This window comes from Rathayibacter sp. AY1A4 (genome assembly GCF_002930955.1).
Taxonomy (GTDB): domain Bacteria; phylum Actinomycetota; class Actinomycetes; order Actinomycetales; family Microbacteriaceae; genus Rathayibacter.
The window spans coordinates 1-46,054 of the sequence record NZ_PSTN01000015.1; the positions used below are offsets into that span (position 1 = coordinate 1).

Below are 46,054 nucleotides of genomic sequence, written 5' to 3' on the forward strand. Positions count from 1 at the left end.
TGCGTGGGGGGCCGTGCGGCCGATGGAGCGGTCGCACGCGGAGTCGTTGCTGTCACTCAATCTAGGGGGTCTGCTTATGTGAATCCTTAGAGCATATGCGCGACCCGCGTGGAGGGGCACAGAGAGGTCTCACGGGTCGGCGGCTCGGCGGGGGACCGGGCTCGGGAGCAGGGGAAGCGGCTATGTCACCAGGCGGGGGTGGGAGACCCGTCAGACGGGCCTCCGAAAGCGCTCCGAATAACAGTACGGTAACGAGCGGCGCGTGTCACGCCCGATCGTGTCCGTCTGTGATCGCTAGACCGCCTAGGAAGTGGTCCCCGGTGCGTAATCGGGCGCATCCGGAAGGCCGAAGGCGCGCTCGAGCGTCTCGATGCCGGAGTCGTGCAGGTACCCGGAGAGCTGAGTCCCGACGTACCGTAGGTGGTACGGCTCCGACTCGTACCCCGTGATCGGAGTGGTGTCGGGCTTGTAGCGCACGAGGAAGCCGAAGCGATGGGCGTTGGCGCCGACCCACTGCCCCTCCGGAGTGTCGCCCCAGCAGATCTCGAGCGCGCACGCGCCCGACGCTCCCACCACGTCGACCGCCCAGCCGGTCTGGTGCTCGCTGTGCCCCGGGCGCGCACTCGTCGCATCCGCTCCCGCCTGCCCGCGCGAGGACACCCAGCCCGCGTAGACGCTGACCTGGGTGTCGTAGGAGCGGTAGGCGCTCTGCACCGCCAGCGAGAGGCCGGCCTCGGAGCGGGCTGCGGCGAAGAGCGGGACGAGGGCGTCCGCGGTCGCCTGGCGCATCGGCTGCCGGTTGACGTAGGGCACGTCGGGGAAGGTCAGGTCGGCGGGGACGTAGTCGACCGGCGCGAGCGTCCGCAGCTTGTTGACGACGACCCAGGTGCTCGCCGGGTCGTCGACGGACTGCGCGGTGAGGTCGATCCCGGAGGCGGTGGGAGTGGGTGTGGGAGTCGGAGTGGCGGTCGGCTCCGCTGTGGGCGCCGACGTGGTCGCGGCGGCGGAGGGCGACGGAGCGGGCGGCGCCGTCGAGGGGGTCGGCGAGGGCGCCGGCGCTCCGTTCCCGATGGCGGCTCCGACCCCCAGCGCGGTCAGGCCCGCCGCGGCGGCCACACCCCCGATGACCAGGGCTCGGCGGCGGACGGGGCGCCCATCGGTCGGCTCGTTCTCGTTCGACGTCATCCTCCGAGCCTAGACAGACCCGTTCCTGCGCATCTGCTGAAGCACCGGCGATCGGTTCTGTCCACCCGTGCCCCTCCACGCGGGTCGCGCATATCCTCTAAGGATTCACATAAGCAGACCCCCTAGCTTGAGTGACAGCCACGACTCCGCGTGCGACCGCCCCCTCGGCCGCACGGCCCCCCACGGAGCCGTCGATGGAAGGACCCCATGCTCCGACCCCTCACCGCACCCTCCGTCCCTCTCGCCGCCCTCGCTCGGACGCTCGAGATCGGCGACGAGGGCGGCCTGACGGCCGAGATCAGCGGAGTGACGCTGATCGCCTCCGACGTCGAGCCCGGCGACCTCTTCGTCGCCCTGCCCGGGGTCAATTGCCACGGGGCCGAGTTCGTCGAGCAGGCCGTGGCCCGCGGCGCCTCCGCCGTGCTGACCGACACCGCGGGCGCCGACGCCGCGCGCGCGACCGGTCTGCCCGTCCTCGTGGTCGACGACCCCCGCTCCCGCCTGGGCGCCGTCGCCGCCGCCGTCTACGGGACGGCCGAGCGCTCCCCCGTGCTGCTCGGCGTGACCGGCACCAACGGCAAGACGTCGACCGTCCACATGCTCGAGGGGATCCTCCGCCAGCTCGGCGTCGTGCCCGGCCTCAGCTCGACCGCTGAGCGTCACATCGGCGACACCTCGGTGACCAGCGGCCTGACCACCCCGGAGGCGACGGAGCTGCACGCGCTCGTCGCCCGCATGGAGGAGGAGGGCGTCGGCGCGGCCGCGATCGAGGTCAGCGCCCAGGCGCTCACCCGCCACCGCGTCGACGGCGTGGTCTTCGACGTCGCCGGCTTCACGAACCTCAGCCACGACCACCTCGACGACTACGGCGACATGGACACCTACTTCGGCGAGAAGGCCCAGCTGTTCCAGCCCGATCGCGCGCGCCGGACCGTCGTCTCGCTCGACTCCCCCGCGGGCGCGCGCCTCGTCGAGGTCGCCGGCGTGCCGGTCACCACGATCACCTCCCTCCCGGGCGTCGACGCCGACTGGACCGTGACGGTGCTCGAGCAGGAGTTCGGCCGCACCCGTTTCCGGATCGGCAACCGCGAGGGCCGTGCCATCACGACCTCCGTCCCGATCATCGGCACCCACATGGCCGCGAACGCCGGACTGGCGATCGTGATGCTGATCGAGTCCGGTCGGCCGATCGGCGAGATCCGCGCCGCGCTGCACCGGGACGGCGGAGTGGACGCCTCCCTCCCCGGCCGCACCGAGCGCGTCTCGGGCGACCGCGGCCCCACGGTGTACGTCGACTTCGGCCACAGCGCCGACGCCTTCGCCCGCACCCTGGAGGCCGTCCGCGAGATCACTCCGGGCCGCGTGATCATGGTGTTCGGCGCCGACGGCGACCGGGACGCGCTCAAGCGCCCGGCGATGGCCGAAGCCGCCGTCCTGGGCAGCGACGTGCTGGTCGTGACCGACCACCACCCGCGCTTCGAGGATCCGGCCTCGATCCGGCGCACCCTCGTCGAGGCCGCCCGCGCCGCACGTCCGGACGCCGAGATCCACGAGGTCGACGACCCCAAGCGCGCCATCCGCGTCGCCGTCTCCCTGGCGCACGAGGGCGACGCCATCCTCTGGGCCGGCCCCGGGCACCAGAACTACCGCGACATCCTCGGCGTGCGCACGCCGTACTCGGCCCGAGCCGAGGCCCGCGCGGCGCTCCGTGAAGCCGGCTGGGCGGACGAGGCGGTCCCCGCTCCGGCCTGACGCACGGCCTCGGCACGGCGGCCCTGAGATCCCGTTCAGGCTCGCCGGACGCTCTGTCGCGCTCTCCGCACGCGGTGTAACTTTGCGCAGCACGCAACGTTTGCGGCGGATCGCCGTGCCTGGACGCGTCCGCCAGACAAGGGGACCACCGTGGCCGACTCCGCCTCCGCTCCATCCGCTCCGACCTCGACGCCGTCCGGCGCCGTGATGTCGCACCGGCAGATCCTGTTCGTCATCTTCGGCCTGATGGCGGGGATGTTCCTCTCCTCGCTCGATCAGACCATCGTCGGCACCTCGATGCGCACCATCGCGGACGACCTCGACGGCCTCTCGCAGCAGGCGTGGGTGACCACCGCCTACCTGATCGTCTCGACGATCGCGACGCCGATCTACGGCAAGCTCTCCGACATCTTCGGACGCCGCCCGCTCTACCTGATCGCGATCGTGCTGTTCCTGATCGGCTCGACGCTCGCCGGCTTCTCGACCTCGATGCTCGGCCTCGCGGGCTTCCGCGCCGTGCAGGGCCTCGGCGCCGGCGGGCTCATGTCGCTCGCGCTCACGGTGATGGGCGACATCCTGCCCCCGCGCGAGCGCGCCAAGTACCAGGGCTACTTCCTGGCCGTCTTCGGGATCTCCAGCGTCGTCGGACCGCTCATCGGCGGCCTGCTCGCCGGCACCCCCGAGATCCTCTTCATCACCGGCTGGCGCTGGGTCTTCCTGATCAACCTCCCGATCGGCGCCGTCGCGCTCTTCATCGTCGTGCGGTTCCTCCACCTGCCCAAGCCCGCCGGCAAGCGCTCGGTGCGGATCGACTGGTGGGGCGCCTCCCTCGTCGTCATCGCCGCGGGACCGCTGCTGCTGATCGCCGAGCAGGGCCGCGAGTGGGGCTGGGGCTCGCCGATCGCATGGGTCTGCTACATCGTCGGCGCACTGGGCGTCATCGGCTTCATCGCAGCCGAGCGGATGATGGGCGACGACGCGCTCATCCCCCTCAAGCTCTTCCGCTCGCCGACCTTCTCGATGGCGACCGTGCTGGGCGTCCTCGTCGGCTTCGGCATGTTCGGCGGCATGATGGCGATCCCGCTGTATCTGCAGCTGGTGAACGGCGCCACGCCGACCGAGTCCGGCTTCCTGATGCTGCCGATGATCCTCGGCCTGATGATCGCCTCGATCGTCTCGGGTCAGATCATCTCGCGCACGGGCCGCTACCGCGCCTTCCCGATCGTCGGCACCTTCCTGATGTCGGCCGCGTTCTTCTACTTCACCTTCGTGACGATCGACAAGCCGGTGATCTTCATGATGGGCGGGATGCTGATGCTGGGCCTCGGGCTCGGGCAGATGATGCAGACCCTCACCCTGGCCTCGCAGAACTCGGTCGACGTGGCGAACATGGGAGTCGCGACCAGCGCCTCCACGTTCTTCCGCCAGATCGGCGGCACCCTGGGCACCGCCGTGATCTTCTCGGTGCTGTTCAGCCGCATCCCCGACACCATCGCCGCGGCCTTCAAGAACCCGGCGCTCGCGGCGGATCTGCAGCGGGCCGCCACCGACCCCGCCGTGGCCGCGGACCCGGCCAACGCCGGGATCCTGAAGCTGCTGCAGTCGCAGGACACCGCCGCGATCGGCTCCGCGCTCGACGGGGACACGTCGTTCCTGAACACCGCGGACCGCGCCCTGTCGGCCCCGTTCCTGACCGGGTTCAACGACGCGACCGTGACCGTGTTCCAGGTCGCGCTGGGCGTGGTCCTGCTGGCCTTCGTGCTCTCGTGGTTCCTCAAGACCCCGCCGCTGCGCGCGAAGTCGGCCATGCAGGAGGCGCACGACCTCGCGGCCGAGGACAGCGCGGAGGAGCTGCGTCGCACGGACCCGCAGCTGGCCGCGCGCGCCGGGGCCGACCTGGCCGCGGGCAGCATCGAGCCGGACGTCCGGACGGACTCGATCCGCACCGCTCCTCCGCGCGACGGGCACGGCGCCCACCGAGCCTGATCGGGAAGCGCCGACGGACCGCGTCCTGCGCTCCGCTCCTCCCCTCCGAGGCGCCGCCTCCGCCGTCCGGACACCGCCCTCGCTGCGGTGTCCGGACGGGGAGGCGGCGCCTCGCGGTCGTCCGGGGCGCGATATCCCGCGTTCCGGGGCGAGAGAGCGCTCCACCGGGGCTCTAGGATGGTCGGACCGCTGCCGAAGGAGTCCGCAATGAGCGCCGCCCCCACCCCCTCCCCCGCGACCCCGAGCCTCTCGGAGCAGATCGCCCGCGCCGACCGGCTCGCCGTCCGCGACTGGCCCGCCGGCTTCCTCTGGGGATCCGCGACCGCCGCCGCCCAGATCGAGGGCGCCGGCCACGAGGGCGGCAAGGAGGACAGCATCTGGGACGCGTTCTCCCGCGTACCCGGAGCGGTCGCGAAGGGCGACACCCCCGAGGTCGCGGTGGACCACTACCACCGGATGCCCGCGGACGTGCGGCTGATGAAGGAGCTGGGGCTCGGCTCCTACCGCTTCTCGGTCAGCTGGGCGCGCGTCAAGCCGGGCGACCGCGCCGTGAACCCCGAGGGCCTCGACTTCTACTCCCGCCTGGTCGACGAGCTGCTCGGCGCCGGCGTGCTGCCGTGGCTCACCCTCTACCACTGGGACCTCCCGCAGGCCGTCGAGGAGACCGGCGGCTGGGCGAACCGCGACACCGCCGAGCGCTTCCGGGACTACGCCGAGGCCGTCTACGAGAGCCTCGGCGACCGGGTGCAGCACTGGACGACGTTCAACGAGCCGTTCTGCTCGACCCTGCTCTCCTACGGCGCGGGCGTGCACGCCCCCGGCGTGATCTCGCAGCAGAAGGCCCTCGCCGCCGTGCACCACACGCACCTCGCCCACGGGCTGGCCGTCTCGACGCTCCGGCAGCTCGGAGCGCAGAACCTGGGCATCACGCTCAACCTCTCGAACGCCGTCCCCGACGACCCCGAGGACGAGGCCGACCTCGACGCCGCACGCCGCTTCGACGCGCTCCAGAACCGGATCTTCCTCGACCCGCTGCTGCGCGGCGAGTACCCCGAGGACCTGCTCGAGGACGTCGCCGGGCTCGGGCTCGACGAGCTGATCGTCGACGGCGACCTCGATCTCATCTCGCTCCCGCTCGACTTCCTCGGCGTGAACCACTACCACGACGACAACGTCTCTGCGCATCCGCTGCCGGCCGGAGCCGACGACTTCGCCCAGGCGACCGACCGCGAGGTCGGCTCCCCCTGGGTCGGCTCCGAGTCCATCACCTTCCCGTCGCGCGGTCTGCCGCGCACCGCGATGGACTGGGAGGTGAACCCCGACGGGCTGCGCTACCTGCTGACCCGCCTGGGCCTGGAGTACGAGAACCTCCCTCCGCTCTACGTGACCGAGAACGGCGCCGCCTACGACGACGTCGTCGAGGACGGCCGCGTGCACGACGCGGACCGCACGCAGTACGTGCTCGACCACGTCGAGAAGGTCGCCGACGCGATCGACCAGGGCGCCGACGTCCGCGGCTACTTCGTCTGGTCCCTCCTCGACAACTACGAGTGGGCCTGGGGCTACGAGAAGCGCTTCGGCATCGTGCGCGTCGACTACGACACGCAGGAGCGGATCGTGAAGGACTCGGGCCTGGTCTACTCCCGACTGCTCGGCGGCAGCGCCGCGGCGATCCTGGACTGACCCGTGAGCGAGCCGACGGGCGTCCGCGGCGGGGGCCGCCCCCCCACCCTCGAGATGGTCGCGGCGCGGGCCGGAGTCTCGCGCGCGACGGTCTCGCGGGTGGTCAACGGCGCCCCGCAGGTGGCGGCCGAGATCGTGGCCGCCGTCGAGAAGGCGATCGGCGAGCTCGACTACGTGCCCAATCACGCGGCGCGGATGCTCGCCTCGCGGCGCACGCAGTCGATCGCGCTGATCGTGCCGGAGTCGACCGCGCGCGTCTTCGCGGACCCGTTCTTCGCCTCGATCGTGCAGGGCGCCGCGATGCGCCTGGCCGACACGGACTACACGCTCTCGATGCTGATCGCGTCCGAGACGGACGGCGAGAAGACGCGGCAGTACCTGCTCGGCGGCAATGTCGACGGCGCGCTCGTGGTCTCGCACCACTCGGGCGACCACTCCTACGCGGCGCTCTCGGGCACGCTGCCGATCGTCTTCGGCGGCCGACCGCTCTCGCCCGACGAGCGCGGCTCCTACTTCGTCGACGTGGACAACACGGAAGGTGCCGCCGTCGCCACCGCGCACCTGATCGAGCGCGGCCGGCGCCGGATCGCCACCATCGCGGGCCCCGCCGACATGCCGCCGGGCGTCGACCGCCTGATCGGCTGGCGCGGCGCACTCACCGACGCCGGCCTCGCGGACGACCTCGTCGAGTGGGGAGACTTCTCGCCGGCCAGCGGCACCGAGGCGATGCGCCGCCTCCTCGACCGCGACCCCGACCTGGACGGCGTCTTCGCCGCGAACGACCAGATGGCGGTCGGCGCCTACGCCGCCCTCCGCGAGGCCGGCCGCCGGATCCCCGAGGACGTGTCCGTCGTGGGCTTCGACGACGATCTCTTCGCGCGGAACGCCGTCCCCGCGCTGACCACCGTTCGCCAGCTCCCCGACGAGCTCGGCGCCCGCATGGTGGAGCTGCTGACCGCCCGCATCGAGGGGCTCCCCGTGGAGCACCGCACGCTGATGCCGACGTCGCTGGTCGTCCGCGCCAGCAGCTGACCCCGGCCCGCGAGTACGCAGAAGTCGCGGTACTCGCTCTCGAGTACCGCGACTTCCGTGTTCTGGGCGCGCCGGCAGTCGCTCGGCCACGTTCAGCAGACCCCGTCGTGGACCCGGAGGCAGGTTATTCGCCGATTCCGCACGGGTGCGCAGGAGTCGCGGGGGGGGTGGCGAGCGAGGACGGCGACGTCTGAGGAGTCGAGAGGGCCCGCGTCAGAGGAAGAGCGGCGCCGGGTCGAGGGCGGCGAAGCGGCGGCGCATGACGGCGACCGCGTCGGCGTGCTCGTCGACGAGGACGAAGCGGCGGCCGAGAGCGTGCGCGACGGCGCCGGTCGTGCCGGAACCGGCGAAGAAGTCGAGGACGGCGTCGCCCTCACGGCTGGACGCCTGCACGATGCGGCGGAGGATCCCCTCCGGCTTCTGCGTCGGGTACCCGGTCTTCTCGCGGCCGGTCGGCGAGACGATCGTGTGCCACCACACGTCGGTCGGCCGCTTGCCGCGCTCGGCCTTCTCGGGGGTCACCAGGCCCGGGGCCATGTACGGTTCGCGGTCCACGGCGGCGGAGTCGAAGTGGTAGCCGCGCGGGTCCTTCACGTAGACGAGGATCGTGTCGTGCTTGGTCGGCCAGCGGCGCGTGGCCTTCGCTCCGTAGTCGTAGGCCCAGATGATCTCGTTGAGGAAGCACTCGCGGCCGAAGAGCGCGTCGAGCAGCACCTTCGCGTAGTGCGCCTCGCGGTAGTCGAGGTGGAGGTAGAGGGTGCCGTCGTCGGCGAGGAGCCGCCACGCCTCGGCCAGACGCGGCTCGAGGAACGACCAGTAGTCGTCGAAGCGGTCGTCGTAGCGGAGCAGGTCGCCGCGGATCCGCTCGTAGCTGCGCCCCTTGAAGCCGGCGATCGTGCCAGTGGTGGAGCGCACCGAGGTGGTCGAGGTGCGCACCTGCGCCCGGCCCGTGTTGAACGGCGGGTCGAGGTAGACGACGGTGAAGGCCCCGTCGGCCAGCTGCGGCAGGACCTCGAGGTTGTCGGCGTGGAACACCGCGCTCCGCGACTCCGGGACGCCGTCCGCGATCTGGATCGTCCTGGGCACCCGGCAATTGTGCCAGTGCGCGCGAGCCCGGCGACACGCTCCGCGCCTCGCGCCCGCGCTCGACGGGTGCCGGGAGGCTCCGGCGTAGAGTGGCGCGATGATCTCCGAGGTGCGCCACGACGAGGACTCGTCCCGCTACACGCTCTGGCTCGACGGCGAGACCGTCGGAGTCGCGGACTACGCCGTCCGCGGCCGCGACGTGGTCTTCCTCCACACCGAGATCGCGCCCGAGCACCGCCACGAGGGCCTCGGCGAGACCCTCGTCGAGGCGGCCCTCGACGACGCGCACGAGCGCTTCGGCGGGCGCATCGTCCCGGCCTGCCCGTTCGTCGCCGAGTTCATCGCCGATCACCCGGACTACCAGGAGCTCCTCGCGAGCTGAGGGGCTCCCGCCGGACCGGCCCGCCGCGTTCCACTCCGGGTCCACGCGCCGGCGACCGCCGCCCCGGACCCGCCGGTCAGGGGACGCGCCGCAGCCACTCCGGAGTCGAGTACTTCGTCCGCACCAGCTCCTCCGCCGCCGCGTACTCCTCCTCGGTCAGAGTCCCCGCCTCGCCGCCGTGCAGCTGCACGAAGGTCGCCTTCATCCGCTCGATGATCTCGGCGCGGCTGAGCCCGGTCTGGCTGCGCAGCGGGTCGACGCGCTTCACGGCGGAGGCGATGCCCTTGTCCGAGAGCTTCTCGCGGCCGATCCGCAGCACCTGCACCATCTTCTCGGCGTCGATGTCGTAGCTCATGGTCACGTGGTGGAGGACGGCGCCGGAGCCCAGGCGCTTCTGCGCGGCGCCGCCGATCTTGCCCGAGGGCGACGTGATGTCGTTGAGCGGCTGGTAGACCGCGTCGATCCCGAGCGACTGCAGCGCGTTGACGGCCCACTCGTCGAGGAAGGCGTAGGAGTCGGCGAAGGTCAGCCCCTGGACGAGGTCGCCGGGGACGTAGAGCGAGTACGTGACGACGCTGCCCGCCTCCATGAACATCGCGCCGCCGCCCGAGATGCGGCGGACCACGTCGACGCCGTACTTCGCCGCGTTGTCGAGGTCGACCTCGTTGCGGAGCGACTGGAAGCTGCCGATGACGACGGCGGGCTGGTCCCACTCCCAGATCCGCAGCGTCGGCTCGCGACGGCCCTCGCCGACCGCGGCGGTCAGCACCTCGTCGAGCGCCAGGTGGGTCGCGGGAGGGACGGCCCGGTCGTGCACGATGCGCCAGTCGTAGTCGCGCCAGCTGGTCGCCTTCTGCAGCGAGCGGCGGATGGCGACCGCGACGGCCTCGGGCGTGAAGCCGAGCAGGACCGCGTCGGCCGAGAGCGCCTGCCGGATGGCGGCGGCGATGGACTTCGCGTCGGTCTCGGCCGGGAGGCCCACGACCGCGCGGTCGATGTCGTCGAGGGCCGTGTCGGGCTCGAGGAAGAAGTCGCCCGCCAGGCGGAACCCGGCGAACCTCCCGTCGACCACGTCGAGGTCGACGACCACGAGCTTTCCGCCGGGGACCTTGTACTCGCCATGCATGACGCCAGCCTAGGCGCGAGCCGGGGCGGGGAAGCGCTCGCCCAGCCACTCCACGAGATCGGCCGTGACCTCGGCCCGGTTGAGCTCCTGGAACAGCTCGTGCCGCGCCTCCGGGTACACCCGCACCGAGACGTCCGTGTACCCGGCCCGCCGCCGGTAGGCCTGGGCGAGCGCGCGCACCGACCGCTCGCCGCCGAGGGTGTCGTCGGCGCCCACGACCAGCAGCAGGGGCAGCGGATGCTCGGGCCCGCGCTTCGGGCGGCCGACCAGCCGCAGGGTCTCGACCAGCCCGATCCGCTTCGCGAGCGGCGTGGTGAAGGTGAGGGGGTCGTCGTGGAACCGCTGCCAGACCTCCGGGTCGCGGGAGAGCCACTCGAGGCCGAGGCCACCGGCGACGCGGTGCCGCTTCGCCAGGTCGCCCGCGTTCATGTGCCCGGGGAGGCGGTAGGCCGTGCCGCTCAGCACGAGCGCGGCGTAGGCGCCGGAGTGGTGGTCGACGATCCGCTGTGCCATGAGCGACCCCCAGGAGTGGCCGAGCAGCACGATCGGCACTCCCGGGCTCTCCTCCGCGAGCAGCTCCGTCAGCCGGAGGATCGCCGCCTCGGTCGCGCGCAGGCCGCCCGGACCCAGCAGTCCGAGCCGGGAGGAGTCGCCGCCGTGCTGCTCGAGGCCGGTCCGGCCGTGCCCGCGGTGGTCGTCCGCCGCGACCGCGTACCCGGCGGCGACCAGCGCCTCCGCCAGCTCGACGTAGCGCCCCGAGTGCTCGCCGACCCCGTGGGCCAGCTGCACGATCGCGCGGGGCGAGGGGTGCGGCCACCAGCGGTAGTGGATGACGACGCCGGAGGCGTCCTGGAAGGTCCTGTCGACAGCGGCGCCGGTCATGGTGACCAGTGTGGCGCTCCGGCCGCTGGGCGCGAGGGACGCGCTGAGAACTGAGAAGATACTCACGATCCATCGGCGGGCACCCTGCTCGTCACGGTGCCTCGCTACCTTTTCCCTTGACGAGCGACCCCCGCGACCGTCCCCCGACCCCCTTCACGAGCGAGGCCAGCCCCTTCATGACCGTATCGCCCCTGATCTGGACCCTGACGATCGTCTTCATCGTCCTGCTCCTGCTCTTCGACTTCTTCTTCCACGTCCGGAAGGCCCACGAGCCCACGCTGAAGGAGTCGTCGATCTGGTCGGCGCTCTACGTCGGCATCGCCGTGCTCTTCGGGCTCGGCGTCCTCGTCTTCGGCGGAGCGACACCCGGATCGGAGTACTTCGCGGGGTACATCACCGAGAAGGCCCTCTCGGTCGACAACCTGTTCGTCTTCCTCATCATCATGGCGAGCTTCAAGGTGCCCCGCGCCGACCAGCAGAAGGTGCTCCTCTTCGGCATCGTCTTCGCGCTGATCGCCCGCACCGGCTTCATCTTCCTCGGCGCCGCACTGATCAACTCGTTCGCCTGGGTCTTCTACATCTTCGGCCTGATCCTGCTGCTGACCGCGTTCAACCTGGTCAAGCCGGGCGACGACCACTCCAGCGACAACGTGATGGTGCGCCTGGCCAAGCGGATCTTCAAGACGAGCGACCAGTACGACGGCGACAAGTTCTACACGCACATCGACGGCAAGAAGGTCCTCACGCCGATGATCCTCGTCATGGCGGCGATCGGCGGAACGGACATCCTGTTCGCCCTCGACAGCGTGCCGGCGATCTTCGGCCTCACCAGCGACGTGTACCTCGTCTTCACGGCGACCGCGTTCTCGCTTCTGGGCCTGCGCCAGCTGTACTTCCTCATCGACGGCCTGCTCGACCGCCTCGTCTACCTCAGCATCGGCCTCGCCGCGATCCTCGCCTTCATCGGCGTGAAGCTGATCCTGCACGCGCTCCACGAGAACAACCTGCCGTTCATCAACAACGGCGAGCACGTGGAGGTCTTCGAGATCGGCACCGGACTGTCGCTCTCGGTCATCATCGGCGTCCTCGTGATCACGGTGATCGCCTCCCTCGTCAGCCCCAAGGGCCGCCGCATGGCCGCCGAGGCCGCCGAGCGCCGCCGCGTGGCCGAGGCCGCGGGCGCGGACGTCGACGCGACGCACTGAGTCGTCCTGTGCGCCGCGGAGCGGCGCACCGCGGTCGGCTCCCCTAGGCGGTCGGGTCCCGGAGAGCGGGTCCCGACCGCCTACGACGATCCGCTGACACGCGGATCGCCCGTTCGACGGGCCGTCTCGTGCACCGCAGGGCGGCGCACCGCAGTCGGCTCCCACGGGCGGTCGGGTTTCCGAGAGCGGGTCCCGACCGCCTAGGAGGATCCGCTGACACGCGGATCCCCCGTTCGGCTCGACCGAGCACCGCACGCCGGTGCTCCGCAGTCAGCTCCCCTAGGCGCTCAGGTCCCCGAGAGCGGGTCCCGACCGCCGAGAACGCCCCGCCGGCTCGAGCGCGGACTCCGCTCGCGGAGGGTCAGCGGGCGCGGTAGCGGTGCTCCGGGCGGCCGGTGGTGCCGTAGCTGAGGGTCATCTCGACGAGGCCGCGGCCCGCGAGACCCGAGAGGTAGCGCTGGGCGGTGGCACGCGAGATGCCGGCGCGCTCGGCCACCTCGAGGGCCGACAGCTCGGCGCCCGACTCGGCCAGGCGCGCCAGGACGAGCTGCTCGGTCGCCGAGCGCGAGGGCTGCGCGGCGGTCGCGTCGCCCGAGTGCAGGATGCGCAGCGCCCGCTCCACCGCCTCCTGATCGGCCGCGCGGTCCTCCCGCAGCACGTTCCGGAACCGCACGTACGCGTCGAGGCGCTCGCCGAGCAGGCGCGCCTCGAACGGCTTGATGAGGTACCCGAGCGCTCCCGCGTGCAGGGCGCGCCGCACCGTCGCCCCGTCGGAGGCGGCGCTCACGACGAACGCGTCGGTGTCGAGCTCGCGGAGCAGCGCGATCCCGCTCTGATCCGGCAGGTGCACGTCGAGCAGCAGCAGATCGGGCGCGTGCTCGGCGACGGCCGCCCGCGCCGCGCGCGCCGTGTGCACCGGGGGAAGGGCCGTCAGCCCCTGCCGCGCCTCGACCAGGTCCGCATGCAGCTGCGCGACCCGGAAGTCGTCGTCCACCACCAGCACCGTGCGCTCCCGCGCCGTGTCCGCGCTCATGACCCGTCCCCGTCCTGCTCCGGCGGCCGCACCGCTCCGGGGAGGCGCGCGCACAGCACGGCCCCCGACTCCGCTCCGCCGGCGTCCGCCAGCCAGACCTCGCCGCCGCGCCGGGCGGCCACCTCGCGGCAGAGCGGCAGGCCGAAGCCGCGGCCGTGCACGCGACCGTCGTCCTCGACGGGGTCGCCCGCGCCGGCCCGGTCGAACAGCGAGTCCGGATCGAGCACTCCGTCGCCGGAGTCGGCGACCGTCACGAAGAGCGCGTCGCCGTCGTCGAGCAGCTCGACCTCGACGAAGCGCACGTCGCGCCGCCCCTCGACCGCCGCGCGCACCGCGTTGTCCACCAGGTTCCCGACCACCGTGGCGACGTCCTCCGGCTCGACGACGGTGCCGCGCACCAGCGTCTCCTCACCGAGCGTCAGCAGCACGCCGCGCTCGGCCGCCTCGATCCCCTTCGCGCCGACGAGCGCCTGGAGGTACGGCTCCTGCAGCCGGTCGGCGTGCTGCACCGGGTACTTGAGCGGGCCGCGGGTCAGCACCTCGTCGAGGTAGTCGCGCGCCGACGCGGTCCGCCCCGCATCCAGCAGGCCCGCGACCACGTGCAGGCGGTTGGCGAACTCGTGCCGCTGCACCCGGAGCGCGTTGGTCATCGCGCCGACCGCGTCGAGGCGCCGGCTCAGCGCGGCGAGGTCGGTGCGGTCGCGCAGCACCACCACCACGCCCAGGTCGCGGTCGCCGCGGGTCACCCGGCGGATGTCGACGTAGACGATGCGGGAGCGGACGACGAAGCCCTCCTCGCCCCCGGGGCGGGGCGGCTCGACGGAGTCCAGCGCGGCGCCGATCGCGTCGGCCAGCGGAACGGGCAGGTCGAGCTCCGCGAGCGGCCGCCCGTGCAGCGCCCGCCCGGTCGGATCGTCGGAGCCGAGGATCGCGGCGGCCCGCGCATTGCAGACGCCGACGCGCCCGTCGCGGTCGAGCGCGAGCACGCCCTCGTCGACTCCGTCGAGCACGGCGGCCTGGTCCTGTACGAGCGAGGTGAGCTCCTCCGGGGCGAGGCCGAGCGTCAGGCGCAGCAGGCGGCGGCGGATGAAGACGGAGGCGACGGCGGCGAGCACCAGCCCGGCGAGCGCCGCGGCGAGGACGCCGAGCAGCGCGGTCGGCAGGTCGGTGAAGACGCTGGAGCGCGCGAAGCCGATGCTGACCTCGCCGACGACCCGCTGCTCCCCCGCGGCGAAGACCGGGACCTTGGCCCGTGCCGACTCGCCGAGCGTGCCGGTGCCCCACGAGACGCTCTCGCGCCCGGCGAGCGCCTCGTCGGGGCTGGTCGAGACCCGCTCGCCGAGGCGGTCCTCGTCGGGGTGGGCGAGGCGGATGCCCTGGTCATCGGTGATCACGACGAAGAGCGCGCCGGTGCGCTGCTCGACGGCGGCGGCGACGTCCTCGAGCGGTCCGCCGCGCAGCTCCGAGGCGGCGGGAGCGCCGGGCACGGCGGAGGACGCGGCGACCGCGTCCTGCACGTCGGGGTCCTCGGCGACGGTGCGGGCGATGGCGAGCGCCGTGCCCTCCGCCTCGCCGCGCAGCTGCTGGATGCTGAGCGCGGTGACGAGCCCCGCGCAGACCAGCACGGCGGCCGACACCGTGGCGAGCTGCAGGACCAGGACGTGGGTCGCGAAGCGCATCGGGGCCTCCTCGCCGTCGTCGTGCGCAGAATGCGCAGAAGCCACACTATGCGCAGATGTCGCCGTAATGAGCGATACCCCGGCGCCGGACGCGGAGCTGCCTAGGGTTTCCACCATCTCCCGGCCGGCTCTCCCGCCGAGCGCGGGCGGAGGCACTGGACGAAGGAGTCAGCTGTGTTGGTAGTACTCGGTTTCACCATGATCCTGGCCTTCATGGCCCTGATCATGACCAAGCGGCTGACGCCGATGGTCGCCCTGATCGTCGTGCCGACGATCTTCGGCCTCTTCGCGGGCGCCGGCCTCGGCATCGGCGACATGGTCCTCGAGGCGATCGGCAGCCTCGCGCCCACGGCCGCGCTGCTGATGTTCGCGATCATGTACTTCGGGATCATGATCGACGTCGGGCTCTTCGACCCGCTGATCCGCTTCATCGTCCGCGCGCTCGGCGACGACCCGGCGAAGGTCGTGCTCGGCACGGCGCTGCTCGCGGGTGCGGTCTCGCTCGACGGCGACGGCTCGACCACCTTCATCGTCACCACCGCCGCGATGCTCCCGATCTACCTGCGCCTGGGGATGAACCCGGTCGTGCTGACCTGCGTCGCGGGCCTGGCCAACGGCACGCTCAACATCGTCCCCTGGGGTGGACCGACGGTGCGCGCCGCCGCGGCCCTCCAGGTCTCGCCGAGCGAGATCTTCGTGCCGATGCTCCCGTCGCTCGCGGTGGGCCTGGCCGTCACTCTCGTCTTCGCCTGGTTCCTCGGGCTCGGCGAGCGCCGCCGCCTCGGCTCGCTCGCGCTGGCCGAGCCGATGCTCGAGCAGGAGCTCGTCGGCGCCGGCCGCGGCTCCTCCTCCCGCTCGGGCGGCGCCCGCACCGGCGGCCTCGCGGCCCTGACCGGGGGCATCCGCACCGTCGCCCGGGAGCGCTTCTCCTTCCTCCGCGGTCCCCAGGCCCTGCGCGGAGCCCAGGTGGCGGTCGCCGCCCGCGTGCAGGCCGACGACGCCGACACCGCGATGGCCGATACGATGCTCGACCCCGAGCGCGAGACGCTGCGCCCGAAGCTGATCTGGGTGAACCTGGTCCTGACCCTCGCGGTGATGACGCTGCTGGTCGCCGACATCCTGCCGCTGCCCTACGTGTTCATGGTCGGCTCCGCGGTCGCCCTCCTGATCAACTTCCCGAAGATGAAGGACCAGGCGGCCGAGATCGTCAAGCACGCGCCGAGCATCGTGGGCGTCGTGTCGATGGTGCTGGCGGCCGGTGTGCTGATCGGCGTCCTCAACGGCACCGGCATGGTCGACGCCATGGCGGAGTGGGTCGTCGCGGTGATCCCGCCGGCGCTCGGCCCGTTCCTCGCCGTGATCACCGGCGTGCTCAGCATCCCGATGACCTTCTTCATGTCGAACGACGCGTTCTACTACGGCATCCTCCCCGTGCTCTCCGAGAGCGCGGCGAACTACGGCATCTCGCCGGTCGAGATGGCGCGCGCCTCCATCACCGGGCAGCCGGTGCACCTCCAGAGCCCGCTGGTCCCGGCGATCCTCCTGCTCGTCTCCCTCGCCGCGGTCAACCTCGGCGACCACCACCGCAAGGTGCTGTGGCGAGCGGTCGTCGTCTCGCTGGTCATGCTCGCCGTCGGCGTGCTGGTCGGCTCGATCCCCTTCGGCTGAGGTCGGCGGAGCGGAGCGCCGAGCGATCGGAACGAGGACGGGACCCCTTGCTGCGGCGGGGGTCCCGTCCTCGTTCCGCGGCTCGGTCCCCAGCCCGCGCTAGCGCAGCAGCGGCGCCAGGTTCTCGGTCCAGACGTCGGAGCCGACCTTGAGGATGAGGGCGCCGACCACGACGAGGAACGCGACCCGGATGAAGCGGCTGCCACGAGCGACGGCCATCCGCGAGCCGAGGTAGGCGCCCGCCACGTTGGCGGCGCCCATCAGGAGGCCCAGCAGCCAGATCACGTGCCCGCCCGGCACGAAGTAGAGCAGGGCGCCGAGGTTGGTCGCGACGTTGACGATCTTCGCCTTGGCGCTGGCGAGCAGGAAGTCGTAGCCCAGCGCGGTGATCAGGGCGATGATCAGGAAGGTGCCGGTGCCCGGTCCGATCAGGCCGTCGTAGAAGCCGATCAGGAGTCCCAGCACCGCCGCCGTGACGAGGTGGCGCCGGCCCGCGTGCTTGAGCACCGTGACGCTGCCCAGTGCCGGGCGGGCGATCGTCACGACGGCGACCACGATCAGCGCGACGACGATGATCGGCTTGAACACCGCGGCCGGGAGGAGGCCGGCGAGCGTCGCGCCTCCGTAGCTGCCCGCGAGGGCGACCGCCGCCATCGGCAGCGCGGTGCGCAGATCGGGCTTCGCACGCCGGTAGTAGGTGATCGCGCTGGTGGTCGTGCCGAAGATCGAGGCCAGCTTGTTCGTGGCGAGCGCCTGCACGGGCGAGATCCCCGGCACGAGGAGCAGGGCGGGGAGCTGGAGGAGTCCGCCGCCGCCCACGACCGCGTCGATCCAGCCGGCCGCGAAGGCGGCGAGGATCATCAGCGCGAGGACGGGGAGTCCGAGATCCTCTGTGAAGGTCAGCATCGGTCGGAAGCGTACGCGAGCACCGCGACCCCCTCGACCTCGGGGGCCGGGCCGCCCTAGGGTCGGCGGCATGCGATTCGGACTCTTCATCCCCCAGGGCTGGCGCCACGACCTCGTCGGCGTCCCGGCCGCCGACCAGTGGCGCACCATGAGCGACCTCGCCCGGCACGCCGACGACGGCGCCTGGGAGTCGATCTGGGTCTACGACCACTTCCACACCGTCCCGCAGGTGACGGAGGAGGCGACGCACGAGGCGTGGTCGCTGATGAGCGCGTTCGGCGCCACCACGTCGCGCGTGCGGCTGGGCCAGATGTGCACCTGCATGGGCTACCGGAACCCCGCCTACCTCGCCAAGGTCGCGACGACCGTCGACATCGTCTCGGGCGGGCGGGTCGAGATGGGCATCGGCGGCGGCTGGTACGAGCACGAGTGGCGCGCGTACGGCTACGGCTTCCCGCCGATCGCCGAGCGGCTGGGCCGGCTCGACGAGGGCGTGCAGATCCTGCAGCAGGCCTGGACGACCGGGTCCGCGACCCTCGACGGCCGCTACTACCAGGTGGACGGCGCGCAGAACCGGCCGCTGCCCCTGCAGGAGGGGGGCATCCCGCTGTGGGTCGCCGGCGGCGGCGAGAAGGTCACGCTGCGGATCGCGGCCCAGTACGCGCAGTACACGAACTTCGCCGGGACCCCGGAGGCGTTCGACCACAAGAGCTCGGTCCTCCGCGGGCACTGCGAGCGCCTGGGCACCGACTTCTCGGCGATCACCCGGAGCTCGAACTACAACGTCGTGATCGGCGAGACGGAGGCGGAGGTCGAGGCGGCGCTGCAGCGTCTCGAGGAGCGCGTGGTCCCGTACCTCGGCGCGGAGGGAGCGGCGTCCTTCGTCGCCGAGTACCGCAGCCCCGACGCGCTCGCGGTCGGCACTCCCGCGCAGATCGTCGACCGGCTCGCCGGCATGCAGTCGCGCGGGATGGACTACGGCATCCTCTACTTCCCGGACGCCGCCTACGACCGGTCCGGCATCGAGCTGTTCGAGCGCGAGGTGCTGCCGGCGCTCTCCTGAGCGCGGAGCGGCGGGGGCTCCTACGCCTCCCGCCCCCCGCCCGCAAGTCCTTGGGGCGCCCCGGCCCCGCGCCTACGGTCGGAGCATGGACGCACAGGACATCCGCTGGAACGACGAAGCCCGCGACAAGATCCTCGAGGACTCGGACAGGGTCCTCCGCGAGGCGGTGCTCGACCTCGCGACGAGCAAGAAGGGCGAGCCCTGGGAGGACGTGTTCGCCGAGCTGAACGCGCGCCTCAAGGACCGCTTCATCGACTTCGAGCCCGGCCCGGACCTCCGCAAGTACGCCGAGGCCGTCTCCGCCGGGGAGATCGAGACCGGCTCGTGAGCGAGCACGACCGCGACGCCGCGCTCGAGGACGAGATCACCTCGATCCACGCCCTCGGCGAGGGCCGCGTCGGCGAGACGGCCGGCCCGGAGGACGAGGACCACGAGCTCTCGCCCGAGCAGGACGCCCGCATCGAGTCCGAGCTGAAGAGCCGGGGCAGCGAGAGCTGATCCCCCCGGTACGCGGAAGGCCCGCTCCACCTCGAGGGAGCGGGCCTTCCGCGTGAGTCGCGACTACGCCGAGAGGGGCTCGTAGTCGGTGTAGCCCTCGGCTCCTCCGCCGTAGACCGTCTCCTGGACGACCTCGTTCTCGGGGTGCCCGCCCTGCCAGCGCTCGACCAGGTCGGGGTTGGCGATCGCCGGGCGGCCGACGGCCACGGCGTCGGCGTGGCCCTCGCTGATCAGCTCGGTCGCCTCCTCGCGGCTGGTCGGCGAGCCGAAGCCGCTGTTGGCGATGAAGACGCCGTCGAAGCGCGAGCGGAGGTCCTGGACCAGCTCGCCGGCGGGCTCGGCGTGCAGGACGCTGAGGTAGGCCAGGCCGAGTGGGGCGAGCCCGTCGACGACGGCCTCGTAGGTGGCGCGCACGTCGTCGGCGTCGGTCTCGACGACGTCCTGGATGTTGTGGGCCGGCGAGAGGCGGATGCCGACGCGGCCCGCTCCGACCTCGTCGACGATCGCGCGGGTGACCTCGAGCGGGAACGCGGCGCGCTCGGCCGGGGTCCCGCCGTACTGGTCGGTGCGCACGTTCGAGACGGGCGAGAGGAACTCGTGCAGCAGGTAGCCGTTGGCGCCGTGCACCTCGACTCCGTCGAAGCCGGCGTCGATCGCGCGGCGGGCGGCGGCGACGAACTCGTCGCGGACGGTCGCCAGCTCCTCGGTGGTCAGCGCGTGCGGCACCGGGAACGGCTTCTTGCCGGAGGGGGTGTGCACCTCTCCGTCGATGGCGACGGCGCTCGGGGCGACGATGCGGTCGGTGCCGGTGATCTCGGTGTGCGAGACGCGGCCCGCGTTCATCAGCTGCATGACGATGCGCCCGCCCGCGGCGTGCACGGCGTCGGCGACGGCGCGCCAGCCCGCGGCCTGCGCGTCGGTCTCGATGCCGGGCTGCCCGGCGTAGCCCTTGGACTCGGCGCTGGGGAAGACGCCCTCGCTGATCAGCAGGCCCATGCTCGCGCGCTGGGCGTAGTACTCGGCGACGATCGCGCCGGGCACGCCCTGCTCGTCGGAGCGCAGTCGCGTCATCGGTGCCAGGACGATGCGGTTGGGGAGGTCGAGGTCGCCGGCGGTGAGGGGGGAGAACGGATCCACGGGATCGCCTTTCTACGGAGCTGTCTCAGGGGGCTGCCCTGAGGGGGGAGGCACGTGCACCTGCGGCGCACTCCGGGCGGCAACCGCGAGCGGAGCACGGTCATTCCTCCTCCCGGCGTTCTCCCATCCCCCGCGCCCCGGGCACGCGGTCGACGGCCTGCCGCCTCCCGACCCCTGCTCGGACACCCGGGCTGTCTACACTCGGGAGGCGACGACGAAGGAGTGTGCGCGATGCCGGCGAGACCCCACCACCCCGTGAGCTCCCGGCTGCTGCCGGCGCTCGCGGCCCTCCTGATCGCCGCGGTCCTCGCGCTGGTCCCCGCGACCGCGGCGACGGCCGAGTCGCCCGTCTCCTTCTCCTCCTCCACCGTCCTCGACTCGGTCGGGGTGCTGAGCTCCGGAGAGACCGCCGAGATCGAGCAGGCCTCGCGGGCCCTCTACGACCAGCACCGCGTGCAGCTGTTCGTCGCCTTCGTCGACTCCTTCACGGATCCGTCCGACCGCGCCGCGTGGGCGGACGAGACCGCGACCCGCAACGGACTGGGCACCGACGACGTCCTCCTGGCCGTCGCGGTCGACGCCCGCCAGTACCAGGTGTCGGTCGCGCAGGGCTTCGCCCTCGACGACGCGCAGGTCTCCTCGCTCCAGTCCGACGACATCGAGCCGAGGCTCGCCGACGGCGACTGGGCCGGAGCCGCGGTGGCCGCCGCCGACGGGATCGGGCAGCGCCTCGACGCGCCCAGCGCCGGCGAGTCCCTCGGCTCGGGGCTGCTGATCGCGCTCGGCGTGCTCGCGGCCCTCGTCGTGGTCGGCCTCGTGGTGCTGCTGCTCGTCCGCCGCGCGCGGAAGCGCCGCGCCCAGGAGGCGGTGGAGGCCTCGATCGACGAGCTCGCCACCCGTGCCGGATCGGCCCTCGTCCACGCCGACGACGCCGTCCGCACCAGCGAGCAGGAGGTCGGCTTCGCGGAGGCGCAGTTCGGCGCCGACGCGACCGGCGCGTTCCGCGAGGCGCTCGTCACCGCGAAGCACCTGCTCGGCGAGGCCTTCACCCTGCAGCAGCGCCTCGACGACGCCGAGCCGGAGACCGATCAGGAGCGCCGCGACGGCTACCAGCGCATCCTCCAGCTCTGCGCCGACGCCGAGCAGACGCTCGACGAGCGCGCGAGTGCGTTCGAGGAGCTGCGCGACCTCGAGAAGAACGCGCCGCAGGTCGCCGCCGCGCTCACGGCCCGCGCCGCCGAGGTCGGCGACCGCCTCCCCTCGGCCCGCGCCCGCCTCGCCGAGCTCGCCTCCCGCTACGCGCCGACCGCGATCGACGACGTGGGCGACGACGCCGACCAGGCCGAGGACCGCCTCCGCTTCACCCGCGACCAGCTCGCCGGCGCCCAGCAGGCGCTGCAGGCCGGCGACTCCGGCCGCGCCGCCGTGCTGCTGCGCGCCGGGCAGCAGGCCGCCGAGCAGGCCTCCGGGCTCGTCGACGCGGTGGCGACGAGGGGCGACGAGCTGCAGAAGGCGGAGGCGTCGCTCGCCGGCCGCATCGCCGAGATCCGCGCCGACGTGACGCAGGGACGAGCGCTCGCCGCCTCCCCGGACGCGGAGTCCGCCGCCCAGGCGCAGAACGTCGCCGCGGCGGTCGCCTCGACCGAGGCCGCCCTCGACGACGTCGAGCGCGCCGCCTCCGTGCGGCCGAACGACCCGCTCGCCCTGCTCGAGGCGCTCACCGCCGCCGACGCCACGATCGACGCCGCCGTCGGCGGGTTCCGCGACGCGCAGGCCCAGCGCGAGCGCGAGCGGGCCGCCCTCGGCGCCGAGCTCACCTCCGCCCGCAGCCGCGTCTCGGCCGCCGAGGACTTCATCGCGGCCCGCCGCGGCGCGGTCGGCTCGGAGGCGCGCACCCGCGTCGCCGAGGCCGCCCGCTCGGCCGAGTACGCCGAGCGCATCGCCGCCACCGACCCCCGCGAGGCTCTCGCCTCCGCCCAGCGCGCCTCGCAGCTCGCCCAGCAGGCGCTCGAGCGGGCGCGGGCCGACGCCGGCGCCTATTCCGCCCCGAACGCCGTCGGCAGCCCCTACGGTGGCGACACCACCGGCGCGTTCCTCGGCGGGATCCTGGTCGAGTCGCTCCTGGGAGGCGGACGCCGCAGCGGCTACCGCTCGGGCGGCTTCGGCGGAGGGGGGTTCAGCGGCGGCTTCGGCGGAGGCGGCTCGTCCCGGCGCTCCGGCGGCGGCGGCTTCGGCGGCGGGCGCAGCAGCGGCGGAGGCGGACGCCGCGGCGGCGGCGGGCGCTTCTGAGCGCCCCCGGGCATCCGCGCACGACCGACGACCACCACCTCCCCCACGACTCCGGCACCACCTCCGACATCCGGCACCACCCACGACGCAAGGAGAGACACCCATGGCTCAGAGACAGTCGATCTTCGGCCGCATCGCGCAGCTCGCGAAGGCCAACATCAACGCGCTCCTCGACCAGGCCGAGGACCCGCAGAAGATGCTCGACCAGATGGTCCGCGACTACACCGACAGCATCCGCGACGCCGAGGCGGCGATCGCCACCACGATCGGCAACCTGCGCCTGCTCGAGGACGACTACCGCGAGGACGTGCAGAACGCCCAGGAGTGGGGCGGCAAGGCCCTCGCTGCGAGCCGCAAGGCCGACGAGCTGCGCACCGGCGGGAGCGCCGGCGACGCCGACAAGTTCGACGCGCTGGCCAAGGTCGCTCTGCAGCGCCAGATCCAGTCCGAGAAGGAGGCGAAGGACGCCGAGCCGACCATCGCCTCGCAGACCGAGGTCGTCGACAAGCTCAAGTCGGGCCTGAACCAGATGCGCGAGAAGCTGCAGCAGCTCTCGAGCAAGCGCGACGAGCTGATCGCGCGCTCGAAGACCGTCGAGGCGCAGAGCCAGGTCCAGGACGCCGTGAAGAGCATCGACCTGATGGACCCGACGAGCGAGGTGAGCCGTTTCGAGCAGAAGATCCGCCGCGAGGAGGCGCGCGTCCGCGGCGCGGAGGAGCTCGCCTCCTCGAGCCTGGACGCGCAGTTCGAGTCGCTCGAGGACCTCGGTGAGATGACCGAGGTGGAGGCGCGCCTCGCCGCGCTCAAGTCCGGCCGCCCGCAGGACTCGATCGGCTCCTGAGCCCGTGCGCCTCCGGCGGCGGTCCCGCCGGAGGCGCAACCCACCCTTCCCGACACGCGCGGGGCGAAGGCTGGCAATCGCCATGGTGCGGTGCCGCCGCCGTCCCCGTAGTGTTCACACCAGGTTGCCCTTGACCCCGGTCGCCCTGATGCCGCGTCCGGCCCCTACCGACGCGGTGAACCATGAGCGGACCGCCCCCGTCGGGATCGCTCACCGAGAGATCGTCGACGCCGACGGTCACCACGAAGAGCGAGGCGCCGATGAGCACCCCCACCACCACGTCCGTCACCGGAGGCGCCCCCCGCGTCGTCCGCACCCGCCCCCGCGCCGACGGCCGCGTCAACCCGACGACCGAGTACTCCGGTCTCCTCAGCACGGTCCGCGACGCGGGGCTCCTCCGCCGCCGCACCGGCTTCTACTACACGATGTTCGGCGCGCTGGTCCTCGCACTCGGCGGCATCGTCACCGGCTTCGTCCTGCTGGGCGACTCCTGGTTCCAGCTCCTGCTCGCCGCCGCCCTCGGCATCGTGCTGACGCAGTTCGCCTTCCTCGCCCATGAGGCCTCGCACCGCCAGGTGTTCGAGTCCGGCAAGGCCAACGACGTCGCCGGCCGCACCCTCGCGAACCTCTTCGTCGGCATCAGCTACTCCTGGTGGATGACCAAGCACAGCCGCCACCACGCGAACCCGAACGTGCTGGGCAAGGACCCGGACATCGAGCGCGACGTCGTCTCCTTCACCGCCGAGGACGCGGCCCGCTCGCGCGGCCTCTACGCCTGGCTCACCCGCCGCCAGGGCTACGCGTTCTTCCCGCTCCTGCTGCTCGAGGGCCTCAACCTGCACCTGCACGGCTTCCGCACCGTGTTCGGCAAGGGCAAGGTCGACAAGCGCTGGGTCGAGATCACCATGCTCGTCACCCGCGTCGGCCTCTACCTCGCCGTCGTCTTCTGGGCCCTCCCCCTCGGCATGGCGTTCGCCTTCGTCGGCGTGCAGCTGGGCGTCTTCGGCCTCTACATGGGCGCCTCGTTCGCGCCGAACCACAAGGGCATGCCGCTGCTGCCGAAGGAGGCGCGCGTCGACTTCCTCCGCCGCCAGGTCCTCACCTCGCGCAGCATCCGCAGCACCTGGTTCACCGACCTCTACATGGGCGGCCTCAACTACCAGGTGGAGCACCACCTCTTCCCGAACATGCCCCGCCCGGCGCTGCGCCGTGCGCAGGTCATCGCCAAGGAGTACTGCACCACCCACCAGATCCCCTACACCGAGACCTCGCTGATGGAGTCGTACGCGATCGTCGTCCGCTACCTCAACAAGGTCGGCCTGTCGGCCGGCGGCGACCCGTTCGACTGCCCCGCCGCCTCCGCCTACGGACGCTGAGCACTCCCCCCTCGGAGGCCCCTCGCACCTTCCCGGTGCGGGGGGCCTCCGTCGTTCGCGGGAGCGCAAGGGGGTGCCCCCGCGGGCGGCGGAGTCGTAGCGTCGGGACATGAGCAGCTCCGACTACGACATCGAGCCCACCCCCACCGACACGACCGACGGCGCCCGCACGCCCGACCCGGCCACCGAGACCGGCACCTCCGCGGGCCTCGACGAGGTCGGCGGCGCGGCCTCCCCCCTGGCCGACGGCGTCGGCGCCGACGGCGAGGAGCAGAACCCCCCGCTGCCCGACTGGGGCCCCACCGACGGCGTCCACGGCACCGACGCCGAGACCGACGCCTCGGGCACCGAGCAGCACTGACACGGCTCCGCGAGGGACCTCCCCGGCCGGTCGGCGAACGCTCCGACCGCGTTCCGAGGAGGTCCCTCCGTGTTCGCCGGAGGGTCGGCCGGCGCCCGGGCGGCGCGCCCTACACTGGCGAAATGCAGCCGACCGAACGCGCCCTCCGCGTGATCTCCTACAACCTCCGGGAGCACCGAGCGCACGCCGAGATCGCCCCCCTCGCCGCCCGCCACGACATCGACGTCCTGTGCCTGCAGGAGTGCGACACCACGAAGCTGCCGCAGGAGGTGGGCTCGCTCCGGCTCGCGTCCGTCACGGCCCGCAACCGCCTGGGCCTGGCCGTCTACTACTCGCAGGACCGCTTCGAGCTCTCCGGCAGCGCCGCGTTCGAGCTCAGCAAGTCCATGCACGACCGGGTGATGTCCCCCGCTCACGAGCGCCTGCTGGCCGTCCGCCTCGACGACCGCGACGGCGGATCGATCGCCGTCTCCTCCTTCCACGCCGCCCCGCTCTCGGCCGGCAACGCCCTGCGCCGCAAGCAGATCGACGAGGCGCTCAACCGGCTGCGCGAGTACGCGCCGGACACCCCCTCCCTGATGGTCGGCGACTACAACTACCCGTGGTTCTTCCGCGGACTCGACCGCCGGATGACCCGGAACGGCTACCTGGTCTCGCGGAGCGACTCCCCGACCTACGCGCGCTACCGCTACTTCAGCGGCCACTTCGACTTCGCGATCAGCGACTCCGTGCGGATCGAGCGGGTCTCCACGCTGCCCCAGGGCGTCTCGGACCACCTCCCGGTGATGGTCGACGCGCACTACGGCGTCCCCGCCGCCTGAGCGCGGGGCCCGCGGGCCCGCGCGGTCGGTAGGCTCAGGGGGTGACGACCCTGATCCTCGCCCGGCACGGAGAGACTGTCTGGCACTCCGAGAACCGCTTCGCGGGCTCCTCCGACATCGCGCTGACCCCCCGGGGCCAGGACCAGGCGGCGACTCTGGCCGCCTGGGCCGTCGACGCCGACCTCGAGGCGGTGTACTCCTCCACCCTGGTCCGGGCCGTGCGCACCGCCGTGCCCGCCGCGCGGGCGGCCCACCTCGAGCTGCAGCCCGACCCGGCGCTGGTCGAGGTCGACTTCGGCCGCGGCGAGGGGCTGACCACCGACGAGATGGAGAAGCGCTTCCCGGACGAATACCACGCGTGGGTCGCGGCGCCGGCCATCCAGCCGATGCCCGGCGGCGAGTCCGGCCTCGACGCCGTCGCCCGCGCGAACACCTCGCTCGCCCGCATCCACCGCGAGCACCCCGACGGCCGCGTGCTCGTCGTCGCGCACGGCACGCTCATCCGCCTCCTGCTGTGCGCCTACCTCGGCATCAACCCGGAGACGTACCGGCACACCTTCCCGGTGGTCGACAACGTCTCGCTGACCACGCTGCGCTGGGACGCGACCGGCGTCGGCCTGCTCGGCTACAACGTCCCGCCCGTCCAGACGCAGCGGCGCTCCAGCTGAGCGCAGCGGCCGCTCCGGAGCGGCGCCCGGCGAGCGCGGGCTCGATCGGCCTGGTGCTCGGGTCGGTCGCGAGCGTGCAGCTGGGCGCCTCCTTCGCCGTGCTGCTCTTCCCCGCCGCGGGGCCGATCGGCACCGTCACGCTCCGGCTGGTGTTCTCGGCCGTCGTGCTGCTCCTGGTCTGCCGTCCGCGGCTGCGCGGCCACAGCCGGAGCGACTGGGCCACTGTCGCCGCCTACGGTCTCGCCCTCGGCGGGATGAACGCCTGCTACTACGAGGCCATCGCCCGGATCCCGCAGGGCGCCGCCGTCACCCTCGAGGTGCTCGGGCCGCTGACGCTCTCGGTGATCGCCGGGAGGAGCGTGCTGAGCCTGGTCTGGGCGGTGCTCGCGCTGGCCGGGGTGGTGACCCTGTCGCAGGGCGGGTTCTCGGCGCTGGACCCGGTCGGCGTCGGCTTCGCACTGGGAGCCGCAGTGCTCTGGGCCGCGTACATCGTCTTCGCCGGCCGAACCGGCGGGCGGTTCCAGGGGATCGACGGGCTCGCGCTGGCGCTGGCGGCCGGCGCGATCGTGTCGCTGCCGTTCGGCCTCGCCTCCGCCGGGCCCGCCCTGGTGGTGCCGCCGGTGCTGCTCCTCGGGCTCGCCGTGGCGGTGCTCTCCTCCGCGGTGCCCTACGCGCTGGAGCTGCTGGCGCTGCGGCGCCTGCGCTCCTCGACCTTCTCGATCCTGATGTCGCTCTCCCCCGGGGCGGCCGCGCTCTCGGGCTTCCTCGTGCTCGGCCAGCGCCTCAGCGCCGTCGAGGCCGTCGGGATCGCGCTCGTTGTCGCTGCGAGCATCGGGGCGGTGCGGACCGCGCGGACCTCCGCCTGAGCGGCAGTTCTTTCGTTAGGCTAACTATGTGCCATCGACAAAGACCCTGCAGACCGAGATCCCGCAGACCGATCTCCCGCTGACCTCCCTCGCGGGCGAGGTGCGGGCAGCGGTCGGCCGGCTCGGACGGCGGCTCCGGCAGGAGAAGGCCCAGCACGAGCTCAGCGATCCGCAGTTCAGCGTGCTCGCGCTCCTGCACCGCGAGGGCGCGAAGACCCTCGGCGAGCTGGCCGAGGCGGAGCGGGTCCGCCCGCCCTCGATGACCCGCACGGTCGGCTGCCTGGTCGACGAAGGACTCGCGGAGCGCCTGGCCGACCCCGCCGACGGCCGCGTCACCCGCATCCGCCCCACCGGGGCCGGCACCGCACTGGTGCTCGACGTGCGCCGCAGCCGCGACGCCTGGCTCGTGGCGCGCCTCGAGGAGCTCCCTCCCGAGGACCTGCGCCTGCTCCACGACGCGGCGGCGGTCCTGCGCGCGGTGGCCGACCGATGAGCGCGATGTTCCGCTCCCTCGCCGTGCCGAACTACCGCATCTGGTTCGCGGGCGCGATGGTCTCGAACGTCGGCACCTGGATGCAGCGCACGGCCCAGGACTGGATCGTGATCAACGACCTGACCGACCACGACGCGACGGCGCTCGGCGTGACCATGGCGCTGCAGTTCGGACCGCAGCTCGTGATGGTGCCCTTCTCCGGCTTCATCGCCGACCGCTTCGACCGGCGGAAGCTCCTGATGGCCACCCAGGGCGCGATGGGCGCGCTCGGGCTCGGCCTGGGGCTCATCGTCGTGACCGGGGTCGTCCAGCTCTGGATGGTCTACCTCTTCGCCCTGCTGCTCGGCTTCGCCGCGGCGATCGACGCGCCCGTGCGCCAGACGTTCGTGTCGGCGCTGGTCGAGGACCGCGACCTCACCAACGCCGTCTCGCTGAACTCGGCCTCCTTCAACTCGGCGCGGATGATCGGACCGGCCCTCGCGGGCGTGCTCATCGCCGCGGTCGGCTCCGGCTGGGTCTTCCTCCTCAACGCCGCGAGCTTCCTCGCCGTCCTGCTCTCGCTGCGCGCGCTGCACCGCGACCAGCTCCGCAGCGCCCCGCGCGCCACCCGCGGCCCGGGTGCGCTGCTGGAGGGGTTCCGCTACGTGTCGAAGCGGCCGGACATCCTCGTGGTGCTCGCGATCGTGTTCCTGATCGGCACGTTCGGCCTGAACTTCCCGATCTTCGCCTCGACGATGGCGACCGTCGAGTTCGACATGGGGGCGAGCGAGTTCGGCCTGCTCTCCTCCGCCATCGCCGTCGGCTCGGTGCTGGGAGCGCTCCTCTCGGCTCGCCGCGACCGCCCGAGGCTCCGGCTCATCGTCGGCGCCTCCGCGGCGTTCGGCGTCGCGCTCGCGCTGGCCGGCGTCATGCCGACGGTCTGGGCGTTCGCGATCCTGCTCCCCTTCGTCGGCATCGCGGCGCAGACGCTGATGACCTCGGCCAATGGCTACGTGCAGCTCTCGACCGCCCCCGAGATGCGGGGCCGGGTCATGGCGCTGTACATGGCCATCTTCGTCGGCGGCACCCCGATCGGCGCACCGCTGATCGGCTGGGTCGCGAATGCCTACGGTCCGCGCCAGGCGATGCTGGTCGGCGCCGCCTCCGGGATCGCGGCGGCCGCCATCGGACTCGCCTTCCACCTCCGCCTGCGCCGCGCCGCCCGGCTCGCGGCCCCCGGGCCGGAGGCTCTGCCCGCCACCGGCGGAGTCCCCCTGCTGCGCCCGCGCGCCTAGGCTCCGTCAGCCGGTCCGCGCGCCGGGGCGGATCCGTGGACAGCCCGCTCGACGGGGCGGCTCCGCGGACAGCCCGCTCGACGGGCCGCCCCCGACGCCGGGCTGCTCCGCGGACAGCCCGCTCGACGGGCCGCCCCCGACGCCGGGCGCGTCCGCCGCCCGCCCTCAGGCCTCGCGGGTGATCTCGACGCGGACGAAGAGCTTCGACGAGCGGGGCCCGGCGAACACCCCGCGCAGCGGCGCGATGTCGTTGTAGTCGCGGCCGCGGCCGACGATGACGTGGCGGTCGCCGATGTCGATCAGGTTCGTCGGGTCGTAGCCGCGCCACGCTCCTCCGCAGAACCACTCGACCCAGGCGTGCGACTCCCCCACCACGGTCTCGCCGATCTCCGCGTGCGGCTTGGGGTGCAGGTAGCCCGAGACGTAGCGCGCCGGGATGCCCACCGAGCGCAGCGCCCCGAGGACGATGTGCGTGATGTCCTGGCAGACGCCCTCGCGCGCGGTCCACGACTCCGTCGCGGTGGAGTGCACGCCGGTGACGCCCTGCCGGTAGGTCATCGCCCGGCCGATCGTCTCGGCGATCGTGAGCGCGGCCTCGCACGGCCCGGCCGCCTCGTCCGCGAGCGAGCGCGCCATCGCCGAGAGGTCCTCCGGCGGCGCGGTGCGGTGGGTCTGCTTCGACTGCTCCACGTACTCGGTGCGCGTCTCGACCTGCTCGGACAGCTGATCCCACCCGGTCGGGTGGTCGGGGTGCTGCTTCGGCCGGATCTCGACGAGCGAGGTCGCCGTCAGCGAGAGCTCGCGGTGGGCGTCGAGCACGTCGAACGACGAGACGCGGGTGCCCCAGTAGTCGGTGTAGGCGTGCACCGAGGTCACCGGCCGGATGTCGAGGTTCGAGAACAGCACCAGCTGCCCGTCCGAGGAGGCGGGGAGCATCCGCGCCTCGTTGTAGGACGCGACCACGTCCCCCGCGTAGGTGAAGCCCGTGGTGTGCCTGATGCGCAGCCTGCTCACAGCGCCTCCCCGATCCAGCTCGGCATGACGTTGGTGGGGAAGTACCGCTGGCGGATCGCCTCGGACGCGGCCGAGGTCGCCTCCTGCACGCTGTCCATGTGCCGCGGGAGGTCCTCGAGGATGTCGGTGATCGGCCGGAACTCCAGCTCGCTGCGGATCCGCCCGAGGACGCGCTGCGCGTCGCCGGAGTGGCCGATGCGGCCGGTGCGCGGCTCGATGTCGCGCATGCACGCCTCCGCCCGCGAGACCGAGAAGAGGATCGAGCGCGGGAACAGCCGGTCCAGGAGGAGGAACTCCGCCGCGTTCCGCGCGCTCGGCACGCCCCGGTAGGTGCGCAGGTACGCCTCGTAGGCGCCGCAGGAGCGGAGGATCGTGGTCCAGGAGGGGCCGCTCGCCTCGGTCAGCGAGCGGGTGGCGAGCAGGCGGGCGGTCATGTCGGCGCGCTCGATCGAGCGGCCGAGGGTGAAGAACTGCCAGGCCTCGTCGCGCGAGGTCGCCGACTCGATGATGCCGACGGCGAGGGCGGAGCGCTCCCTCACCCAGCTGAAGAACTCCGACACCCGCTCGCCCGAGACGCGGCGCGGCATCCGGGTGCGCGTGGTGTTGAGGCACTCCCAGAGCTCGGTCGAGACGATCTCGCGCGCCCGGCGGGCGTTCTCGCGGGCCGCGCCGAGCGAGTAGGCGATCGAGGCGGGGTTCGTGCGGTCGATCGCGAGGATCGCCAGCACGTCGGCGCGGGTGATCTCGCGCATGTCGTCCGGCGGGGTCGAGCCCATCACCGACAGGAGCGAGCGGCAGGCCGTGTCCTCGTCGATCCACGGGTCCTCGAGCAGGAGCTGGAGGTGGACGTCGAGGATGCGGGCGGTGCCGTCGGACCGCTCGATGTAGCGGCCGATCCAGAACAGCGACTCGGCGATCCGGGAGAGCATCAGTCGTCCTCCCCCGCCGCGAGCGTCTGCTGCTGCTGCTGGTCCTGGTCGGTGTTCGGCGCGTCCTGCGGCGAGTGGTCGGGCGTGTGGTTGAGCGGATAGACGATCGGGATGGAGCTGGTGACCGCGGCCTGCTCGGCGACGAGCGCCTGGATGTCGCGCGCCTCGGGCTCGGCGCTGCGCGCCTCCTCGAGGCCGACCACCCAGGTGTCCTTCGATCCGCCGCCCTGCGACGAGTTGACGACGAGCTGCCCCTCCGGGAGCGCGACGCGGGTCAGGCCGCCGGGCAGCACCCAGACGTCGGTGCCGTCGTTCACGGCGAAGGGCCGCAGGTCGGCGTGCCGGGGGCGCATCCCGTCGTCGACGAGGGTGGGGATGGTGGAGAGCTGCACGACCGGCTGCGCGATCCATCCGCGCGGGTCGGCCTGGAGGCGGGAGCGCAGCTCGGCGAGCTCCTTCGCCGAGGCGGCCGGCCCGACGACCAGGCCCTTGCCGCCGGAGCCGTCGACCGGCTTCACGACGAGCTCGTCGAGACGGTCGAGCACCTCATCGAGCGCTCCCGGATCCTCGAGCCGCCACGTGTCGACGTTCTTGATCACCGGCTCCTCCGAGAGGTAGTAGCGGATGAGGTCGGGCAGGTAGGTGTAGACGAGCTTGTCGTCGGCGACGCCGTTGCCGACCGCGTTGGCGATCGTGACGTTCCCGAGCCGGGCCGCGAGCATCAGCCCGGGTGAGCCGAGCATCGAGTCGGCGCGGAACTGCAGCGGATCGAGGAACTCGTCGTCCACGCGGCGGTAGATCACGTCGACCCGGGTCGGGCCGGAGGTGGTGCGCATGAACACCTTGCCGCCCGTGCAGAACAGGTCGCGGCCCTCGACCAGCTCGACGCCCATGAGGCGGGCGAGGAGGGTGTGCTCGAAGTAGGCGGAGTTGTAGACGCCCGGGGTGAGCACGACCACGGTCGGGTCGTCGACGCCCTCGGGGGCGGAGGCGCGGAGGGCCTGCAGCAGCTTGTTCGGGTAGTCGCCGACCGGGCGCACCCGCATCGAGACGAACAGCTCGGGCAGCGTCTGCGCCATCACCCGGCGGTTCGAGATGACGTAGGAGACGCCGGAGGGCACGCGGACGTTGTCCTCGAGGACCCGCCAGCCGCCCTTCTCATCGCGGATCAGGTCGATCCCGGACACCTGGATCCGCACGCCGTTCGCGGGGACGATGCCCGCGGCCTGCCGGTGGAAGTGGCTCGAGCTCGAGATCAGCCCGGCGGGGATGACGCCGTCGGCCACGGCGTTCTGCGGGCCGTAGACGTCGGCGAGGAACGCCTCGAGAGCACGGACCCGCTGCTTGATGCCGGTCTGCACCTCGTTCCACTCGGCGCGCTCGATCACCCGGGGGACGGCGTCGAGCGGGAACGGCCGCTCCTCCCCCGCGAAGTCGAAGGTGACGCCCTGCGCGAGGTAGGAGGAGGCGAGCGCGTCGGTGCGGCCGCGCAGCTCCTCCTGGGTCATCCGCGCGAGCGAGGAGTAGATGTCGCGGTAGGCGCCGCGGACCCCGTCGGGGCCTCCGGTCGACGCCACGTCGGCGAACATCTCGTCCCAGGGGGTGGCGCCCGTGTCGGGCCGCTCGACCTTCTGGGACCCGTATCCGTCGAAGAGGTCACCCATGGCACGACTCTAGTGCGGGGCGTATTGCGGGGATGTTTCGGGCGGCCGCGGGGCGAGCGGGGCGGGTCGGCGACGTCCGGGCACGGCACCGGCGCCGTCCTCCGACAGGCCGGCGGAGGCCCGGGGATCCACGGGAATAGTTCCGGCCGCACGTGGTTGAATGAGGATGTACATGCAAACGCATGGACCAGGCCCCACCGGGCCGGAGGACAGAAGGAGCGCCTGATGCAGTTCGGCATCTTCACGGTCAGCGACATCACGACCGACCCCACGACCGGACGGACCCCGTCCGAGTCCGAGAAGATCCAGGCGACCCTCGCGATCGCGCTGAAGGCGGAGGAGATCGGCCTCGACGTCTTCGCCCTGGGCGAGCACCACAATCCGCCGTTCTGGTCCTCCTCCCCCACCACCACGCTCGGCTACCTCGCGGCGAAGACCGAGAGGATCACGCTCTCCACCGCGATGGCCCTCATCACCACGAACGACCCCGTGAAGCTCGCCGAGGACTACGCGATGCTCCAGCACCTCGCCGGCGGCCGCGTCGACCTGATGCTCGGCCGCGGCAACACCGGCCCCGTCTACCCGTGGTTCGGCAAGGACATCCGCCGCGGCATCGAGCTGACGATCGAGAACTACGACCTGCTGCACCGCCTGTGGACCGAGGACTTCGTCGACTGGGAGGGCCAGTTCCGCACGCCCCTCCAGGGCTTCCAGTCGACCCCGCGCCCCCTCGACGGCGTCGCGCCGTTCGTGTGGCACGGATCGATCCGCTCGCCGCAAATCGCTGAGCAGGCCGCCTACTACGGCGACGGCTTCTTCGCGAACCACATCTTCTGGCCCGCCTCGCACACCCAGAAGATGGTGCAGCTCTACCGCCAGCGCTTCGAGCACTACGGCCACGGGACCGCCGACCAGGCGATCGTCGGCCTCGGCGGGCAGATCTTCCTGGCGAAGAACTCGCAGGACGCGGTCTCGCAGTTCCGCCCCTACTTCGACAACGCCCCCGTCTACGGCCACGGCCCCTCGCTCGAGGACTTCACGGAGCAGACCCCGCTCACCGTCGGCTCCCCGCAGCAGATCATCGACCGCACCCTCGGCTTCCGCGAGTACGTCGGCGACTACCAGCGCCAGCTCTTCCTGATGGACCACGCGGGACTCCCGCTGAAGACCGTCCTGGAGCAGATGGACATGCTCGGCGAGATCCTCCCCGCTCTCCGCGCCGGCTTCGCCGAGGGCCGCCCCGCGCACGTGCCCGACGCCCCCACCCACGCCTCCCTCGTGGCCGCGCGCGACGCGCAGCCCGCGGCCGAGCCCGTCACCGTCTAGTCAGGAGCTCTCCATGGACACCCGCAGGATCACCGTCCTCTCGGCCGGCCTCAGCCAGCCGTCCTCGACTCGGCTGCTCGCCGACCGCCTGGCCGACGCCGCCGAGTCCTCCCTCACCGAGCAGGGCTTCGCCGTCGAGCGGAGCGTCGTGGAGCTGCGCGACCTCGCGCACGACGTCACGAACAACCTCCTCACCGGCTTCGCGAGCCCCGCTCTGCAGACCGCGCTCGACGCGGTCGCCGGCGCCGACGGCCTGATCGCCGTGACGCCGATCTTCACCACCAGCTACAGCGGGCTCTTCAAGTCGTTCGTCGACGTGCTCGACACGGAGGCGCTGCGCGGCCTGCCCGTGCTGCTGGCGGCCACGGGCGGGTCCCCCCGCCACTCCCTGGCCGTCGACTACGCGATGCGCCCGCTCTTCACCTACCTGCACGCGGCGCCCCTCGCGACCACCGTGTTCGCGGCGACGGACGACTGGGGCGGCGCGACCGAGGACGGACGGGCGCTGCCCTCGCGCATCGAGCGCGCCGGACGCGAGCTGGCCGATCAAGCCGCCCGCTCCTCCCGCTCGGGCTCCACGCCCGACCCGTGGGCGCTCGACGGCTCGTTCGAGGGGATGCTCGGCCGCCGCGGCTGAACGCCCGCCGCGCGGATCGGCCGCTCCTCTCATGGATCGGCCGATCCGTCCAGCCGCGATACCCGCGGCCCTGCCGGAATAGCCTGCCCCCGGGAGCCTGCCGCTGGCCCCCGGAAGGAGGCCGTCATGGGCCTGACCAGCAAGGGGCTCCCCTCGGGGGCTCTCGACCTCTCGCAGCTCGGACGCGCGGTCCTCGACCGCCGCCGCTTCCTCGGAGCCCTCGGCGTCGCCGCCTCCGTCCCGGTCCTCTCCGGCTGCGGCTTCGCCCCCGCGGGCCCCGCGGCGAGCGCCGGCAGCGACACCCTCACCTTCACCACCTGGGGCACCGACGCCGAGCTGGCCGGCTTCCAGCGCGCGATCGACGCGTTCCAGTCGGCGAACGCCGGCGCCACCGTGACCCTCAACGCGGTCCCGTACGAGCAGATGTTCACCAACATCGACGCGCAGCTGCAGGCGGGGAACCCGCCGGACGTCTTCCGGGTCCCCTACTACACGTTCGGCAGCTACGCCGGCCGCGACCAGCTCCTGGACCTGTCGGGCTTCCTCGACTCCGACGTCGCCGAGCGGTTCACCGATCCGGCCTGGGCCGCGGTGCAGAGCGGCGGGAGCCCCTTCGGCGTCCCCCACCACACCGACACCTCGCTGATCCTCTACAACACGCAGGTGCTGGCCGACGCGGGCGTCACCTCCTTCCCCTCCTCGCCCGAGGAGGCGTGGACCTGGGAGGAGTTCACCGAGGTCGGGCGGAAGCTGCGCGCCTCGCTCCCCGCCGAGCGCTACCCCTTCGCCTACAACTGGCAGGGCAACGGCGTCACGCGCTGGCTCAGCCTGCTCTTCCAGGCCGACGGCCGTTTCCTCACCGAGGACCTGTCCGGGCCCGCGATCGACTCCGCCGCCGGCCGCGCCGCGATCGACTTCAGCCGCAGCTTCTTCACCGACGGCCTCGTGCCGCCGAGCAGCTCCGTGCAGGCGACCACCTACGCCAGCGACCTCTGGTACTCGCAGACCACCGCGATGACCTTCGCCGGCGCGTTCCTCATCCCCGACGCCGACTCCACCCTCGACTTCGAGTGGGGCGCCACCTACTCCCCGCGCAACGTGCGCGGAGGCGGCGACTTCGGCGGCAACGCCCTCGTCGCGACCAAGGCCGCGAAGAACCCGGAGCTGGCCGCCTCCTTCCTCGCGTTCGTGACGGAGGAGGAGGCGATGCGCGACTTCTGCGCCGGCGCCTCCCTCCTCCCCACCCGTCGCGACCTCACGGAGTCGGGCATCGAGTTCGCCGTGCGCCCCGAGCTCGCCGAGGTGTTCCTCGGCCAGGCGGGCACCGTCCAGGCGTCCGACTCGGCGCAGGTCGCCTCGCCCGACATGGCCGCGATCATCACGGTGCTCAAGGAGCAGCTGGAGCAGGCCTTCGTCGGCGGGCGCAGCACCGAGGACACCATCGCCGGCCTCACCTCCGGCATCGCGGCCGCGACGCAGTGAGCCGGTCGGTCCTCGCGCCGGAGGCGGTGACCGCCCGCCCCCGGCGCACCTCCCGCGCCCCCGCCCGCGAGACGGCGGCCGCCTACGCGTTCCTCGCGCCGAACCTGCTGATGCTCGGCCTGTTCGTGTTCGTCCCCCTGGGCGGCGCGTTCCTGATCGGCTTCCAGCGCACGAACGGCTTCGGCGACGGCGTCTTCGTCGGACTCGACAACTACGCGCGGCTGCTCGGCGACGGCCTCTTCTGGCGCTCGACGCTGAACACGGCGCTGTTCACCCTGATCGTGACCCCCCTCTCGATGGCGCTGGGCCTCGGCGCGGCGGTGCTGATGAACTCGGTGCTGCCCGCGCGTCCGGTGTTCCGCAGCATCCTCATCCTGCCGATGGCGGTCTCCGGCGTGGCGACGGCGCTGATGGGCGTGCTGATCTTCGACGAGAACAGCGGCGTGCTCGACGGCATGCTCCAGACGATCGGCCTCCCCCGCATCGCCTGGCAGTCCGGCGGAGCTGCGGCCTTCGCCTCCGTGGTGCTCGTCACCCTGTGGTGGCGCACCGGCTTCAACATGCTGATCTACCTGGCGGGGCTGCAGGGGGTGAACCCGGCGCTCTACGAGGCGGCCCGGCTCGACGGAGCGAACGCGTGGCAGCAGTTCCGCCACGTGACGCTGCCGCTGGTCGGCCCGTCGTCGTTCTTCCTGCTCATCCTCAACGTCATCTACTCGTTCCAGGTGTTCGACATCGTCTTCGTGCTCACCGGCGGCGGACCGCAGAACGCGACCTCGGTGCTCGTGACCTACGCCTACGACACCGGGTTCGTCACCCGCGACCAGGGCTACGCCGCGGCCATCGGCATCGTGCTGCTGATCCTGACCATGATCTTCACCGCGGTGCAGTGGCGCACCAACCGCTCGAGGGACCTCGTCGAATGATCCGCACGTCGCGCACCTCGCGCCTGCTCCGCCTCGCCCTCGCCCTCGGTGTCTCGGTGGTCATCGTCTTCCCGCTGTACTGGATGGTCGTCGTCGCGTTCTCCTCGCGGTCCGAGCTGCTCGGCGGCACCCTCCGCCTCTGGCCGCGCGAGCTGACGCTGGTGAACTTCGAGCGAGTGTTCTCGTCGTTCCCCGTGGCGACCTGGTTCGGCAACTCCCTCGCGATCAGCCTGGTCACCGCTTTGATCACCGTGACGATCAACCTGCTCGGCGGCTACGCCTTCGCGCAGCTGCGGTTCCGCGGATCCGGAGTGCTCTTCCTCCTGGCCCTGTCGACGCTCACCCTGCCCGTGCAGGTGATCATGGTGGCGCTGTTCCGGCTCGTCACCGACCTCGGCCTCTACGGGAGCTACTGGGCGGTGATCCTGCCGACGGCGGCATCGGCGTTCGGGCTGTTCCTGGCGCGGCAGTTCATCCTCGCGATCCCGCGGGACCTGATCGAGGCGGCCCGGATCGACGGCGCCGGGCACTTCCGCGTGTTCACGGCCATCGTCCTCCCCCTCTCGAAGCCGCTCATCGCCGTGCTCTTCTTCATGTCGCTGCTCGGCTCCTGGAACGACTTCGCCTGGCCGCTCATCGCCCTGAAGGAGAACGCGCTGTTCACGCTCCCGATCGGGCTGCTCTTCCTCCAGGGGCAGTTCGGCAGCGACTACGGAGCGACCATGGCGTTCGCCCTGGTGAACGTCGTGCCGATGGTGGTGCTGTTCCTGGTGTTCCAGCGCTACTTCGTGCAGGGCTTCGCGCGCAGCGGCCTCCGCTGACCTCGCGGCGGGGGGGGGGGTGCGGATCGGTGCGCTGTGCGGCCATTCGTCCCCCCGTCCGGGGCCGGGAGTGTCAATCCCCCCGTTCCGCCGACCCGGCCGGCGCCGCCCCGCGGTACCGTCGTCGCAGGCGCCCACCTCGTGCGCTCCGGAGCGCACCGTTCGAGCGGAAGGCGGGATCGCCATGAGTACCGTCGCCGCGAACGCCGCCCAGCAGAAGGTGGCCGGCCGCTACTACCTGATCGAGCGCATCGGCTCCGGCGGGATGGGCTCGGTCTACCGGGCCCGCGACGAGACCGTGCAGCGCGAGGTCGCCGTGAAGGTGTTCCGCGCGGAGGCCTCGAATCCCGAGGACGTGGCCCGCCAGGAGCGCGAGGTGCGGATGCTGAGCTCCTTCGCCCACCCCGGCATCGTCAACCTCTTCGACGCGGGCCTGCACAACTTCGGCGGCGAGGTCCGCCGCTACGTCGTGATGGAGCTCGTCGCCGACCCCACGATGGAGGCGCGGCTCGAGTCCGGCCCCCTCCCGGCGGCGGAGGTCGCGGCGATCGGCACGCAGCTCGCCGAGGCCCTGGCCTACCTGCACGAGCGCGGCGTCGTGCACCGCGACGTGAAGCCCGCGAACATCCTGGTCAGCGAGGTCGCCTCCAGCGGCTACGCCCGCACCGCCAAGCTCACCGACTTCGGCGTGGCCCACTTCATGGACGGCTCCCGCCTCACCAGCGACGGCGTCGTGATCGGCACCGCGAGCTTCGTCAGCCCGGAGCAGGTCGCGGGCGAGCCGATCAGCGGAGCGAGCGACGTCTTCTCCCTCGGCCTGGTCCTCCTCGAGGCGATCACCGGTCACCGGGAGTACTCGGGCACCGTCCTCGAGGCGGCGATCGCCCGCCTCCACCGCAGCCCCTCCGTGCCCGACACCCTGCCGGCGGAGTGGCGGGCGCTGCTGACCTCGATGACGCAGCGGGACCCGGAGAAGCGGCCGACCGCCGACGAGGTCGCGCACCGGCTCCGCGGCGGGATGACGACGGGCTCGGCTTCGGGCGCACCGACCGCCTCGGACTCGCGCGCGGCACGGATCCGGCGCTCCGTGATCATCGGCTCGAGCGTGGTCGGCGTCGGCGCGATCGCGGCGCTGTCGTGGATGCTCGGAGCGCTCGCCGGTCGCTGACCGACCGGGCGCGGGGCCCTAGGCCTCGCCGGGGAACGCGGGACGGAGCACGATCCGCGTCCAGGCGCCCACGTAGATCCGGTCGCCCTCCTCGACCTCGCGGCGCTGACCGGCGGCGATCGGCGACTGCGGGAGCGGAGCCCCGGCCGGGGCGAGGTACGTGCCGTTCGCCGACTGCAGATCCTCGACCCACCAGCGGTAGCCGTCGGTGCTCAGCTGGCAGTGGCGCCGCGAGACACCGGAGTCGGAGCCGCAGTCCACCTGCGGCGAGATGCCGCGGGAGACGGACGGGCGGCCGACGAGCAGGGTGCGCTCGCGGAGGACGACGGTCGCGGGCGGGCCGGGCGAGGGCATGGGGTCGTCGGCGCGCTGCTCGGCGTACCACTCCGGGTCGACCCAGAGCTCGGCGATCCACGGGCGGTCCGGGTCCGCGGAGGCGGCGGCGGGGCGGGCGGAGCCGGTGGCCGGCGCGGACGCAGCCTCCTCCTCCGACGCCGAGGCCCCGGGTGCCGCGTCGGGGGCTGCGGCCTCGGGTGCAGGGGCCTCCGGGATCACCTCGGTCGGCGGAGCGGCGGGCGGCGCGGTCGCGACGGGGGTGTCGAAGCCGGCCTCCTGCTCCGGGACCAGCTCGGTGGGAGCCGCGGGATCGGCCTGCGGCGCGGGCGCCTCGCCCAGGTGCTGGGCCGGGTCCCCCGACGGCGTCGCGGAGCCGCCGACCTCGCCCGGAGCGCGGACGGCACCGGAGGAGGTGAACGGATCGGCCTCGGGGAGGGAGCCGGTCGTGAAGTCGTAGCCGCAGTTCTCGCAGAACAGGGCGCCGGGCTCGTTCGGGAACGAGCAGTGCGGGCAGACCGAGGGGCCGGTCGGGATCGCGGTGGTCGGCGCGGCGGGAGCGGGCGACGGGGCCGCAGCGGCACCGATGGGCGCCCCGCAGACGTCGCAGTAGTCGCCGGACTGCGAGGTGTGCCCCTCGGGGCAGCGGAAGCTCACTTGCGCACCCGCGTGGTCTTGGTCGACGCGGTGTCCAGCGCCATCTCGTCGAGGCGGTCCACGCCGCGCTTGAGCCGCACGGTGCCCTCGTTCGGGTTGTCGATCTCGACGACCTTCCGCAGCTTCGCGGTCGCCTCGTCGTTCCCGGTGACGGAGGCGAGCTGCACCGCGCGCCCGAGCTTGACCGTGGCGGTCGCCTCGTCGCCCCGCGCCTTGGCTGCGAGCCCGTCCTGGATCGCCGAGGCGAGCTCGGTCTGGCCGGTGTAGTGGGCGACGGCGGGGTCGATGCGGGCGGTCAGTGCGGAGTCGTCCGTCCAGCGCGCCTTCACCAGGGCGGAGGCGACCACCTCGTCGCGCACGCTGAGCTGCACCCGCGCGGCGAGCTGCTCCGAGCCGACCGGCTTCGACGCGACCCGGACCGCCACGTGGTACTCCCGCGACTCGTCGCCCCAGGCGCCGGTCGGGTAGGCGCCGGTGAGCGGGTTCACGGCGTTCCGCCGGGAGCTGAGGTCCTCGAGGTTCGGAGCGACCTGGCGGACGAAGAGCAGCTGCGCGCCCTGCGGAGTCCAGACGCGGAGCTCACCGTTGGCGACTCCCCGGCCCATCGACGCCCGCATCAGCGACTCGAAGTCGGCGGCCATGTCGGCCGGGTTCGCGATCAGGCCCACGGTGCCCAGCAGGGCGCTCGCGATGGTGCGCGCCTCCTCGACGATCCAGCGGGAGCCGACGCCGCGCACGTCGCACTGGAAGTCGCCCGACGCCGCGCGGATCGCCGCGTCCAGCTGCATCCGCGACTCGTGCTCGTTCTTGCCGTCGGTGAGGAGGATCGCGTGCCTCTGCGTCGCCTCCGGCACGGTCGCGAACAGCTGGCGGGCGAGGGTCAGCCAGGTGCCCATCGCGGTGCCGCCGTCGGCCTGGAGGTAGCCGATCGCCTCCTTCGCCGCGGCTCGCGCCCCCGGCTCCATCCGCACCATCGAGACGGTGGCGTTGGGGTACGGGAAGGCGCGGTCGGCGCGCTCGGATCCGGCCACGACGGCGAAGAAGGTGCCGTCCAGGATCTGGTCGACGGCCACGGCGGCGGCGCGCTTCGCGGCCGTCATGTTCTCGCCGGTCATCGATCCGGAGCAGTCCACGATGATGATCTCGGCCGCGGCCCCGTCGGACCCGGCGACCCCCGTGCCGGACGCGGTCACCGTGACGATGGCGTGCACGTCGGTGGCGCCGTCCGAGAGGAACTCGTTCTGGAAAACACTCGCGCTGAACTCCGCCATTCCGGCAGTTTACGGGGACGCCCGGCCTGAGCGGCCCTCCATCGCCGAGGATCGGCCGGGCATCGCGGCCCGACGCCTGCACGACAGCTGTCGGGGCGGGCGGAGGCGGGTCGAGCGCCGCCGGAGCGCCCCCGTCAAGCCCGCCGCGGCCGGACACCGCCGGTGCCAGGGTGGAGCCGTGCCTCCCTGGACCCTCGCCCTCGCCAGCGGCGCCATCGGCGGCGCCACCCTCCTGATCGGCGCCGCGCTCGCCTGGTTCGTGCGCGTGCCCCCGAAGCTCACCGCCGCGATCTCCGCGTTCGGAGCAGGGGTGCTGATCTCGGCGCTCGCCTACGAGCTCGTGCAGGAGGCGGCGGACGACGGAGGACTGCTCCCGACGATCCTCGGCACGCTCGCGGGAGCCGTGGTCTTCGTCGGCGCGGACGCGCTGCTCACCCGCGCCGGCGCGGGGAACCGCAAGAGCGCGAAGGGGTCGGGCGGAGGAGGAGGCGCGGCCATCGCGGCCGGCGCCCTGATCGACGGGGTCCCAGAATCGATCGTGCTCGGCCTCTCGGTCGCCCAGGGCGGAGCGGGAGCGGCGATCAGCGTGCCCATCGTCGCCGCGGTCGCGATCTCGAACCTCCCCGAGGGCCTGTCCTCGACGGTCGGCATGAAGGCCGACGGCCGCTCCGCCCGCTACGTCTTCACCGTCTGGGGCGGGATCGCCGCGATCTCGGCCGCCGCAGCGCTGGTCGGCTTCCTGGTCTTCGCCACCGCACCGGGCGCGGTCGTGGCCTTCGTGACGACCGTCGCCGCCGGCGCGATCCTCGCCATGATCTCGAACACGATGATTCCCGAGGCGTTCGACCGCGACGACGTGCTCACCGGGCTGTACGCGGTGCTCGGGTTCGTGACGGCGTTCGCCTTGCACAGTGCTGGTTAGGACGCCGCTCCCCGCGCGGCGTCCCGCAGTCGGCTCCAGCGCGGGGCCGGGTCGCGAGGAGCGGGTCGCGCACGGCGACGCGGATCCGCTGGAACGCGGATCCCCGGATACGCCTCGCGAGGACGCCGCTCCCCGCGCGGCGTCCCGCAGTCGGCTCCAGCGCGGGGCCGGGTCCCGAGGAGCGGGACGCGCACGGCGACGCGGATCCGCTGGAACGCGGATCCCCGGATACGCCTCGCGAGGACGCCGCTCCCCACGCGGCGTCCCGCAGTCGGCTCGAGCGCGCGGCCGGGTCCCGAGGAGCGGGTCGCGCACGGCGACGCGGATCCGCTGGAACGCGGATCCCCGGATACGCCTCGCGAGAACGGCGCTGCCTGCGGAACGGAGTGGGGTCAGCCGCTGAAGGCGGTGAGGGCGTCGTCGAGGATGCCGAGGCCGCGGGCGACCTCGGCGGGGGTGATGACGGCCGGCGGGACCACGTGGATCCGGTTGTCGGCGGTGAAGGGCAGAAGGCCGCGGGACAGCAGGTCGGCCTTGAGGCGGGCGACGGAGGCCGCCGGCAGCGGGGTGCGCGCGGCCCGGTCGGTGACCAGCTCCAGCGCCCAGAACACTCCGGAGCCCCGGACCTCGCCGATCAGGTCGTGCTTCGCCTCGAGCGCCGCCAGGCCGGGGGCCAGGTGCTCCGAGCCGATGGTGCGCGCGTTGTCGACGATCCCCTCCTCCTCCATCGCCTCGAGCGTCGCGACGACGCTGGCCGCGGCGAGCGGGTGGCCCGAGTAGGTGAGTCCGCCGGGGAAGACGCGCTCGTCGAAGTGGTGGGCGATCGGATCCGAGATGACGACGCCGCCGATCGGGACGTAGCCGGAGTTGACGCCCTTCGCGAAGGTGATCAGATCGGGGCGCACGTCGAAGGCGTCGAAGGCGAACCACTCCCCCGTGCGCCCGAAGCCCGCCATGACCTCGTCGAGGATCAGCTGGATGCCGTACCGGTCGGCGATCTCGCGGACACCCGCGAGGTAGCCGGGGGGCGGGGTGAGCACGCCGGCGGTGCCGGGGATGGTCTCGAGGAGGAACGCGGCGATCGACTCCGGCCCCTCCGCCTGCACGACGCGCTCGAGGTGGTGGAGGGCGCGCTCGCACTCCTGCTCGAGGGTCTCGGCCCAGAACTCGCTGCGGTACAGGTAGGGCCCGAAGGCGTGCACGTGCCCGCGGGAGTACTCGTTCGGGATGCGGCGCCAGTCGCCGGTCGAGACGATCGCCGCTCCCGTGTTGCCGTGGTACGAGCGGTACAGCGAGACGACCTTGTCGCGGCCGGTGAACAGCCGCGCCATGCGGATCGCGTTCTCGTTCGCATCCGCGCCGCCGTTGGTGAAGAAGACCTTCTCCATGCCCTCGGGCGCCCGCTCGGTGATCAGGCGGGCCGCCTCGGCGCGGGTCTCGTTCGCGTAGGCGGGGCCGACGGTGGTGAGGACGCCCGCCTGCTCCTGGATCGCGGCGACGACCTTCGGGTGCTGGTAGCCGATGGTGACGTTCACGAGCTGGCTCGAGAAGTCGAGGTAGCGGGTGCCGTCGACGTCCCAGACCTCGGCGCCGAGACCGCCCGCGATCGGCAGCGGGTTCAGCGCGCCCTGCGCCGACCAGGAGTGGAACACGCGGGACCGGTCGGCGGCGGTGACCGAGGCGTTGTCGCGGACGGTGGGGGCGGTCGAGGACGTCATGCTCCCCATCGTGCCGCGCGCGCCTCGGAAGCGGGCGTGCGGATCCGTCGATCCGCGGACCCTACGATGGACGGAACGTCGAAGGGAGCCCGCATGCCCGCGACCGTCCGCGATCTGCTGGCCGAACCGGCCTTCCGCCTCCGCGTGCTCGCCGGGGTCCACGACGAGGCCGACCTCGACGCCCCTCTGGTGTGGGCGCACTCCTCGGACCTCGTCGATCCGACGCCCTGGCTCGAGTCGGGCCAGCTGCTGCTGACCGACGGCGTCCACTTCACCGGGCACGACAGCGCCGAGTTCTCGGAGGAGTACGTCGCCCGGCTGCGCGGCCGCGGCATCCGCGCGCTCGGCTTCGCCACCCGCATCGTGCACGACGAGGTGCCCGCCGCTCTCGTCACGGCGTGCGAGCGCCAGGGCCTGCCGCTGCTGGAGGTGGCGGACCTGACTCCGTTCATGGGGATCATCCGCTTCGTCGCAGACGTGATCTCGCGGGAGCAGCGCGAGCGGCTGGAGTGGTCGCTCGAGGCGCAGCGGCGGGTCGCCCGCGCGGCGCTGCGGCCGGACGGGCTCGCGGCGATCCTCACCGAGCTGGAGCGGCAGCTGGACTGCTGGGTCGCCCTCTACGACGCCGCCGGGCAGAGGGTGCACCTGCCCACCCGGCTCGACGTGCCGGCGGAGGAGGCGGTCGCCGCGGCCGCGAGGCACGCCCTGACCCGCGGCAGCCGAGCGGGACTCCGGCTCGACGACGGCGGCGGAGTGACGCTGCAGACGATCGGGCGCCGCGACCACCTGCGCGGGGTGCTCGCCGTGGGCACGGGCACGCCGCTGGACCCGGCGGGCAGCGACCTCGTCGCGAGCGTCATCGCCCTGGCGAGCATCGCGCTGGAGCAGCGGCGCGCGCTGGACTCCTCCCGTCGGCAGCTGCGCTCCGGACTGCTCGAGCTGCTGGCCGCGGGAGCCTTCGACGTCGCCGAGAGCACCGCACGGCGCCTGGGGAGCCCGCTGCCCGCCGAGCCCGTGCGGGTGGTCGTGCTGAGCGCGCCCGTGAACGGCGACTCGCTCCTCGACGAGCTGGAGGTCGTGGCGGAGGAGGACGGCGCATGCCTGTTCTTCGCCGAGCGGGACGGCTCGCTCGTCGCCGTGGCCGCCGCTGACGGACTCGGGCCGCTGACCGCCGTGCTGGAGCGGCACGGCGCGAGCGCCGGCGCCTCCGCCCCGATCGGCTGGTCGAACCTGGACCGGGGCCTCGAGGAGGCGCGGCGCGCCGCCGAGCGGACGGAAGACGGGACGGTGGTCCGCTTCGAGGACGTCGCCGCCGAGGGGATGATCGGGCTCCTCGCCGCCGCCGGAGCCGCACCGCTCGCCCGCCGGATGCTCGCGCCGCTGCTGACCCCCGAGGGAGCCGTGCTGCTCGAGAGCGCCCGCGTCTGGCTCCGCCGCAACGGCGCCTGGGAGCCCGCCGCCCGCGACCTCGGCGTGCACCGTCACACCCTCCGCAACCGCATCACCGCCGTCGAGCGCGCCCTCGGCCTCGACCTCGACGACGTCTCCGCCCGCACCGAGCTCTGGACGGCGCTGCGGCTGCACTCATAGCCTCTCTCCTCCTGGCGTCGTCGATCGGCCGCGGTCGGCCGGGGATGGTGGTCGCGCTGGGAAGAGCGGGTCGCGTACCGCGCACGACGATCCGCTCACACGCGGATCGCCGGTTGCGCGGTGCTCAAGAGCCTCTCTCCTCCTGCGTCGTCGATCGGCCGCGGTCGGCCGGGAAGGGTGGTCGCGCTGGGAAGAGCGGGTCGCGTACCGCGCACGACGATCCGCTCACACGCGGATCGCCGGTTGCGCGGTGCTCAAGAGCCTCTCTCCTCCTGCGTCGTCGATCGGCCGCGGTCGGCCGGGG

At 72.8% G+C, this 46,054-nt stretch carries 41 protein-coding genes; 27 read left to right on the top strand and 14 right to left on the bottom strand.

Annotated features, from left to right (window positions below):
- Positions 1-303 precede the first annotated feature (303 nt).
- Positions 304-1,185 (bottom strand): D-alanyl-D-alanine carboxypeptidase family protein, encoded by an 882-nt coding sequence (locus C5B92_RS10215; RefSeq protein WP_104256681.1) that lies wholly within the window; start codon positions 1,183-1,185, stop codon positions 304-306.
- Between the two features lie 207 nt (positions 1,186-1,392).
- Between C5B92_RS10215 and C5B92_RS10220 the strand changes: the two genes are divergently transcribed.
- The 4 genes from C5B92_RS10220 to C5B92_RS10235 all read left to right on the top strand — a co-directional run bounded on the left by C5B92_RS10220 (position 1,393) and on the right by C5B92_RS10235 (position 7,638).
- Entirely contained in the window at positions 1,393-2,937 is a 1,545-nt protein-coding gene (locus tag C5B92_RS10220) for a Mur ligase family protein (protein ID WP_104256680.1), read from the top strand.
- 207 nt (positions 2,938-3,144) lie between these two features.
- Positions 3,145-4,923 carry an MDR family MFS transporter gene (locus C5B92_RS10225; RefSeq protein ID WP_104226227.1) on the top strand — a complete coding sequence of 593 codons (1,779 nt, stop codon included), beginning with the start codon at positions 3,145-3,147 and terminating at the stop codon, positions 4,921-4,923.
- 207 nt (positions 4,924-5,130) lie between these two features.
- Positions 5,131-6,606: a GH1 family beta-glucosidase gene (locus C5B92_RS10230; RefSeq protein ID WP_104256679.1), complete on the top strand. Its 1,476-nt coding sequence runs from the start codon at positions 5,131-5,133 to the stop codon at positions 6,604-6,606.
- A 54-nt stretch (positions 6,607-6,660) separates the two neighbouring features.
- Positions 6,661-7,638 (top strand): LacI family DNA-binding transcriptional regulator, encoded by a 978-nt coding sequence (locus tag C5B92_RS10235; RefSeq protein ID WP_104350365.1) that lies wholly within the window; start codon positions 6,661-6,663, stop codon positions 7,636-7,638.
- A gap of 213 nt (positions 7,639-7,851) precedes the next feature.
- Here the strand turns inward: C5B92_RS10235 and C5B92_RS10240 are convergent, their stop codons facing one another.
- Positions 7,852-8,724, bottom strand: a complete 873-nt coding sequence (locus tag C5B92_RS10240) for a site-specific DNA-methyltransferase (protein ID WP_104225160.1) — start codon at positions 8,722-8,724, stop codon at positions 7,852-7,854.
- A 97-nt stretch (positions 8,725-8,821) separates the two neighbouring features.
- On the opposite strand from C5B92_RS10240, the gene C5B92_RS10245 reads away from it, so the two are divergent.
- Positions 8,822-9,106: a GNAT family N-acetyltransferase gene (locus C5B92_RS10245; RefSeq protein ID WP_104238619.1), complete on the top strand. Its 285-nt coding sequence runs from the start codon at positions 8,822-8,824 to the stop codon at positions 9,104-9,106.
- Positions 9,107-9,182: 76 nt separating this feature from the next.
- Here C5B92_RS10245 and C5B92_RS10250 read toward each other — a convergent pair whose 3' ends face one another.
- Together C5B92_RS10250 and C5B92_RS10255 are read right to left on the bottom strand one after the other, a co-directional pair.
- The gene (locus C5B92_RS10250) at positions 9,183-10,232 is read right to left on the bottom strand and encodes a biotin/lipoate A/B protein ligase family protein (protein WP_104256678.1); all 1,050 of its coding nucleotides are present in this window, start codon (positions 10,230-10,232) and stop codon (positions 9,183-9,185) included.
- 9 nt (positions 10,233-10,241) lie between these two features.
- Positions 10,242-11,114, bottom strand: a complete 873-nt coding sequence (locus C5B92_RS10255; protein WP_104233159.1) for an alpha/beta fold hydrolase — start codon at positions 11,112-11,114, stop codon at positions 10,242-10,244.
- A gap of 176 nt (positions 11,115-11,290) precedes the next feature.
- Here C5B92_RS10255 and C5B92_RS10260 point away from each other — a divergent pair, with 176 nt between their 5' ends.
- Positions 11,291-12,319: a TerC family protein gene (locus C5B92_RS10260; RefSeq protein WP_104223866.1), complete on the top strand. Its 1,029-nt coding sequence runs from the start codon at positions 11,291-11,293 to the stop codon at positions 12,317-12,319.
- 361 nt (positions 12,320-12,680) lie between these two features.
- On the opposite strand, the gene C5B92_RS10265 is transcribed toward C5B92_RS10260, so the two are convergent.
- On the bottom strand, positions 12,681-13,352 hold the full coding sequence (locus tag C5B92_RS10265) for a response regulator (RefSeq protein WP_104223865.1): 672 nt from the start codon (positions 13,350-13,352) through the stop codon (positions 12,681-12,683).
- Positions 13,349-15,031, bottom strand: a complete 1,683-nt coding sequence (locus C5B92_RS10270) for a sensor histidine kinase (protein ID WP_104256683.1) — start codon at positions 15,029-15,031, stop codon at positions 13,349-13,351. The genes C5B92_RS10265 and C5B92_RS10270 overlap by 4 nt, the downstream gene beginning before the upstream one ends.
- A 198-nt stretch (positions 15,032-15,229) precedes the next feature.
- On the opposite strand from C5B92_RS10270, the gene C5B92_RS10275 reads away from it, so the two are divergent.
- Positions 15,230-16,699 (top strand): CitMHS family transporter, encoded by a 1,470-nt coding sequence (locus C5B92_RS10275; protein ID WP_104233156.1) that lies wholly within the window; start codon positions 15,230-15,232, stop codon positions 16,697-16,699.
- 99 nt (positions 16,700-16,798) lie between these two features.
- Here C5B92_RS10275 and C5B92_RS10280 read toward each other — a convergent pair whose 3' ends face one another.
- Positions 16,799-17,605 (bottom strand): TSUP family transporter, encoded by an 807-nt coding sequence (locus C5B92_RS10280; protein WP_104223862.1) that lies wholly within the window; start codon positions 17,603-17,605, stop codon positions 16,799-16,801.
- A gap of 70 nt (positions 17,606-17,675) precedes the next feature.
- Between C5B92_RS10280 and C5B92_RS10285 the strand changes: the two genes are divergently transcribed.
- The 3 genes from C5B92_RS10285 to C5B92_RS17310 all read left to right on the top strand — a co-directional run bounded on the left by C5B92_RS10285 (position 17,676) and on the right by C5B92_RS17310 (position 19,166).
- Positions 17,676-18,668, top strand: coding sequence for an LLM class F420-dependent oxidoreductase (locus tag C5B92_RS10285; RefSeq protein WP_104246861.1), 993 nt, complete (start codon positions 17,676-17,678; stop codon positions 18,666-18,668).
- Between the two features lie 85 nt (positions 18,669-18,753).
- On the top strand, positions 18,754-18,996 hold the full coding sequence (locus C5B92_RS10290; protein WP_068251275.1) for a hypothetical protein: 243 nt from the start codon (positions 18,754-18,756) through the stop codon (positions 18,994-18,996).
- Entirely contained in the window at positions 18,993-19,166 is a 174-nt protein-coding gene (locus C5B92_RS17310; RefSeq protein WP_160035225.1) for a hypothetical protein, read from the top strand. Before C5B92_RS10290 ends, C5B92_RS17310 begins: the two co-directional genes overlap by 4 nt.
- A 63-nt stretch (positions 19,167-19,229) precedes the next feature.
- Here the strand turns inward: C5B92_RS17310 and C5B92_RS10295 are convergent, their stop codons facing one another.
- Positions 19,230-20,303 (bottom strand): alkene reductase, encoded by a 1,074-nt coding sequence (locus C5B92_RS10295; RefSeq protein WP_104238614.1) that lies wholly within the window; start codon positions 20,301-20,303, stop codon positions 19,230-19,232.
- Between the two features lie 231 nt (positions 20,304-20,534).
- On the opposite strand from C5B92_RS10295, the gene C5B92_RS10300 reads away from it, so the two are divergent.
- The 9 genes from C5B92_RS10300 to C5B92_RS10340 all read left to right on the top strand — a co-directional run bounded on the left by C5B92_RS10300 (position 20,535) and on the right by C5B92_RS10340 (position 29,292).
- Positions 20,535-22,592: a TPM domain-containing protein gene (locus C5B92_RS10300; RefSeq protein ID WP_104256500.1), complete on the top strand. Its 2,058-nt coding sequence runs from the start codon at positions 20,535-20,537 to the stop codon at positions 22,590-22,592.
- Positions 22,593-22,695: 103 nt separating this feature from the next.
- A complete protein-coding gene (locus tag C5B92_RS10305) occupies positions 22,696-23,433 on the top strand; it encodes a PspA/IM30 family protein (RefSeq protein WP_104223858.1) in 738 nt (245 codons plus the stop codon).
- A 260-nt stretch (positions 23,434-23,693) separates the two neighbouring features.
- Positions 23,694-24,809: an acyl-CoA desaturase gene (locus tag C5B92_RS10310; RefSeq protein ID WP_104226226.1), complete on the top strand. Its 1,116-nt coding sequence runs from the start codon at positions 23,694-23,696 to the stop codon at positions 24,807-24,809.
- A 109-nt stretch (positions 24,810-24,918) separates the two neighbouring features.
- A complete protein-coding gene (locus tag C5B92_RS10315; RefSeq protein WP_104246865.1) occupies positions 24,919-25,170 on the top strand; it encodes a hypothetical protein in 252 nt (83 codons plus the stop codon).
- Positions 25,171-25,292: 122 nt separating this feature from the next.
- Positions 25,293-25,991 (top strand): endonuclease/exonuclease/phosphatase family protein, encoded by a 699-nt coding sequence (locus C5B92_RS10320; protein ID WP_104223855.1) that lies wholly within the window; start codon positions 25,293-25,295, stop codon positions 25,989-25,991.
- Positions 25,992-26,032: 41 nt separating this feature from the next.
- Positions 26,033-26,659 carry a histidine phosphatase family protein gene (locus C5B92_RS10325; RefSeq protein ID WP_104223854.1) on the top strand — a complete coding sequence of 209 codons (627 nt, stop codon included), beginning with the start codon at positions 26,033-26,035 and terminating at the stop codon, positions 26,657-26,659.
- A gap of 53 nt (positions 26,660-26,712) precedes the next feature.
- Positions 26,713-27,525, top strand: coding sequence for a DMT family transporter (locus tag C5B92_RS10330; protein WP_244229480.1), 813 nt, complete (start codon positions 26,713-26,715; stop codon positions 27,523-27,525).
- A 28-nt stretch (positions 27,526-27,553) separates the two neighbouring features.
- Positions 27,554-28,018, top strand: coding sequence for a MarR family winged helix-turn-helix transcriptional regulator (locus C5B92_RS10335; RefSeq protein ID WP_258061339.1), 465 nt, complete (start codon positions 27,554-27,556; stop codon positions 28,016-28,018).
- Entirely contained in the window at positions 28,015-29,292 is a 1,278-nt protein-coding gene (locus tag C5B92_RS10340) for an MFS transporter (RefSeq protein WP_104256499.1), read from the top strand. The genes C5B92_RS10335 and C5B92_RS10340 overlap by 4 nt, the downstream gene beginning before the upstream one ends.
- Positions 29,293-29,457: 165 nt before the next feature.
- On the opposite strand, the gene C5B92_RS10345 is transcribed toward C5B92_RS10340, so the two are convergent.
- The 3 genes from C5B92_RS10345 to C5B92_RS10355 are packed head-to-tail and all read right to left on the bottom strand — an operon-like array spanning position 29,458 to position 32,899.
- The gene (locus C5B92_RS10345) at positions 29,458-30,306 is read right to left on the bottom strand and encodes a transglutaminase family protein (protein ID WP_104256498.1); all 849 of its coding nucleotides are present in this window, start codon (positions 30,304-30,306) and stop codon (positions 29,458-29,460) included.
- Entirely contained in the window at positions 30,303-31,235 is a 933-nt protein-coding gene (locus C5B92_RS10350) for an alpha-E domain-containing protein (protein ID WP_104223851.1), read from the bottom strand. The genes C5B92_RS10345 and C5B92_RS10350 overlap by 4 nt, the downstream gene beginning before the upstream one ends.
- Positions 31,235-32,899: a circularly permuted type 2 ATP-grasp protein gene (locus tag C5B92_RS10355; protein ID WP_104256497.1), complete on the bottom strand. Its 1,665-nt coding sequence runs from the start codon at positions 32,897-32,899 to the stop codon at positions 31,235-31,237. Before C5B92_RS10355 ends, C5B92_RS10350 begins: the two co-directional genes overlap by 1 nt.
- A gap of 225 nt (positions 32,900-33,124) precedes the next feature.
- On the opposite strand from C5B92_RS10355, the gene C5B92_RS10360 reads away from it, so the two are divergent.
- From C5B92_RS10360 to C5B92_RS10385, 6 genes are all read left to right on the top strand, one after another.
- Complete coding sequence (locus C5B92_RS10360; RefSeq protein WP_104226200.1) at positions 33,125-34,225, top strand: LLM class flavin-dependent oxidoreductase; 1,101 nt, start codon at positions 33,125-33,127, stop codon at positions 34,223-34,225.
- Positions 34,226-34,238: 13 nt separating this feature from the next.
- Positions 34,239-34,862 carry an FMN reductase gene (locus C5B92_RS10365; RefSeq protein ID WP_104249848.1) on the top strand — a complete coding sequence of 208 codons (624 nt, stop codon included), beginning with the start codon at positions 34,239-34,241 and terminating at the stop codon, positions 34,860-34,862.
- A gap of 126 nt (positions 34,863-34,988) precedes the next feature.
- Positions 34,989-36,344, top strand: coding sequence for a sugar ABC transporter substrate-binding protein (locus C5B92_RS10370; protein WP_104223847.1), 1,356 nt, complete (start codon positions 34,989-34,991; stop codon positions 36,342-36,344).
- A 26-nt stretch (positions 36,345-36,370) separates the two neighbouring features.
- Positions 36,371-37,270, top strand: a complete 900-nt coding sequence (locus C5B92_RS10375) for a carbohydrate ABC transporter permease (RefSeq protein WP_244229482.1) — start codon at positions 36,371-36,373, stop codon at positions 37,268-37,270.
- Entirely contained in the window at positions 37,267-38,091 is an 825-nt protein-coding gene (locus C5B92_RS10380) for a carbohydrate ABC transporter permease (protein WP_104223846.1), read from the top strand. Before C5B92_RS10375 ends, C5B92_RS10380 begins: the two co-directional genes overlap by 4 nt.
- 184 nt (positions 38,092-38,275) lie before the next feature.
- Entirely contained in the window at positions 38,276-39,259 is a 984-nt protein-coding gene (locus C5B92_RS10385) for a serine/threonine-protein kinase (RefSeq protein WP_104223845.1), read from the top strand.
- An 18-nt stretch (positions 39,260-39,277) separates the two neighbouring features.
- Here C5B92_RS10385 and C5B92_RS10390 read toward each other — a convergent pair whose 3' ends face one another.
- Both C5B92_RS10390 and C5B92_RS10395 read right to left on the bottom strand, forming a co-directional pair.
- Positions 39,278-40,249 carry an FHA domain-containing protein gene (locus tag C5B92_RS10390; RefSeq protein ID WP_104350363.1) on the bottom strand — a complete coding sequence of 324 codons (972 nt, stop codon included), beginning with the start codon at positions 40,247-40,249 and terminating at the stop codon, positions 39,278-39,280.
- Positions 40,246-41,520 carry a VWA domain-containing protein gene (locus C5B92_RS10395; RefSeq protein ID WP_104238603.1) on the bottom strand — a complete coding sequence of 425 codons (1,275 nt, stop codon included), beginning with the start codon at positions 41,518-41,520 and terminating at the stop codon, positions 40,246-40,248. The genes C5B92_RS10390 and C5B92_RS10395 overlap by 4 nt, the downstream gene beginning before the upstream one ends.
- A 178-nt stretch (positions 41,521-41,698) precedes the next feature.
- Between C5B92_RS10395 and C5B92_RS10400 the strand changes: the two genes are divergently transcribed.
- A complete protein-coding gene (locus C5B92_RS10400; protein ID WP_104223842.1) occupies positions 41,699-42,442 on the top strand; it encodes a ZIP family metal transporter in 744 nt (247 codons plus the stop codon).
- 392 nt (positions 42,443-42,834) lie between these two features.
- Here the strand turns inward: C5B92_RS10400 and C5B92_RS10405 are convergent, their stop codons facing one another.
- A complete protein-coding gene (locus C5B92_RS10405) occupies positions 42,835-44,160 on the bottom strand; it encodes an aspartate aminotransferase family protein (protein ID WP_104282233.1) in 1,326 nt (441 codons plus the stop codon).
- A gap of 93 nt (positions 44,161-44,253) precedes the next feature.
- On the opposite strand from C5B92_RS10405, the gene C5B92_RS10410 reads away from it, so the two are divergent.
- Entirely contained in the window at positions 44,254-45,750 is a 1,497-nt protein-coding gene (locus tag C5B92_RS10410) for a PucR family transcriptional regulator (RefSeq protein ID WP_181028799.1), read from the top strand.
- Positions 45,751-46,054 lie beyond the last annotated feature (304 nt).

Bases quoted from the DNA above. Each gene is read 5' to 3' on its own strand.
- C5B92_RS10215 (WP_104256681.1), bottom strand. From the start codon at position 1,185: ATGACGTCGAACGAGAACGAGCCGACCGATGGGCGCCCCGTCCGCCGC.
- C5B92_RS10220 (WP_104256680.1), top strand. From the start codon at position 1,393: ATGCTCCGACCCCTCACCGCACCCTCCGTCCCTCTCGCCGCCCTCGCT.
- C5B92_RS10225 (WP_104226227.1), top strand. From the start codon at position 3,145: ATGTCGCACCGGCAGATCCTGTTCGTCATCTTCGGCCTGATGGCGGGG.
- C5B92_RS10230 (WP_104256679.1), top strand. From the start codon at position 5,131: ATGAGCGCCGCCCCCACCCCCTCCCCCGCGACCCCGAGCCTCTCGGAG.
- C5B92_RS10235 (WP_104350365.1), top strand. From the start codon at position 6,661: ATGGTCGCGGCGCGGGCCGGAGTCTCGCGCGCGACGGTCTCGCGGGTG.
- C5B92_RS10245 (WP_104238619.1), top strand. From the start codon at position 8,822: ATGATCTCCGAGGTGCGCCACGACGAGGACTCGTCCCGCTACACGCTC.
- C5B92_RS10250 (WP_104256678.1), bottom strand. From the start codon at position 10,232: ATGCATGGCGAGTACAAGGTCCCCGGCGGAAAGCTCGTGGTCGTCGAC.
- C5B92_RS10255 (WP_104233159.1), bottom strand. From the start codon at position 11,114: ATGACCGGCGCCGCTGTCGACAGGACCTTCCAGGACGCCTCCGGCGTC.
- C5B92_RS10260 (WP_104223866.1), top strand. From the start codon at position 11,291: ATGACCGTATCGCCCCTGATCTGGACCCTGACGATCGTCTTCATCGTC.
- C5B92_RS10265 (WP_104223865.1), bottom strand. From the start codon at position 13,352: ATGAGCGCGGACACGGCGCGGGAGCGCACGGTGCTGGTGGTGGACGAC.
- C5B92_RS10270 (WP_104256683.1), bottom strand. From the start codon at position 15,031: ATGCGCTTCGCGACCCACGTCCTGGTCCTGCAGCTCGCCACGGTGTCG.
- C5B92_RS10275 (WP_104233156.1), top strand. From the start codon at position 15,230: ATGATCCTGGCCTTCATGGCCCTGATCATGACCAAGCGGCTGACGCCG.
- C5B92_RS10280 (WP_104223862.1), bottom strand. From the start codon at position 17,605: ATGCTGACCTTCACAGAGGATCTCGGACTCCCCGTCCTCGCGCTGATG.
- C5B92_RS10285 (WP_104246861.1), top strand. From the start codon at position 17,676: ATGCGATTCGGACTCTTCATCCCCCAGGGCTGGCGCCACGACCTCGTC.
- C5B92_RS10290 (WP_068251275.1), top strand. From the start codon at position 18,754: ATGGACGCACAGGACATCCGCTGGAACGACGAAGCCCGCGACAAGATC.
- C5B92_RS10300 (WP_104256500.1), top strand. From the start codon at position 20,535: ATGCCGGCGAGACCCCACCACCCCGTGAGCTCCCGGCTGCTGCCGGCG.
- C5B92_RS10305 (WP_104223858.1), top strand. From the start codon at position 22,696: ATGGCTCAGAGACAGTCGATCTTCGGCCGCATCGCGCAGCTCGCGAAG.
- C5B92_RS10310 (WP_104226226.1), top strand. From the start codon at position 23,694: ATGAGCACCCCCACCACCACGTCCGTCACCGGAGGCGCCCCCCGCGTC.
- C5B92_RS10315 (WP_104246865.1), top strand. From the start codon at position 24,919: ATGAGCAGCTCCGACTACGACATCGAGCCCACCCCCACCGACACGACC.
- C5B92_RS10320 (WP_104223855.1), top strand. From the start codon at position 25,293: ATGCAGCCGACCGAACGCGCCCTCCGCGTGATCTCCTACAACCTCCGG.
- C5B92_RS10340 (WP_104256499.1), top strand. From the start codon at position 28,015: ATGAGCGCGATGTTCCGCTCCCTCGCCGTGCCGAACTACCGCATCTGG.
- C5B92_RS10350 (WP_104223851.1), bottom strand. From the start codon at position 31,235: ATGCTCTCCCGGATCGCCGAGTCGCTGTTCTGGATCGGCCGCTACATC.
- C5B92_RS10355 (WP_104256497.1), bottom strand. From the start codon at position 32,899: ATGGGTGACCTCTTCGACGGATACGGGTCCCAGAAGGTCGAGCGGCCC.
- C5B92_RS10360 (WP_104226200.1), top strand. From the start codon at position 33,125: ATGCAGTTCGGCATCTTCACGGTCAGCGACATCACGACCGACCCCACG.
- C5B92_RS10365 (WP_104249848.1), top strand. From the start codon at position 34,239: ATGGACACCCGCAGGATCACCGTCCTCTCGGCCGGCCTCAGCCAGCCG.
- C5B92_RS10370 (WP_104223847.1), top strand. From the start codon at position 34,989: ATGGGCCTGACCAGCAAGGGGCTCCCCTCGGGGGCTCTCGACCTCTCG.
- C5B92_RS10380 (WP_104223846.1), top strand. From the start codon at position 37,267: ATGATCCGCACGTCGCGCACCTCGCGCCTGCTCCGCCTCGCCCTCGCC.
- C5B92_RS10385 (WP_104223845.1), top strand. From the start codon at position 38,276: ATGAGTACCGTCGCCGCGAACGCCGCCCAGCAGAAGGTGGCCGGCCGC.
- C5B92_RS10395 (WP_104238603.1), bottom strand. From the start codon at position 41,520: ATGGCGGAGTTCAGCGCGAGTGTTTTCCAGAACGAGTTCCTCTCGGAC.
- C5B92_RS10405 (WP_104282233.1), bottom strand. From the start codon at position 44,160: ATGACGTCCTCGACCGCCCCCACCGTCCGCGACAACGCCTCGGTCACC.
- C5B92_RS10410 (WP_181028799.1), top strand. From the start codon at position 44,254: ATGCCCGCGACCGTCCGCGATCTGCTGGCCGAACCGGCCTTCCGCCTC.